Origin of the sequence: Streptococcus cristatus (assembly GCF_003943535.1) — a bacterium.
Classification (GTDB): domain Bacteria; phylum Bacillota; class Bacilli; order Lactobacillales; family Streptococcaceae; genus Streptococcus; species Streptococcus cristatus_L.
In genome coordinates this window covers 460,847-517,090 of sequence record NZ_RJPU01000001.1, presented here as the reverse complement: position 1 = coordinate 517,090, position 56,244 = coordinate 460,847, and the positions used below count along the sequence as shown (strand labels likewise).

56 protein-coding genes, 5 pseudogenes and 1 riboswitch (2 of these 62 only partly in view) are annotated in these 56,244 nt (G+C 42.8%); of the genes and pseudogenes, 17 read left to right on the top strand and 44 right to left on the bottom strand.

What is annotated here, in order from left to right:
• The 5 genes from D8790_RS02835 to D8790_RS02815 form a co-directional block, all read right to left on the bottom strand.
• On the bottom strand, window positions 1-324 hold the 5' end (the start) of the coding sequence (locus D8790_RS02835; RefSeq protein ID WP_125387495.1) for an SMEK domain-containing protein. The gene continues 567 nt to the left of window position 1, outside the view; 324 of the gene's 891 nt are visible here — the first part of the coding sequence; it begins with the start codon at window positions 322-324; the stop codon falls past the left edge of the window.
• Entirely contained in the window at window positions 321-899 is a 579-nt protein-coding gene (locus D8790_RS02830; protein ID WP_125387494.1) for a GNAT family N-acetyltransferase, read from the bottom strand. The genes D8790_RS02835 and D8790_RS02830 overlap by 4 nt, the downstream gene beginning before the upstream one ends.
• A 345-nt stretch (window positions 900-1,244) precedes the next feature.
• Window positions 1,245-1,499: a DUF1912 family protein gene (locus tag D8790_RS02825; protein ID WP_061602884.1), complete on the bottom strand. Its 255-nt coding sequence runs from the start codon at window positions 1,497-1,499 to the stop codon at window positions 1,245-1,247.
• Between the two features lie 26 nt (window positions 1,500-1,525).
• Window positions 1,526-2,887 carry a DUF438 domain-containing protein gene (locus D8790_RS02820; RefSeq protein WP_125387493.1) on the bottom strand — a complete coding sequence of 454 codons (1,362 nt, stop codon included), beginning with the start codon at window positions 2,885-2,887 and terminating at the stop codon, window positions 1,526-1,528.
• Window positions 2,888-2,889: 2 nt separating this feature from the next.
• Complete coding sequence (locus D8790_RS02815) at window positions 2,890-3,120, bottom strand: DUF1858 domain-containing protein (RefSeq protein ID WP_015605542.1); 231 nt, start codon at window positions 3,118-3,120, stop codon at window positions 2,890-2,892.
• 293 nt (window positions 3,121-3,413) lie between these two features.
• On the opposite strand from D8790_RS02815, the gene D8790_RS02810 reads away from it, so the two are divergent.
• Window positions 3,414-4,346 carry a nitronate monooxygenase gene (locus D8790_RS02810; RefSeq protein ID WP_125387492.1) on the top strand — a complete coding sequence of 311 codons (933 nt, stop codon included), beginning with the start codon at window positions 3,414-3,416 and terminating at the stop codon, window positions 4,344-4,346.
• A gap of 232 nt (window positions 4,347-4,578) precedes the next feature.
• Here D8790_RS02810 and rlmD read toward each other — a convergent pair whose 3' ends face one another.
• Window positions 4,579-5,937 (bottom strand): 23S rRNA (uracil(1939)-C(5))-methyltransferase RlmD, encoded by a 1,359-nt coding sequence (gene rlmD / locus D8790_RS02800; protein ID WP_125387491.1) that lies wholly within the window; start codon window positions 5,935-5,937, stop codon window positions 4,579-4,581.
• Window positions 5,938-5,992: 55 nt separating this feature from the next.
• On the opposite strand from rlmD, the gene D8790_RS02795 reads away from it, so the two are divergent.
• The 4 genes from D8790_RS02795 to D8790_RS02780 all read left to right on the top strand — a co-directional run bounded on the left by D8790_RS02795 (window position 5,993) and on the right by D8790_RS02780 (window position 8,696).
• The gene (locus D8790_RS02795; RefSeq protein ID WP_125387490.1) at window positions 5,993-6,769 is read left to right on the top strand and encodes an aminoglycoside 3'-phosphotransferase; all 777 of its coding nucleotides are present in this window, start codon (window positions 5,993-5,995) and stop codon (window positions 6,767-6,769) included.
• Window positions 6,770-6,794: 25 nt separating this feature from the next.
• Window positions 6,795-7,571 (top strand): recombination regulator RecX, encoded by a 777-nt coding sequence (gene recX, locus D8790_RS02790; RefSeq protein ID WP_125387489.1) that lies wholly within the window; start codon window positions 6,795-6,797, stop codon window positions 7,569-7,571.
• Between the two features lie 86 nt (window positions 7,572-7,657).
• The gene (gene ntdP / locus D8790_RS02785) at window positions 7,658-8,191 is read left to right on the top strand and encodes a nucleoside tri-diphosphate phosphatase (RefSeq protein WP_005590859.1); all 534 of its coding nucleotides are present in this window, start codon (window positions 7,658-7,660) and stop codon (window positions 8,189-8,191) included.
• A gap of 187 nt (window positions 8,192-8,378) precedes the next feature.
• Window positions 8,379-8,696 (top strand): DUF960 domain-containing protein, encoded by a 318-nt coding sequence (locus tag D8790_RS02780; RefSeq protein WP_048763759.1) that lies wholly within the window; start codon window positions 8,379-8,381, stop codon window positions 8,694-8,696.
• A gap of 57 nt (window positions 8,697-8,753) precedes the next feature.
• Here D8790_RS02780 and D8790_RS02775 read toward each other — a convergent pair whose 3' ends face one another.
• Window positions 8,754-9,188, bottom strand: a complete 435-nt coding sequence (locus D8790_RS02775) for a GNAT family N-acetyltransferase (protein ID WP_125387488.1) — start codon at window positions 9,186-9,188, stop codon at window positions 8,754-8,756.
• Window positions 9,189-9,250: 62 nt separating this feature from the next.
• Between D8790_RS02775 and D8790_RS02770 the strand changes: the two genes are divergently transcribed.
• Window positions 9,251-9,676, top strand: a complete 426-nt coding sequence (locus tag D8790_RS02770) for a MarR family winged helix-turn-helix transcriptional regulator (protein WP_125387487.1) — start codon at window positions 9,251-9,253, stop codon at window positions 9,674-9,676.
• 121 nt (window positions 9,677-9,797) lie between these two features.
• Here the strand turns inward: D8790_RS02770 and D8790_RS02765 are convergent, their stop codons facing one another.
• The 4 genes from D8790_RS02765 to D8790_RS02745 form a co-directional block, all read right to left on the bottom strand.
• Entirely contained in the window at window positions 9,798-11,339 is a 1,542-nt protein-coding gene (locus D8790_RS02765) for an ABC-F family ATP-binding cassette domain-containing protein (protein WP_125387486.1), read from the bottom strand.
• A gap of 255 nt (window positions 11,340-11,594) precedes the next feature.
• The gene (locus D8790_RS02755) at window positions 11,595-12,251 is read right to left on the bottom strand and encodes a CBS domain-containing protein (protein ID WP_048763750.1); all 657 of its coding nucleotides are present in this window, start codon (window positions 12,249-12,251) and stop codon (window positions 11,595-11,597) included.
• A gap of 277 nt (window positions 12,252-12,528) precedes the next feature.
• Window positions 12,529-13,383 (bottom strand): bifunctional methylenetetrahydrofolate dehydrogenase/methenyltetrahydrofolate cyclohydrolase, encoded by an 855-nt coding sequence (locus D8790_RS02750; protein ID WP_045498974.1) that lies wholly within the window; start codon window positions 13,381-13,383, stop codon window positions 12,529-12,531.
• A gap of 139 nt (window positions 13,384-13,522) precedes the next feature.
• Complete coding sequence (locus D8790_RS02745; protein WP_005592360.1) at window positions 13,523-13,753, bottom strand: DUF1797 family protein; 231 nt, start codon at window positions 13,751-13,753, stop codon at window positions 13,523-13,525.
• 241 nt (window positions 13,754-13,994) lie between these two features.
• On the opposite strand from D8790_RS02745, the gene D8790_RS02740 reads away from it, so the two are divergent.
• The gene (locus tag D8790_RS02740; protein ID WP_125387485.1) at window positions 13,995-16,268 is read left to right on the top strand and encodes an ATP-dependent Clp protease ATP-binding subunit; all 2,274 of its coding nucleotides are present in this window, start codon (window positions 13,995-13,997) and stop codon (window positions 16,266-16,268) included.
• 124 nt (window positions 16,269-16,392) lie between these two features.
• On the opposite strand, the gene D8790_RS02735 is transcribed toward D8790_RS02740, so the two are convergent.
• The 9 genes from D8790_RS02735 to D8790_RS02695 form a co-directional block, all read right to left on the bottom strand.
• On the bottom strand, window positions 16,393-18,447 hold the full coding sequence (locus tag D8790_RS02735; protein ID WP_125387484.1) for a cation:proton antiporter: 2,055 nt from the start codon (window positions 18,445-18,447) through the stop codon (window positions 16,393-16,395).
• Between the two features lie 12 nt (window positions 18,448-18,459).
• Window positions 18,460-18,714, bottom strand: a complete 255-nt coding sequence (locus tag D8790_RS02730) for a hypothetical protein (protein WP_125387483.1) — start codon at window positions 18,712-18,714, stop codon at window positions 18,460-18,462.
• A gap of 47 nt (window positions 18,715-18,761) precedes the next feature.
• Window positions 18,762-19,310 (bottom strand): tRNA 5-(aminomethyl)-2-thiouridylate-methyltransferase MnmM, encoded by a 549-nt coding sequence (gene mnmM, locus D8790_RS02725; protein ID WP_125387482.1) that lies wholly within the window; start codon window positions 19,308-19,310, stop codon window positions 18,762-18,764.
• 8 nt (window positions 19,311-19,318) lie between these two features.
• On the bottom strand, window positions 19,319-20,251 hold the full coding sequence (gene mnmL / locus D8790_RS02720) for a tRNA modification radical SAM protein MnmL/YtqA (RefSeq protein WP_125387481.1): 933 nt from the start codon (window positions 20,249-20,251) through the stop codon (window positions 19,319-19,321).
• A 59-nt stretch (window positions 20,252-20,310) separates the two neighbouring features.
• Window positions 20,311-20,610, bottom strand: a complete 300-nt coding sequence (locus D8790_RS02715) for an MGMT family protein (protein ID WP_125387480.1) — start codon at window positions 20,608-20,610, stop codon at window positions 20,311-20,313.
• A gap of 102 nt (window positions 20,611-20,712) precedes the next feature.
• Entirely contained in the window at window positions 20,713-21,363 is a 651-nt protein-coding gene (locus D8790_RS02710; protein ID WP_125387479.1) for a phosphatase PAP2 family protein, read from the bottom strand.
• Complete coding sequence (locus tag D8790_RS02705; protein WP_125387478.1) at window positions 21,353-21,910, bottom strand: ECF transporter S component; 558 nt, start codon at window positions 21,908-21,910, stop codon at window positions 21,353-21,355. The genes D8790_RS02710 and D8790_RS02705 overlap by 11 nt, the downstream gene beginning before the upstream one ends.
• A gap of 144 nt (window positions 21,911-22,054) precedes the next feature.
• Window positions 22,055-22,273, bottom strand: a riboswitch (FMN riboswitch).
• A 103-nt stretch (window positions 22,274-22,376) separates the two neighbouring features.
• Complete coding sequence (locus tag D8790_RS02700) at window positions 22,377-23,300, bottom strand: hypothetical protein (protein WP_125387477.1); 924 nt, start codon at window positions 23,298-23,300, stop codon at window positions 22,377-22,379.
• Window positions 23,301-23,357: 57 nt separating this feature from the next.
• Window positions 23,358-23,867, bottom strand: a complete 510-nt coding sequence (locus D8790_RS02695) for a tRNA (cytidine(34)-2'-O)-methyltransferase (RefSeq protein WP_185761895.1) — start codon at window positions 23,865-23,867, stop codon at window positions 23,358-23,360.
• Between the two features lie 305 nt (window positions 23,868-24,172).
• On the opposite strand from D8790_RS02695, the gene trkA reads away from it, so the two are divergent.
• Window positions 24,173-25,522: a Trk system potassium transporter TrkA gene (gene trkA / locus D8790_RS02690; RefSeq protein ID WP_125387475.1), complete on the top strand. Its 1,350-nt coding sequence runs from the start codon at window positions 24,173-24,175 to the stop codon at window positions 25,520-25,522.
• 4 nt (window positions 25,523-25,526) lie between these two features.
• A complete protein-coding gene (locus tag D8790_RS02685) occupies window positions 25,527-26,966 on the top strand; it encodes a TrkH family potassium uptake protein (protein ID WP_125387474.1) in 1,440 nt (479 codons plus the stop codon).
• A 48-nt stretch (window positions 26,967-27,014) separates the two neighbouring features.
• On the opposite strand, the pseudogene tnpA reads toward D8790_RS02685, so the two are convergent.
• Both tnpA and D8790_RS02675 read right to left on the bottom strand, forming a co-directional pair.
• Window positions 27,015-27,365, bottom strand: a pseudogene (tnpA, locus tag D8790_RS02680) (IS200/IS605 family transposase).
• Window positions 27,366-27,623: 258 nt separating this feature from the next.
• Window positions 27,624-27,848, bottom strand: a pseudogene (locus tag D8790_RS02675) (AI-2E family transporter); the annotation flags it as partial.
• Between the two features lie 123 nt (window positions 27,849-27,971).
• On the opposite strand from D8790_RS02675, the gene D8790_RS02670 reads away from it, so the two are divergent.
• The gene (locus D8790_RS02670) at window positions 27,972-28,766 is read left to right on the top strand and encodes an ABC transporter ATP-binding protein (protein ID WP_125387473.1); all 795 of its coding nucleotides are present in this window, start codon (window positions 27,972-27,974) and stop codon (window positions 28,764-28,766) included.
• Window positions 28,767-28,816: 50 nt separating this feature from the next.
• Window positions 28,817-29,023 (top strand): annotated as a pseudogene (locus D8790_RS02665) (hypothetical protein); the annotation flags it as partial.
• Between the two features lie 290 nt (window positions 29,024-29,313).
• Here the strand turns inward: D8790_RS02665 and D8790_RS02660 are convergent.
• From D8790_RS02660 to D8790_RS02640, 5 genes and pseudogenes are all read right to left on the bottom strand, one after another.
• Window positions 29,314-30,090 (bottom strand): ABC transporter permease, encoded by a 777-nt coding sequence (locus tag D8790_RS02660; RefSeq protein ID WP_125387471.1) that lies wholly within the window; start codon window positions 30,088-30,090, stop codon window positions 29,314-29,316.
• Entirely contained in the window at window positions 30,077-31,030 is a 954-nt protein-coding gene (locus D8790_RS02655; RefSeq protein WP_125387470.1) for an ABC transporter ATP-binding protein, read from the bottom strand. Before D8790_RS02655 ends, D8790_RS02660 begins: the two co-directional genes overlap by 14 nt.
• The gene (locus D8790_RS02650) at window positions 31,030-31,626 is read right to left on the bottom strand and encodes a TetR/AcrR family transcriptional regulator (protein ID WP_125387469.1); all 597 of its coding nucleotides are present in this window, start codon (window positions 31,624-31,626) and stop codon (window positions 31,030-31,032) included. Before D8790_RS02650 ends, D8790_RS02655 begins: the two co-directional genes overlap by 1 nt.
• Window positions 31,627-31,789: 163 nt before the next feature.
• A pseudogene (locus D8790_RS02645) lies at window positions 31,790-31,900 on the bottom strand (SAM-dependent methyltransferase); the annotation flags it as partial.
• 98 nt (window positions 31,901-31,998) lie between these two features.
• Window positions 31,999-33,612 carry a ribonuclease Y gene (locus D8790_RS02640; RefSeq protein WP_125387468.1) on the bottom strand — a complete coding sequence of 538 codons (1,614 nt, stop codon included), beginning with the start codon at window positions 33,610-33,612 and terminating at the stop codon, window positions 31,999-32,001.
• A gap of 277 nt (window positions 33,613-33,889) precedes the next feature.
• Between D8790_RS02640 and D8790_RS02630 the strand changes: the two genes are divergently transcribed.
• Window positions 33,890-34,372, top strand: coding sequence for an S-ribosylhomocysteine lyase (locus D8790_RS02630; protein WP_005590897.1), 483 nt, complete (start codon window positions 33,890-33,892; stop codon window positions 34,370-34,372).
• A gap of 95 nt (window positions 34,373-34,467) precedes the next feature.
• Here the strand turns inward: D8790_RS02630 and D8790_RS02625 are convergent, their stop codons facing one another.
• The 6 genes from D8790_RS02625 to D8790_RS02600 form a co-directional block, all read right to left on the bottom strand.
• On the bottom strand, window positions 34,468-35,157 hold the full coding sequence (locus tag D8790_RS02625; RefSeq protein WP_125387466.1) for a response regulator transcription factor: 690 nt from the start codon (window positions 35,155-35,157) through the stop codon (window positions 34,468-34,470).
• Window positions 35,158-35,166: 9 nt separating this feature from the next.
• Window positions 35,167-36,591 carry an NADP-dependent phosphogluconate dehydrogenase gene (gene gnd / locus D8790_RS02620; RefSeq protein WP_061452053.1) on the bottom strand — a complete coding sequence of 475 codons (1,425 nt, stop codon included), beginning with the start codon at window positions 36,589-36,591 and terminating at the stop codon, window positions 35,167-35,169.
• Between the two features lie 162 nt (window positions 36,592-36,753).
• On the bottom strand, window positions 36,754-38,217 hold the full coding sequence (locus D8790_RS02615; protein WP_125378834.1) for a flotillin family protein: 1,464 nt from the start codon (window positions 38,215-38,217) through the stop codon (window positions 36,754-36,756).
• 181 nt (window positions 38,218-38,398) lie between these two features.
• Entirely contained in the window at window positions 38,399-39,082 is a 684-nt protein-coding gene (locus D8790_RS02610; protein WP_125387465.1) for a Bax inhibitor-1/YccA family protein, read from the bottom strand.
• 19 nt (window positions 39,083-39,101) lie between these two features.
• On the bottom strand, window positions 39,102-39,593 hold the full coding sequence (locus D8790_RS02605) for an HDIG domain-containing metalloprotein (RefSeq protein WP_125387464.1): 492 nt from the start codon (window positions 39,591-39,593) through the stop codon (window positions 39,102-39,104).
• Window positions 39,594-39,637: 44 nt separating this feature from the next.
• Entirely contained in the window at window positions 39,638-40,378 is a 741-nt protein-coding gene (locus D8790_RS02600; RefSeq protein ID WP_125387463.1) for a TrmH family RNA methyltransferase, read from the bottom strand.
• Window positions 40,379-40,520: 142 nt separating this feature from the next.
• On the opposite strand from D8790_RS02600, the gene D8790_RS02595 reads away from it, so the two are divergent.
• Together D8790_RS02595 and yidC are read left to right on the top strand one after the other, a co-directional pair.
• Window positions 40,521-40,799: an acylphosphatase gene (locus D8790_RS02595; RefSeq protein WP_125373777.1), complete on the top strand. Its 279-nt coding sequence runs from the start codon at window positions 40,521-40,523 to the stop codon at window positions 40,797-40,799.
• An 82-nt stretch (window positions 40,800-40,881) separates the two neighbouring features.
• Window positions 40,882-41,802 (top strand): membrane protein insertase YidC, encoded by a 921-nt coding sequence (gene yidC / locus D8790_RS02590; RefSeq protein WP_125387462.1) that lies wholly within the window; start codon window positions 40,882-40,884, stop codon window positions 41,800-41,802.
• Between the two features lie 269 nt (window positions 41,803-42,071).
• Here yidC and D8790_RS02585 read toward each other — a convergent pair whose 3' ends face one another.
• Window positions 42,072-43,007, bottom strand: a complete 936-nt coding sequence (locus D8790_RS02585; protein ID WP_125387461.1) for a dihydroorotate oxidase — start codon at window positions 43,005-43,007, stop codon at window positions 42,072-42,074.
• 223 nt (window positions 43,008-43,230) lie between these two features.
• Here D8790_RS02585 and gdhA point away from each other — a divergent pair, with 223 nt between their 5' ends.
• Complete coding sequence (gene gdhA, locus D8790_RS02580) at window positions 43,231-44,577, top strand: NADP-specific glutamate dehydrogenase (protein ID WP_125387460.1); 1,347 nt, start codon at window positions 43,231-43,233, stop codon at window positions 44,575-44,577.
• Window positions 44,578-44,608: 31 nt separating this feature from the next.
• On the top strand, window positions 44,609-45,094 hold the full coding sequence (locus D8790_RS02575; RefSeq protein ID WP_125387573.1) for a GNAT family N-acetyltransferase: 486 nt from the start codon (window positions 44,609-44,611) through the stop codon (window positions 45,092-45,094).
• Window positions 45,095-45,240: 146 nt separating this feature from the next.
• Here D8790_RS02575 and D8790_RS02570 read toward each other — a convergent pair whose 3' ends face one another.
• The 7 genes from D8790_RS02570 to D8790_RS02540 form a co-directional block, all read right to left on the bottom strand.
• Complete coding sequence (locus D8790_RS02570; protein WP_125387459.1) at window positions 45,241-45,885, bottom strand: TetR/AcrR family transcriptional regulator; 645 nt, start codon at window positions 45,883-45,885, stop codon at window positions 45,241-45,243.
• A 16-nt stretch (window positions 45,886-45,901) separates the two neighbouring features.
• The gene (locus D8790_RS02565; protein ID WP_125387458.1) at window positions 45,902-46,906 is read right to left on the bottom strand and encodes an NADP-dependent oxidoreductase; all 1,005 of its coding nucleotides are present in this window, start codon (window positions 46,904-46,906) and stop codon (window positions 45,902-45,904) included.
• 264 nt (window positions 46,907-47,170) lie between these two features.
• Window positions 47,171-47,911, bottom strand: coding sequence for a D-alanyl-D-alanine carboxypeptidase family protein (locus D8790_RS02560; RefSeq protein WP_185761894.1), 741 nt, complete (start codon window positions 47,909-47,911; stop codon window positions 47,171-47,173).
• Window positions 47,908-48,597: a histidine phosphatase family protein gene (locus D8790_RS02555; protein WP_125387456.1), complete on the bottom strand. Its 690-nt coding sequence runs from the start codon at window positions 48,595-48,597 to the stop codon at window positions 47,908-47,910. Before D8790_RS02555 ends, D8790_RS02560 begins: the two co-directional genes overlap by 4 nt.
• 117 nt (window positions 48,598-48,714) lie before the next feature.
• Window positions 48,715-49,407 (bottom strand): histidine phosphatase family protein, encoded by a 693-nt coding sequence (locus tag D8790_RS02550; protein WP_125387455.1) that lies wholly within the window; start codon window positions 49,405-49,407, stop codon window positions 48,715-48,717.
• A 53-nt stretch (window positions 49,408-49,460) separates the two neighbouring features.
• Entirely contained in the window at window positions 49,461-50,798 is a 1,338-nt protein-coding gene (locus tag D8790_RS02545) for a PFL family protein (RefSeq protein WP_125387454.1), read from the bottom strand.
• Window positions 50,799-50,809: 11 nt separating this feature from the next.
• On the bottom strand, window positions 50,810-51,076 hold the full coding sequence (locus D8790_RS02540) for an ACT domain-containing protein (RefSeq protein ID WP_125387453.1): 267 nt from the start codon (window positions 51,074-51,076) through the stop codon (window positions 50,810-50,812).
• 243 nt (window positions 51,077-51,319) lie between these two features.
• Between D8790_RS02540 and D8790_RS02535 the strand changes: the two genes are divergently transcribed.
• Entirely contained in the window at window positions 51,320-54,601 is a 3,282-nt protein-coding gene (locus D8790_RS02535; RefSeq protein ID WP_125387452.1) for an LPXTG-anchored zinc carboxypeptidase, read from the top strand.
• A 147-nt stretch (window positions 54,602-54,748) separates the two neighbouring features.
• On the opposite strand, the pseudogene D8790_RS02530 reads toward D8790_RS02535, so the two are convergent.
• The 3 genes and pseudogenes from D8790_RS02530 to D8790_RS02520 all read right to left on the bottom strand — a co-directional run.
• Window positions 54,749-55,231: pseudogene (locus D8790_RS02530) on the bottom strand (GNAT family N-acetyltransferase).
• Between the two features lie 195 nt (window positions 55,232-55,426).
• Window positions 55,427-55,639, bottom strand: a complete 213-nt coding sequence (locus D8790_RS02525) for a hypothetical protein (protein WP_125387451.1) — start codon at window positions 55,637-55,639, stop codon at window positions 55,427-55,429.
• A 60-nt stretch (window positions 55,640-55,699) separates the two neighbouring features.
• Window positions 55,700-56,244 carry the 3' portion of a class I SAM-dependent methyltransferase gene (locus D8790_RS02520; protein ID WP_125387450.1) on the bottom strand. It continues 220 nt past the right edge of the window, so only the last 545 of its 765 coding nucleotides appear in the window; the start codon falls outside the window, past its right edge; it ends in the stop codon at window positions 55,700-55,702.

The window sequence follows — 56,244 nt, the reverse complement described above, 5'->3', positions numbered from 1 at the left end:
AAAATAAAGCTCATATCCTTTATAATCCTTTTTCGCTAATTCTTTTTTAGAAATTGTGCTACGTATTTTCTGATTCTCGCAAGTGCACGAAACTTGAACAACAACCTTATTATTGCTATCAATTAAATCAATCGCTTCAAAGTTAGACTGTTCTATATTTAAATTTCTCAACTCCCAAGAAAACAAACTATTTAAAATTTCTTTATAAAAAGATTCTGCCAGCACAGCATTATCAAGTAAATTAATCTTTGCTCTTTTCTCAATAATCTCATTTAAATCTCTTAATGCTAATATGAAGCCATCAATATTATCACTTGTATTCATATATTCCACTCCCACTCACTCCTCAGCAATCCATAAGCCAATTCTGCACAGCGATTGCCTTGGGCATCTTTGCGGTCTCGGATGCGAGCTTCAAGGGTGAAACCAAGTTTCTCAGCGACTCGCTGACTTTGTTTATTGTAATCAAAGCATCGAATTTCAACCTTGTGGAGTTTAAGAATGGTAAAAGCAACTTCTATCAAAGCACTGACGGCTTCTGGCACATAACCCTTTCCCCAATAATCTGGATGCAGGAGGTAGCCAATTTCAAATACATCATCTTCATGGCGATGATTGAAGTCACAAGAGCCAATGACTCGGTCTTCCCCCTTAACCGTAATGCCATAGCCAGACGGAAGTTCCTTCTTTTCTAAATTTTCAAAATAGCGATTTTCAAAATAATCACGCTCTGTTTCCAAGCTATCTACAGGAGGAAATCCAGCTGGATAACAGACTTCAGGCAGACCAGCATAAGCAAACATATCCTCCACATCATCTGCTGTTCTCTGACGCAATATCAAATGCTCAGTTTCCAACTTTGGCAACTCTTTACCATTATAAGATTCAAGAAGCTTCATTCAACCCTCCTTTCCGCTACATAAAAATAATCCCTTCCTAGTCAGACTAGAAAGGGACGAATGTGTTTATCCGCGGTACCACCCAATTTCGGGCAGATACCCGCAACTTTTCTCTTCTTCTTTCTCTTTTATGACGTCGTTAAGTCGCTTTGGCATACGCTAGTATAGCCTGCAGCTCCTTGCCTAGTCCTAAAAGGAAACAAAAAGACACTTTTATTTCAATTTTTCATCCATCAGCAACCAGCTTTGACACATTTGTGGACTTCTCAGCACCGCCACTTTCTGTAAAATGCTTGACTCAAAACACCTCTGATGAACCTATTCTATCACCTTTCCAGTGAAAAATCAATAATTTCTCTCACCCAAAAGTCCGTCAGGCAGGTCGTGAAATGCTTTGCCCGCCTGATAGTTGGCGAATTTCCCCAAAAGGAACTGGTAGGCATCTAGACGACTTTCATAGCGAATGGCCGCTTCCTTGGCCCTCTCGTCCTGGTCCGCCTCGTAGACTGCCTGACTCTCCTTGAGAGCCATCTCGTTAATCATGACCTGGGTCTTGACCCAAGCTTCAAAGTCTTGTAAAAATTCCTGTTCGTAACTCATGTTTCTCACTTTCTAACTGCAAATACCTAGTCCAAATCTCGGTAAAAATCACTGTCAATGTCACGGAAAGGCTGAATGTCCTGTACATACTCCAGCACCCCCTGAAATTCACCGGCCTCATCCCGCACCGCCGCATAGGTCACATGGACAAACTTGCCCCGCGATTCCGACTTGAACCACATTTCAAACTTGTCCCGCTCTCCCTCGCGCAGAACCTTGAAAATCCGCCGCACCTTGTCCAAAAACTTGGGCGGGTGGCAGAGCTCGACATTGCGCCCTATCTGGGACGGCGTCCGCTTGAAAATCATCTCGTCCGCCGGCACACTGTCATTATAATACTGGAAAATATCGTCCTTATTGACAAAGGTAATCTCCATAGGCAAATGATCCAAAATCAGATTGGCCTCCGCCACCGACAGATAGCCATGACCAAAAGGCTGCTGGGAGTCCCGATTAATGGCTTGCTCCTTCTTTTCCTTAGGCTTAAAGGAAATGGTGACCTGACCATCCGGCGTATCAATGACCTGCTGAAATCTGCCATCACTAGCCTGTTCTGTGCTGGCTGGCGCTTCGCTTCCCTCATCAGCAGCATCCCCAGCTTCCTCCTCCGAAAATGAGTGACGCGCAGGAATCCATTTCTCCGTCGGCTTGATGATAGCATAACCATAAGCATCACTCTCCTTAGCAATCTTGAGCCAGTCATCCTGATGAAAGGACTCGAGGAGAATCATAAGAAGGATAGACTCTTCCTTGAAAATCATAGCTTCAAACTCAGCCGCAAAAGTCTCAAACTTGTCCTTGACTTCTTCAATCGAAGTATCAGGCAGCTGCTCTGCAGCAATCTTAGCCTCTTGGAAAAGGTCGCGAATCTGGTCGTCTACCCCCCACATGACCTTGGGCGGCGAATCGTGGCCGTAGCTCTCCATGATAGGAAACATGAGCTCTTCCTTACGCTGATAGTGGATATCAAACTGCCCCACCAAACTCAGCTGACGCTGGAGTCCCTTGCGGATTTCAGGTAGAAGATCCTCATCTTCTGTGCTTTCATAGGTAGATAGGAGCCTGCGAACCCGCATAAGGGCAGCCCGAAGCGCTAGATTTTCCTGCTTGAAGATCTGAACAGGATGGCTTGGATGGTCGGTATCAGCCACCTCCACATCCTGAATGGCTCCTTTAAAGAGGTTGGCATGGACATTGCAGAGGGACATGACGTCTTCAAAGGTCACTCCCGTATTCGAGTTCATCAGCTCATGCTCCATCAGGCTGATCTCAATAGCAGACACTCCAGTAAAATGCTCGTTGAAAAGCTCCTGAACAGATTCTGCAGAAGCTCCGTTATGTAAATCCAGCAAGATAGACTTGAGGACTTCAATGCGTTCAGTAGCCATGCCTAAATCCCCACCACTTCATAGCCGTTTAATTCCAGAGTTTGCTTGATTTTATTCAGGTCAATGCCATTCATGGCAGCTCCTTTTTTGATAGAAACCACGCGCCCGACTGTATTGCGCATGACGGGATTGGCCAGAGGCTTAAAGCCCAACTCGACCAAAACATCCAAAACTTCAGGCTGCTTCTCAATCACTTCTGCCACTGGAATAGACAAATCAATCACATTATCCATATGCCCTACCTCCGTGTATTTTTTATTATTATATCACAAAAGATGTGTCCAATAAAAATCCTTTCCATCACTTACTCAAATCCGAGCTTAGAGAATATAACAAATTCTAATAGGCTATAAGTTATTTTTATAAGGACACTGATAAATTTAATTTCACAAGGAAAGGCTATTCCTATCAACCATTTCTGAGATTTTTTTCACAAACTTCTATCTTTTGCCAAGTCACGGCTTCATTGAAAACGCTTTATTATAGTGATATAATGATTTTAAATACAGAATAAAGGAGATGCCCTATGTCTATTACAAAATTGTTGAACATTAAGTACCCTATTTTCCAAGGAGCTATGGCTCAGATTTCCCACTACCAACTGGCGGCAGCTGTTTCCGAAGCTGGCGGACTGGGAATCATTGCTTCAGGAGGAATGACGGGTGAGCAGTTGCGCGAAGAAATCCGTGAACTGCGTAAATTGACTGACAAGCCATTTGCCGTCAATGTTATGCTCATGATGAAAAATATCAAGGATATTGTGACAGTTATCATTGAAGAAAAAGTTCCTGTCGTAACGACTGGGGCTGGTACACCAAAATTCATCATGCCTTATCTGAAAGAGGCAGGTATCAAGGTTATCCCTGTTATCGCCAGTGTCAAACACGCGCAAAAAATGCAAGAGCTCGGAGTTGATGCCGTGATTGCTGAAGGTTCTGAAGCCGGTGGCCATATCGGTGAAACCAATACTATGGCTCTCATTCCTCAGATTGTTGACTCCGTTGATATTCCAGTCATCGCTGCAGGTGGAATTGCCGATGGTCGTGGTCTCGCTGCTGCTTTTGTCCTCGGTGCACAAGGGGTTCAGATGGGAACTATCTTCCTAGCTTCTGAAGAATGCCCAATTTCAGCAGGTTACAAGGATGCCATTGTCGCGGCCAATGATACTGCTACTGCCGTTACTGGTCGTATTGCTGGTGCGCCGGTTCGTTGTATCCGCAATGAAATGACCGACCACTATATCGAACTAGAAAACAAAGGCACCAATCGTGACGAACTCGAAGAAATCACCATCGGTTCTCTTTCTAAAGCTGTTTACGAAGGAGATACCGTACATGGCTCTATGATGAGTGGCCAAATCGCAGGCTTAGTCAAGGAAATTCGTCCATGTAAAGAAATCCTCGACACAATCGTTGCCGATGCTCAAAATGTTCTCCAAAACACTGAAATCAAGCTATAATCCTCTAACTCAAAAGAGAGTGGGACAGAAATCGGTAATTCGTTAGAATTCGATTTCGTCGTCCCACCTCCGCACAGTTGAGTAGGGCTGTAAAAGCTGATGAAATCAGCGTAATAGAGCCCACTCAACCACTGCGTCTTGCTCGACAATCCAAAGACAATTGAGAGGCTAGGACTTTTGTCCCAGCCTCTTTTGCTGTTCATTTAGGCTTGTTTCTAAACAAATCGCTCTTTTACTTAACTTTTTTGACCAATTTCACCACTGCTTCGGTTCGAGCGGTATGGGGAAACATATCAACCGACTGAATGTAGTGGACATCGTAGACCTGACTGAGCTTGACCAAATCCCGAGCTAGAGTTGAGACATTGCAGGAAACGTAGACCATCTTTTCAGGTGCATAGCGAACAATCGTCTCCAGCAGCTTATCGTCCAGACCAGTTCGTGGCGGGTCTACAATCAAGGCATCCGCCCGATAACCTTCAGCGTACCAGCGAGGAATAATCTCCTCTGCCGTTCCAGCCTCGTAGAGCGTATTGTCAAAGCCCATCCGTTTCGCATTGCGCTTGGCGTCTTCAATAGCCTCAGGGATGATGTCCATTCCCCTCAGAGACTTGACCCTTTTAGCAAAGGCAAAGCCGATGGTCCCAACCCCGCAATAGGCGTCAATCAAATGATCTTCTTTCGTCACATCCAGCGCCTTAACCGCCTCCCCATAGAGCACCTCTGTCTGTTCAGGGTTAAGCTGATAGAAAGCTCGAGGCGACAGGGAGAACTCATAGTCCAGCACTCCTTCTTGGATAGCCTCCTCGCCCCAGATAATCTCTGTCTTATCCCCGTAAATCTCACTGGACTTGCTCGTATGATAATTAACCGCCACTGTCTCCAGCTCTGGAAATTCAGCCACTAGGTCTCGAACGACTGGAGAAAAGTCCAGCATACGCCCCGTCACAAAAATCATCTGCACCTGACCTGTCTTTCTGGCTCTGCGAATCATAACGGTACGCACTCCGGCAGTCTTCCTCTCATCATAGATTGGCAGCCTATACTTGCCTAAAAGCCTAGCCACCTTATTGATCATCTTTTGCGTTACCTTGTCCTGAACCAGACAATTTTTCAGCGAGACCAGATAGTGGGAATTCTGGGCATAGAGCCCAGCCTTAACCTCATCCTTAAATTTCCGAGTCTGAAACTGCAACTTGGCCCGATAATAGAGCGGCTCCTGCATACCGATGGTCGGACGAATCTCATAGTTCTCATAACCAGCTGGCGCAAATTTTTTCAAGGCCTGACGCAGCAGATCTTCCTTAAACTCTAACTGCTTGTCATAGTGGAGGTGCATGATTTGACAGCCTCCACAGCTATCATAAATTTCACAAGGTGCTTCCGCCCGAAATTTTGACCGCTTGTTGATGGTCAAGAGCTTGGCTTCGATGAAATTACGCTGCACCTTGGTCACCTGACAATAGACTTCTTCACCTTTCAAAGCCCCCGGCACAAAGACCAGCGTTTTCTTATAAAATCCAATTCCTTCCCCATTGATTCCCATTTTCTTGATTTTGAGAGGGATTCTTTGCTTAACTTTTACATTCATGCCTCTATTATACCACGCTAGAGTCAATTCGTTGAGAATATGTTACAATAAAAGTATGAAAGCAGAAAAAATATCCCTTCCACTAGCCCATTTCCCTGAGCAAATCCGAACTTATCTAGAGGGAGCCAACTTTTACGACAGCTCCTCACATTCAAGCGCCCGTGTTTTCTATGCCGATACGGGCTATTATTTGAAAATTGACCAAAAAGGCCAGTTAGCCCAAGAAGCCACACTTGCCAAATGGTTTGAGAAGCAAGAACTCGGTGTGCCTGTCACTCACTACCTATCAGCAGATCATGACTACCTGCTGACTAGAGAAGCCGAGGGCAAGGATGCTCTAGCCTTTCTTCAACAGCCAGAAGAGCTTTGCCAAACAATGGCTGCCGCACTCAAAAAACTTCACAGCATCCAACCCCAGCATTTCTCAATCCAGTATCGTCTCCAACACTATAAAGAGCAAGCAGAGCATAATTATCGGAAAGGCTGCTTTTATCAAAAAGCCTTGCTGCCTCAATTTCATATCCAAAGTCGAGAGGAAGCCTACCAGCTTATCCAAGAACAGGGACACCTACTGACGTCAGACTCCTTGATTCACGGAGATGCCTGCTTGCCTAATTTAATTCTGAAAGACGCTTCCACCTTCTCCTGCTTTATCGACGTTGGTTTCGCTGGCCTTAGCGATCACCACATTGATCTTTACTGGGCCATCTGGTCTCTTACTTATAATTTATCTGACCCCCAATACGCAGAGCTCTTTCTTGACTACTATGGCAGGAAGGATGTTAATACAGACAAACTGCGCTTGATAGCTGCCTTTGAAGCATTTAGTTAAAAGAAAGGACTTTACCAAATCCCCTATGAAAATCACAAAAATCGAAAAGAAAAAACGGCTCTACCTCTTGGAGTTGGACGACAGCGAAAAGCTCTATATTACAGAAGACACTATTGTCCGCTTCATGCTGTCTAAAGGGATGGAAATCACGGAGCAAGAGTTAAAAGAGATTCAAACTTACGCCCAATTTTCCTACGGAAAAAATCTAGCCCTCTACCATCTCTCCTTCAAGCAAAGGACTGCCAAGGAAGTCAAAGACTACTTAACCCAGCACGACATCCAACCAGACATCATCAGCCAAGTCTTGGACGCTTTGAAAAAAGAAAATTGGATTAACGACAGAAAATATGCCAATTCTTATATCCAATCCAACCTTCTCACCGGTGACAAAGGCGCTTTTGTTCTAAAACAAAAACTCAGTCAAAAAGGAATTTCTAGCACTATCATAGAAGACGAATTGAGCCAGTTTGATTTCACTGAATTAACAGACAAGGTTGCTGAAAAGCTGCTCAAAAAATACCAAGGAAAACTGCCCAGCAAGGCCTTACAAGATAAAATACTTCAATCCTTGATAAACAAAGGTTTTTCCTATAACCAAGCCAAAACCGCCTATCAGCATTTGGAAATCGAAGAAGACCAGGAAACCCAACAAGAGCTGCTCTATAAAGAGCTAGACAAGCAATACCGCAAGTACTCCAAAAAGTACGAGGGATACGACTTAAAACAGCGTCTGACACAAGCTCTGGCCCGCAAAGGCTATGATTTTTCGGACATTGCCAGCGCTCTAAGAGAATATCTTTAAGATTTTCTATGAAAACTTAGGCATTTTTATGAAAATATGTTACAATAAAGAGGATAAACTTATAAATTGTAGAAAGTTGGTAGGTTATGAAACTTCCCAAAGAAGGCGACTTTATTACAATTCAAAGTTATAAGCATGATGGGAATCTTCACCGCACTTGGCGAGATACCATGGTACTAAAGACAACAGAAAATGCCATTATTGGCGTTAATGACCACACACTGGTAACAGAAAGTGATGGCCGGCGCTGGGTAACACGAGAGCCTGCCATTGTCTATTTTCATAAGAAATATTGGTTTAATATCATTGCCATGATTCGTGATAATGGCACTTCATACTACTGCAACCTTGCCAGCCCCTACTATCTGGACAATGAAGCCCTTAAGTATATCGACTATGATTTAGATGTCAAGGTCTTCACAGACGGAGAAAAACGGCTGCTTGATGTAGAAGAGTATGAGCGTCATAAAAGGCAAATGAACTATTCGGATGATTTGGATTTCATTCTCAAGGAAAACGTCAAGATTCTGGTTGACTGGATCAACAACGAACGCGGTCCCTTCTCCGATGCTTATGTGAAAATTTGGTACAAACGTTATGTTGAACTAAAGAATCGATAAAGTTGTCAAAGAGCGCAAGCTCTTTTTTCTTGCTTTCTTTTCCAAAAATCCTTTGTCTAGTAAGGAAGCAATTTCTTGCAATTCCTACTTATTTCTTGTATGATAGAACCATCAATGCTGCTAGTAAAGCACTAGAGGACCAATTTCTGGTCCTCCACAGCAAAATTTCCAGAAAGGAGTGAGTCTCATGGCTTTTACCAATACTTGTGGTCGCTATGCCAGCTTTGGCGCTATCACTAGCCTTCCAGATGATGTGATTGACACTTTCTGGTACATCATCGACAACTTCCTTAAAGATGTTTTCCCTTTGAATAATCTGATTCGCTTCGAATTGATCAATAACGAAGGGAAGCTGACTTTTCGTTTTTCTGAGGACCATCTCGATACACTCATCTCCTTTGATTTCACCTATAAATTTGACCCATTCTACCCTCGCATGATCTACGTTGTGGATAATAACGGCAGAGAAACAGTCATGTTAGCAGACGAATATTCCATGTTTTAAGAAAGCAAAATCCAGTTGAGACACCATCACTATGAGCGGTTCTTCAACTGGATTTTTTTATTTTTTGTAAATCATTTTGATATGAGGCGTCGATTCAAAGATAAAGGGCTCTCCTTGACTTACAAAGCCGAATTTTTCGTAAAGCCCCACGACTTGCTCCTGAGCTTCAATTTCAATCATTTTTCCCGGCCACTTTTTCTCACAAAGAATCAAGATTTCCTCTACCAATCTATTCCCTAGGCCCTTTCCTCGGGCTGACGGGACCGTCACAAGGCGACCAAAAACGACTTTTTCATCTTCCTCAAACACGCGGGCATAAGCATCTATTTCCTCTTGCTCATTTACATGGAAAAGGTGCATAGCTGTTAGATCCTTCTCATCCAATTCATGATAGATTCGCTCTTGCTCGACGACAAAGGTATCGATCCGCAGTTTTAAAATCTTGTAAAATTCTAGTATATCCAACTCTTGCAAATATTTTTTATGCCACATGCTTGTTTCCGTCCTTGCTTTATTATATAATCATTGTAAATGCAACTATCAAAGGAGTTCTTATGGATTATCGTCAGTTATTTCGTCAAATGGGTTTCATCTCCCGTCAAGCCATGATGAAAATGAACCAAGAAGCTAGCCAATACGGGCTTGATAATAATCTCTTTCTCATTCTTACTCGCATTGTCGAACATCCCGCTATCCATCAATCTCAGCTGGCAGAGCTGCTTCAGATTGACAAGACTACTCTAAGCCGCTCCCTAAGAAAGCTGGAAGAAAGAGGCTTGATTGTCAAAAAGACCAAACAAGAGAACAAGAAATTCAAGGAACTCTATCCACTGACTCCTACACTTAAAGTATATGACAAGCTAATTGGTTACGAGGACAGATATATTCAGGCTAGTCTGCATCAACTGACTTCATCTGAACTCTTTCAGTTGGATCATATCTTACAGAAAATTCAAAACTCCCGACAAGAAAAATTATAACACAAAACAGTTGCATTTGCAACTATGTGATATTAAAAACTAAAGCTATTAAAAGCGGCTGCTTGCAAGTGACTAAGTGAGTCCTCCTAGTCTCTGCAAGCAAAACCGCCTTAATAGCTTTTTAAGTTAGTTGATTGAAGTCCCAGATTTGATCCATCCAGCCCTCATAGAAATCAGGCTCGTGGCAAACCATGAGGATGCTGCCCTTGTATTCTTTCAGAGCGCGTTTGAGCTCTTCCTTGGCATCTACATCCAAGTGGTTGGTCGGCTCGTCCAGAACCAGAACATTATTTTCTCGGTTCATGAGAAGACAAAGGCGGACCTTTGCCTGCTCACCACCTGAAAGAACTTGGATCTGGCTCTCAATGTGCTTGGAAGTCAAGCCACATCTGGCCAGAGCAGCTCGAACTTCTGCCTGATTGAGGGACGGAAAGGCGTTCCAGACTGCTTCCAGCGGTGTCTGACGATTGCCGCCTTCCACTTCCTGCTCGAAATAGCCTAGCTCCAGATAGTCCCCACGCTCGACTTGACCTGCGATAGGCGGGATAATCCCCAGCAAACTCTTGAGCAGGGTTGTTTTCCCAATCCCGTTCGCACCGATGATGGCCACCTTTTGGTTACGCTCAAAAGTCAGGTTAAGAGGCTGAGTTAGAGGCCGGTCGTACCCAATCTGCAAGTCCTTAGCTTGGAAGATAAAGCGGCCAGGTGTACGGGCAGGCTTGAAATCGAAGGATGGTTTTGGTTTCTCACTTTGCAGCTCAATAATATCCATTTTATCCAGTTTCTTTTGGCGAGACATAGCCATATTACGGGTCGCTACACGAGCTTTGTTGCGAGCCACAAAGTCTTTGAGATCCGCAATTTCCTTCTGCTGGCGTTCATAGGCTGCTTCCAGCTGAGATTTTTTCATCTCATAGACTTCTAAGAATTGGTAATAATCCCCAGAATAGCGGGTCAACTGCTGATTTTCCACATGGTAGACGATATTGATAACATCATTCAAGAAAGGAATATCATGGGAGATCAGGACGAAGGCATTTTCATAGTTTTGGAGGTAGCGCTTGAGCCAGTCAATGTGCTCTGCATCCAAATAGTTGGTTGGCTCGTCCAAGAGCAGGATATCTGGCTTTTCCAGAAGCAGCTTAGCCAAGAGAACCTTAGTCCGCTGCCCACCAGATAGCTCCGTCACATCACTCTCCATACCGTAGTCCATGACGCCTAGTGCTCGCGCAACTTCGTCAATCTTAGCATCTAGAGTATAGAAATCCCGGCTCTCCAAGCGGTCCTGCAACTCGCCCACTTCTTCCATAAGGGCATCAACATCGGCTCCATCCTCAGCCATGCTCATATAGATTTCATTGATACGGGCCTCAGTCTTGAACAGCTCGTCAAAGGCTGTCCGCAGCACATCGCGGACAGTTTGGCCCTGCTCCAACACAGCATGCTGGTCCAGATAGCCAGCCGTCACATACTTGGACCACTCGACCTTGCCTTCATCCGGCAGCATTTTGCCCGTCACAATGCTCATAAAGGTCGACTTCCCTTCACCGTTGGCACCAACCAGACCGATATGCTCTCCCTTGAGCAGACGGAAGGATACATCCTCAAAAATAGCCCGGTCCCCAAAACCGTGGCTGAGATTTTTCACTTCTAAAATACTCATCTTTTCTCCTCTATCATTGATTGCAGTTCCTTGATTATACCATCTTAGGAAGCCAATTGGCAAGAAAATAAAAGAGGCTGGGACAAAAGTCCTAGCCTCTCAATTGTCTTTGGATTGTCGAGCAAGACGCAGTGGTTGAGTGGGCTCTACTACGCTGATTACATCAGCTTTTACAGCCCTACTCAACTGTGCGGAGGTGGGACGACGAAATCGAATTCTAACGAATTACCGATTTCTGTCCCACTCTCTCTAACTTTATAAAACTTTTGCGCTAGTGCGGGTAATATCTTCTACTTTTATATTGTGTGCTTCAAACTTGGACTTCAAGGAAACCAAGTCAATGTCTCCGTCAATTTGTACCTCAATGACAACTTTACCGTCCTTACGAGGAATATTAACAGTGTTTGAAATATTGAGGTTTTCTTCGACAAGTAAGGCGATAATATGCGATAGGACACCAACCTCGTCTTCTGTGACAAAGCGCATTCGAACGCCCTTTTCGCCATAACCAGACACTTCTAGAAAAGCTTTGAAAATGTCGCGATCTGTAATGATTCCATAGACCTGCTCATTGTCAACAACTGGTAAGATTCCAATTTTATTTTTCAGCATCAAATAAGTCGCATCTTCCAGACTAGCATACTGGGAAATAGTAACGACATCGTGAATCATCACATCTTTTACTTTGGTTTTATTCAGAAGATAGTTCATTTCATAAATAGATAGGCTCGTTGCCTTTGATGGACTTGCTTCTGCGATTGTTCCCTCTGTCACAAGACCCACCAGCTTATCATTTTCAATCACAGGCAAGCGGTGCAATTTTTGGTCGCGCATAATATCTGCCGCATGCGCAATCGTTGTGTCTGGGCTAATGTATACAACCTTGCGTGTCATAAAATCTTTTACTGCCATGAGAAGCCTCCTCTAATTTCTTTTTCTAATCTTATTATACTGTATTTTCCAACTAATTTCAAACGCTTTCACAGTTTTCTCTTATGTTTTCAAAATTTAGAAAAATCAGGCAGGCTACCTATAAAAAAGTTAGATTCGCCTATGAGAAAACGAGGGGGAATATTTGACCCAACCTCGCTTTAGCCTATCTCTATAGTTTCTTGTCTAATACCACTAGCGACAAGATGACCAAAAACAATTGAAAGAAGAAATAGATCAGCCAAATGCTATTTTTCTATTATTTCTCTAAACTTCTAACAAAGGCCTGATAAGTCTGTTCCATTAGCATGGTAATGGTCATCGGCCCGACCCCTTTTGGAACCGGCGTAATGAGACTAGCCACTTCTGCCACTTCGTCAAATTTAACATCACCAATCAGCTTGCCATTTTCGTCCCGATTCATACCGACATCAATCACGACAGCTCCCTCCTTGACAAAGTCCTTGGTTACAAAGTGTCCTCGTCCGATAGCCACCACCAAAATATCAGCTTTCTTTGCAATTTTCGCTAAATGATGGGTCCTCGAGTGCGTCAAAGTAACGGTCGCATTTTTAGACAACAGAAGCTGAGCCATAGGTTTACCGACAATATTACTACGACCAATCACCACCGCATTCTTGCCTTCCAAGTCCACCTTATATTCGCGGAACATTTCCATGATTCCTGCTGGTGTAGAAGGAATCATCAAGGGATGTCCTGACCAAAGTCGCCCCATATTGGTTGGATGAAAGCCATCTACATCCTTGTCTGGATCAATGGCTAATAAAACCGCTTCATCATCAATATGGGCTGGCAAAGGAAGCTGGACTAGGATTCCGTGCCAAGCTGGATCCTGATTATATTTAGCAATCAAGGTCAGTAATTCTTCCTGACTTGTTGACTCAGACAGACGCACAACTTCACTGCGGAAGCCTGCAGCTAGTGCAGACCGCTCTTTATTTCTCACATAAACCTGACTGGCTGGATTGTCGCCCACCAAAATCACCACTAAACCAGGTTCCTGACCTGTCTCTGATTTTAACTTTGCTGTTTTTTCTGCAAGTTTCGCTTGAAGCTTTTCTGCTAAAGCTTTCCCGTCAATAATGTTTGCCATTCTTTTCTCATTTCTTTTTCACTATATTTATTCATTATATCAGAAATCCTTCTGTCCCACTTATACATTTTTCTTATATAAAGTTATAAGATTAAAGACTGAGCTTGACGAGCAAAATAAAAAAGCAGAAGCCTGCTTTTTAGTATAATAATTCATAAATTTCCATGGCAATCAAGTCAATACTATCGAAAGTATAAGTCTCACGCGCTGCCACATCACGCAGAGTAAAAATTGGTCCATTTTCTTCGTCGTAGCTGTACGCCACTTCGGCAACAACTACTCCTTCACGTTCAAAATTACGTTTTAAATTTCCACCATCTTTGGCCATAGCTTCCAAACGATTGATGATTCTAACTAAATGTGATTCCATTTTATTTCTCCTATTTACTTGCTTCTCTCCTATTTTACCATAAAAAGAAACTGAAATACCAGTAAAAGACCATTTTTTTATCTTTTTCGCGCTATAATTTCTCAAAAAATCAGTCTCAGGGAGGATTTTGTAGTAAATTCTTGCATTGTGCAAGAATACTGATATAATGAAACTATAATACTTTGACTATTTTTGACCATTTAAAAATAGGTGGATCTACGGCCAAAGAAAGAGGTAGAATATGCTTTGTCAAAATTGTAAAATCAATGAATCAACCATCCATCTCTATACAAATGTAAACGGAAACAAGCAGCAGATTGACCTTTGTCAAAACTGCTACCAAATCATGAAGACAGACCCTAACAATAGCCTTTTTCGAGGACTGACTCAGGCTAACAACCAAGGAATTGACCCTATTGATGATTTCTTTAACAGCCTTGGTAATTTCCAACAACCGCAAGAACCAAATCCAAATATCCCGCCAACTCAATCTGGAGGAGGCTACGGTGGCGGTGGCTATAGTGGCAATTCCAACCGTGGATCTGATCCGCGCCAACAGGCTCCGCAAAAGCCGAAAGGTCTCCTAGAAGAGTTTGGTATCAATGTGACTGATATTGCTCGTAAAGGAGAGATTGATCCTGTCATCGGTCGGGACGAAGAGATTACCCGCGTCATCGAAATCCTCAACCGCCGTACCAAGAACAATCCTGTCCTTATCGGAGAGCCTGGTGTCGGAAAAACAGCCGTGGTCGAAGGCCTAGCCCAGAAGATTGTGGATGGGGATGTGCCTCATAAACTACAAGGCAAGGAAGTTATCCGTCTCGACGTAGTCAGCTTGGTACAGGGAACTGGTATTCGTGGCCAATTTGAAGAGCGGATGCAGAAGCTTATGGATGAAATTCGCTCCCGTGAAGACATCATCCTCTTTATTGATGAAATCCATGAAATTGTCGGAGCAGGCTCAGCTGGCGATGGCAATATGGACGCTGGAAACATTCTTAAACCAGCTCTGGCTCGTGGCGAACTCCAAATGGTCGGAGCAACTACTCTCAATGAATACCGTATCATTGAGAAGGATGCAGCCCTCGAGCGCCGCATGCAGCCAGTTAAGGTGGACGAGCCGACAGTAGAGGAAACGATTACCATTCTCAAGGGTATTCAAAAGAAATACGAGGACTACCATCACGTCAAGTACACAGATGCGGCTATTGAAGCTGCGGCACTTCTCTCCAACCGCTACATCCAAGACCGCTTCCTGCCAGACAAGGCTATTGACCTCTTGGACGAAGCAGGCTCTAAGATGAATCTGACCCTCAATTTTGTTGATCCTAAGGTTATTGACCAGCGGCTGATTGAGGCCGAAAACCTCAAGACTCAGGCAACTCGTGACGAAGACTTTGAAAAAGCGGCTTACTTCCGCGACCAGATTGCCAAATACAAGGAACTCCAGAAGACAAGCGTGCTGGATAAGGATATTCCAATTATCAGCGAGAAAACAATCGAGCACATCGTGGAGCAAAAGACCAATATCCCAGTTGGCGACCTCAAAGAAAAAGAACAGTCTCAACTGGTCAATCTTGCCAGCGATTTAAAAGCTCATGTCATTGGGCAAGATGATGCCGTGGATAAGATTGCCAAGGCCATCCGCCGCAATCGGGTCGGACTGGGAAGTCCTAATCGCCCAATCGGCAGTTTCCTCTTTGTCGGACCTACTGGTGTCGGTAAGACTGAGCTGTCTAAGCAACTAGCCATTGAGCTATTTGGCTCTGCCGATAGCATGATTCGCTTTGATATGAGTGAATACATGGAAAAACACAGCGTGGCCAAGCTGGTTGGTGCGCCTCCAGGCTATGTCGGCTATGAGGAGGCTGGCCAGTTGACCGAGCGCGTCCGCCGCAATCCATACTCGCTCATTCTACTGGATGAGGTAGAAAAGGCCCATCCTGACGTTATGCACATGTTCCTGCAGGTTCTAGATGATGGCCGCCTTACCGATGGTCAAGGTCGGACTGTCAGCTTCAAGGACACCATTATCATCATGACATCCAATGCTGGAACTGGCAAGGCTGAAGCTAGCGTTGGCTTTGGGGCAGCTCGTGAAGGCCGTACCAATTCCGTCTTGGGTGAGCTGGGTAACTTCTTCAGTCCTGAGTTTATGAACCGCTTTGACGGTATTATCGAATTTAAGCCACTCAGCAAGGACAACCTCATGCAAATCGTCAACCTCATGCTGGACGATGTCAACCAGCGCTTGTCCACCAACGACATTCATCTGGATGTTACAGAGAAGGTCAAGGAAAAGCTAGTTGATTTGGGCTACGATCCGAAAATGGGTGCTCGCCCACTGCGCCGTACCATTCAAGATCATATCGAAGACGCCATTACTGACTTCTATCTGGAAAATCCAAGCGAAAAAGAACTCAAAGCTATCATGACCAGCAATGGCAAAATTCTCATCAAGTCAGCCAAAAAATCAGAGGCAGAAAAAACCAAGCTCGATGAAAGTCAAAACTAACTGACTTTGGCTCTGCATTTTGATAAACTTTTAAAAATAAAGCAAAAAGAGAACGGATAAAGTATTCTGTTCTCTTTTTGAATTCTATTAATTTTTAGTGGAGCTCACTGGATAGCCTTATCTTCTAGCGCTCTCTAGCGTAATTAACCATGTCATAAGGTAGAGTATTGGCTCTTTCTTTCAGTGAGTAATTTTCTAAATTATTGACATTTTGGCGCAGGCGTTTAGCATAGCTACTTGAGATCAATTTCTTTTTCTCGTATTCAAAGATGATTTTTCTCTCCAGATAGTAGCCCCACATCATTTCTGAGATGTTGTTAGGCTTGATACGTCTAATAACCCGCTCAATGAAGGCACCACTACCGATGATCTCCGTTTCTCTTAGTCGAGATTCCTGCAAAAAAGTAATTAGAGAAGGCTTATAGATACCTTTTAGATGTTCCAAACTTTCGATAATGACTTCGGTATTGGACAGGTAAAGCTCTGCTATATCCTCCATGTCCTCAGCAGTCAGGCGCTTAGCTCCCCCTTGCCTCCAAGAGCGCCATCTGGCACCAAGAGTGACGATTTCATGGAGCAACATGCGCAATACGCGCAGTGTAACGAGAAACATATAGGTAAAGCGAGAAACTAAGTTTCGATTGATGCCCTGCTCAATATTATGTAGGTAACGCTGATAAAGATGATAGCTACGATCGCTGATTTTTCCTTCCTCAAAAGCTTGCTCCAGACCATCATTCTCGATACTCAAAATCAATAATTTCAGAGCTGCCAAGTCTCGCTGAGTGGCCTTGTCTTCCTGTTCAAGGATTAGGTTTTCGATACGACCATGGTAATTGTCAATAGCCGCATAGAGAGGGGCCTTAGCCTTGGTTTGCTTGAGGCCTGCTTCCAGCTCACTCACCACTTCATTTAAAATAGCAATGTGCATGAGGTGCTCGTTTTCCTCTTCCCTTTCTTCAGACAGATGAGGAAGAGTGAGCAAACCTGTCAGAAAGCTAAGAAAGGTCACACCCGCTACCAAGAAAAGCAACAAAGGATGATCTTGCTCCAATTGACTCGGAATCAAAAGAATAGCCGCAATGGAGACGGTTCCTTTGACACCTGAGAAGGTCAGCAGCAGCATTTCCTTCAGGTAGTTTCCAACATTCTTGTGCAATCTTCTGATTCGAATGAAATAAAAAGTGAACAGCATAAGAAACCGAAGGGCAAAGAGTAGGAAAGTCAGAAGGACAATGCTCACGAGTAGCAAGAGATTATCGTAAATCGGGCTCTTTAAGATTGGCTCTGCAATCATCTCCAGCTCTATTCCTAAAATGATAAAGACAGAACCATTGAGCATAAAGTTCACTGTATTCCAGATGGTTTCTGTAACCGAATCCACCTGGGCTTCCAGAAGCGTTATCCGCTTGAAGCGGCTAGCCTTAAAGATACCTGCGACGACCACTGCGATAATCCCTGAAACATGGATTTCCTCCGCTAAAAAGAAGGTGACCAAGGGTAGGCTCAGCTCCAGCAAGAGCTCACTAGCAATATCTGATACTTGGGCACTCATCAACAGTTTATGCAACCAGCGATTAAGGGCTGCGCTGGCCATCCCAACAGCAAATCCTCCAATAATGGAAAGAACTAAGGAAATACTAGCTTTTCCTAGGGAAAAACTTCCTGTAGTCCAAGCCAAAAGAGCCACACGAAAAGCAACTAGACCAGACGCATCGTTGAGCAATCCCTCTCCTTTTAGGATATTTTCCACCCGCTTGGGGAAGGAAAAACGCTCTGATAGGGAAGCAAAAGCAACCAAGTCTGTCGGACCCAAAGCGGCTCCTACGGCAATGCAGGCCGCCAAGGGCAAAGCAGCCCAGAGAAGATGGGCCAGATAGCCCAAACCAAGCGTTGAAATAAAGATAACTGGAAAAATCAAATACAAAATGATCCGCCAGTGCTTGAGAATACTGGTAATATTGCTTTCCTCAGCCTCCCGAAAGAGCAATGGCCCAATTACCAAGGCCAAAAATAGCTCTGTATCTAAATGAAATTTCCCCTGAGGAAGGAGAAAACCAAGCGAAATCCCCAGCACAATTTGCACTAGAGGTAGAGGAAGCTGGGGCAGCAAGCGATTGGTCACATTCGATACAACCAATAAGAGCAAAAAAACAATCGTGTAGAGAAGGATTTCCATTTTGAACCTCCTTTATCTTTGCTGGCAGCACTCTTTAAACAATTCTTTTTGCGCTGAAATCTTTTGATCAATTTTGGATAGGTCGCGGTGCTCAATCATCTTTTGGCAGCGCTCCATCTCTAGATTCACCAATTTTTTCTTGATTCGCAGCATTTTTTTATTCATTTTGGCCTCGTCCAAAAAGCCATCATTCGTTTCTTCATTGGCAGACTCGACGTATTTGTTTCGTAAGCCAGCTAATTTTTCACGCAAATATTGTTTATCCATTTTTCTCCAAATGATTCCTTAGAAAGTTTTTAGCAATCTTGGAATCCTTATTTCCCTTTTAATTTCTCAATCATAACCAAAAAAGGTGGATTGTTAATCTGATTGATGGTCTTGTAGAGGGCGACAGTGAAGTCCTGCTGGGGCAGCTGACTGACGAAGTCTAGCACCGCATCTTTTTCAACTTCACCACCTTCATGCCCGTAGTAAATCATGATAGCTGCGCGGCCGCCTTTTTCCAAGCCTCGGCAGACCTTTTCCAGAGCTTCCAGCGTCGTATCGGGTCTTGTAATGACAGACTTGTCCGCCGAAGGCAGATAGCCAAGATTAAAAATAGCAGCCTTGAAATGGTCTGTATATTGGTCCAGAGTCTCATGGCCTGCCAAGATTAGCTTGGCATTGTCCAAGCCAGCTTCTGACAAGCGCTGGCGAGTCTTTTCCACGGCCTGCTCCTGAATATCAAAAGCATAAACTTGCTTGGCCAATTTAGCCAGAAAAAGGGTGTCATGTCCATTGCCCATGGTAGCGTCCACTACGGTATCTTCCTTGGTCACGACTTCTGCCAAAAAGGCATGGGCCATCTGTAAGGGTCTTAACATACGAATCTCTACTCCTTTGCTTTACAGCCTTGTTTGCTGCCACGACGACGCATTTCTGCCTCGATGGCATTGAGAACTTCCCATTTATTGAGGCTCCACATGGGACCAATCAACATATCCCTTGGAGCATCACCTGTGATACGGTGGATGACGATATGCTCAGGGATAATCTCCAGCTGGTCGCAGATGATGGAGACATACTCCTCCTGACTGAGCAGCTGTAGTCGCCCCTCATGATAATCCCGCTGCATACGAGTATTAGTCATCAAGTGAAGCAGGTGGAGCTTGATCCCCTGAATGTCATTGTCCGTCACACAGCGGCGGACATTCTCCAGCATCATCTCATGGGTCTCACCCGGCAGACCGTTAATCAAGTGAGAAACAATCTCCGCCTTGGGAGCCAGCTTACGAACCCGCTGGACCGTCTCCACATAGAGCTCATAAGAATGGGCACGGTTGATGAGGTCTGAGGTCTCCTCATAGGTAGTCTGAAGCCCCAGTTCCACGGTCACAAGCATACGATCGGACAAGTCAGCCAAGTAGGCGATGGTCTCATCAGGCAAACAATCCGGCCGAGTCCCGATATTGAGTCCAACGACACCTGGCTCGTTAATGGCTTGCTCATAGCGCTCACGGATTACTTCAAGCTTCTCATGGGTATTGGTGAAGTTCTGGAAATAGACCAGATACTTACGAACATCCGGCCACTTGCGGTGCATGAAGTCAATTTCCTTATAGAACTGCTCGCGAATGGGCGCATCTGGTGCCACAATGGCATCACCAGAACCCGAAACGGTACAGAAAGTGCAGCCTCCATGCGCCACGGTGCCATCTCGATTGGGACAGTCAAAGCCCGCATCAATGGGCACCTTAAAGGTCTTCTCTCCAAAAAGTTTTCGATAATAATCATTCAAAGAATTGTAAGATTTCATACCTTCCATTCTACCACAAAAAAGGACCTAGAAACAAAAATTTCCTCTTTCACTAAGAAAGAAGAAAATCATGTCTCCCATTGATATTGCTTGAGGTCCACACAGCCATTGGCCTTCAAGTTCACGCCCTCTGCCCAAAGCAAGTGCGCTTGCTCTTCCCAGCCCGGTGCGAGACGCCCTACCGCATTGACCACCCGATGGCAAGGATGCTTGCAGCCATAAAGCTCCGACTGACTGAGGATCTTTCCCACCAAGCGGGCATTTTTTGGCCGCCCAATCAAACGGGCAATCTGACCATAGGTCGCCACGCGCCCAGCAGGAATCTCATCTACAAGAGCTAAAACCGACTTGATGACTTCTGGATTCAAAACGGACAACCTCCTCCTCATCTCACTTGCTCCTATCTTATAAGAAGAGGCCTCCTTTGTCAAGATAAAAAGGCCGGCAAAGCCAACCTTTCTAATCTCTATTTATTTCTGCTTTCCCGTGAAGCGCCATTGAAAGCGCAGCTTTTCATAAAAGGGAAACTCAATATTGAGAATGGCGAAGCCCAGCAAGGCCCCTCCGATCACATCCGTCGGGTAGTGCACGCCCAGATAGACTCTGGATGCCATAATGGTCAAGATAAAGAGCAAGAGCAAGCCCTGTACCAGACGCTTGATTTGTTGATTTTGCATCCGTTGCTGTACGATAATAATCAAGGTCCCCACAACAATAGCTGTCGCCATGGAATGTCCGCTCGGGAAAGAATAACCGCCCTCTTCGACCAAATGCAAAATACTAGGCCGACTTCTGTGGTAGACGAGTTTAATCAGCTTAATCAAAATCCCATGTAAGACCAGATTTCCCGCCAGCAAGGCAGCTTCCAGCTTCCATTTTCTATAAAGGAAAAATAGGACAAGGGCAGACACCCAGATAATAATCCCCAGCGGGTCAATGAAACTAGTAACCAGTTTGAAAAATATCGTCAAAGCTGTGGGCAAGTCCCCTCGCAGCCAAGTTTGAATCGGGCTATCAAAGCCAACTAGCTGCTCTGGATAAAACTTGACCATGTAGCCTAGTATGACGAAAAGTAAAAGGGCAAAAGAGCCCTTTGTTAGATAAGATTGTTTATTTTTCATAGCGTTTTAGAACGGGCGTCAAAAGCGTGTAAATTAGCCAGAAAGCCACCGCCCAGATTACTCCTTCTAATAGGTTAAAGGGAACAATCATGGTCAGCAGATACTTACTTACACCAATCATCTGACCGATATCAAAGTTTGCAAAACGAGCATAAAGCGGAATGGCATAAAAAGCATTCAGCGCCAGCATACTTGCAGTCAAGGAAAAAATTCCTAGGAAAGATGCAAGCAGATAGCTCATCAAATCTCTCTTCTTTTCCCAGAAAAGAGCAAAGAAGATGACATAGACCAGAATCGCCACAATATTGATTGGCAAACCGATCAAGGTTTCCACTCCATGACCATTTAAGGCCAATTTTAAAACAGAGCGAATGAGCAGAACTGCTACAGAACTCTTAAAATCCAAGAGAACCAAGGCTAGTAAAATCGGAATAATCGAAAAATCCAATTTTAGAAACTCGGCTACCAAAGGGATTTGATAGAACATGAGCAGGAAAGATAGTGCAGATAGAGCCGCTACTATCGCCATTTTGCGCGTATTTGTCATAACAGGTTCCTCCAATTTATAAAAATTAGAGAAGCTGGAAGGCTGTCAACACAAGGCCCGAAAAATCCTTTCACAATTTATAAGAGTATATAAAATGCCCCTTAAAATAAGGTTAAAACGACCAGCCGGCCAGGCAATAACGCCTTTCGTCTTCTCCCATCCAGACTATACTGTCGGTTGTGGAATCCCACCACATCAGCTTTCGCTCGCGGACTTATTTGGCTAAGATATTTTAGATTTATCTAGGCGTCGCAGTCGAAGATAATACTTAAAGTATATCGAGACAAGACAACGACGAGAAAGCTAAAATAGCTAGTCAAACTTACCGCCGGTCGGGAATTTCACCCTGCCCTGAAGACCCTTTAATCATAACAAAAAACGCTTGCACTTGCAAGCGTTTTGATTGATGTAAGCATAAATAGTTCAATAGAATCCATTTCATATATACCTACTTTTTACGTATGGCTTAATGCTGATCCCACCAAGCTTCCATCTCTTGATAAGAGTTGATGGGGGTTTGCTCTCCTGTTTTAGGATCGGTAGCTACAACATCTATTTTATCCTGACCGATTGGCGCAAACCAATGACGCATATCCTCAAAAACAGACTCTTTTGTGTTTTGTCCCTTACGCAAATTTACTTTAAATATTTTTTCTTCCTGCACTAATTCGATCATATCTGGATATTCCTGATACAAATTGATATTAGCTGTCTTCGGAAATTTCTCCTTATCATTAAAGCCAGAAAATGAGAGATGCCAAAATATTATACCTGCATGGTAAGGATCCATTGCTTCTTGGAGGTTTGTCGGACCAAACCCCATATCCATCTCCTCCATATAAGTCTTGGCATCAAAACCTTGTGGAGCTTCCTGAAATTTCTCTGTCTCTAAATCCAAAAATAGGTATCGACCATTGCGACTATCAGGTTCTTCTTTAAGAGATACCAACACAGCCACGTAATCTTTTCCATTATAATAGACAGGATCCCACCCCCATGGTTGGAGCTGATAATCATATCTATATAGCTCCTTATAGAGATCAATCTTCCGTTCCTTAAAATCCTTCGTACGCAAGTCATGTAGAATCAGATACCAATAATCCCCCTCTAGCTGATGCCTATTATTGGCAAGACGTTCCTGCGCCCTACGCTCCTGAGATACCAGATAGTTTTGAGTAGGCCTTGCGCCACTTTCGCGACCTTCTTTGTCCAGACCAACCACATACTGTTGCTTATCTCCAAATAGTAAAATCTTATCCACTTTTGTTGAAAAATCATCATACTTGACTTCATCCTTCTGAGCAGTGAGATGGTTGTAAAGGAGCACTGCAGAAAAGATACTGATTAGAAGGAGGGTGCTGATGACCCATTTATGTTTTATCCATTTCATGTTTACCTACTTTCTAGGCTAATTCCCTGTAGCCTGAGCTGGTGGGACAAGCCTATTTTATTTCAACTTATCCGCTTCGTATTCATGCACCAAGTCCAGTCCTGCAAAGTTCTGTTGCCGTAAGGCTTCGTAGACAATCATACAGACCGTATTAGAGACATTTAAGCTGCGGACATGCTGGTCATTCATGGGAATGCGCAAGGCCTTTTCTGGATGCTGGCGCATAAATTCCTCAGGCAAGCCTTTATCCTCACGACCAAACATAAAATAATGCGGCCCTTCTGCAGCAAAATTCTCTTCCGAGTAGACCTTCTCGGCAAACTTGGATATCAGATAGAGTTGTCCGTCCATCTGCTTCATAAAGTCATCCAGACTCTCATAGAAGCTAATATCCAGCTTATCCCAATAGTCCAGTCCAGCCCGCTTCATCTTACGGTCGTCAATGGGAAAGCCCATGGGCTTGATGATATGGAGGGGAGAATTGGTCGCTGCGCAAGTACGAGCAATATTGCCTGTATTCTGTGGAATTTGTGGTTCAAAAAGGACGATATGATTTTGCTGAGACATGATTTTTTCCTGATTTTCATTAGAATAAAAAAATAGCCACACTGCCCGGAGTCAAGCTCAGCAAACAGCGTGGTTAAGGCATCATTAACTTACATCACAACAGGTTTGATGTAAATCAATGAGGGTACTTTCCTAGTATATCATTTTCTTCCGACAAGTCAATAAAAACGACTTCAAAAAGTGAGATTTTTATAGGATTTCTTTTGAAACAGCTTACTATTTTGTAAAAAACGGCTTTATTGAGATTAATAGATGAAATTTTATATAAAAAAGGGTATGATAGATACATATTCGGGAGGAATAATATGAAAATTATCGTCGTCGGAAGCGGGAAGGTCGGCGCCGCCCTTTGTCGCTCGCTCGTTGCTGAAAAGCATGATGTCGTTTTAATTGAACAAAATGAAGCTGTTCTAAATCATATTACAAAACGTTACGATATTATGGGCATCGTTGGAAATGGTGCGAATTTTAAAATCTTGGAGCAAGCAGATGTTGCCCACTGCGATATCTTTATTGCCATGACTGAGCAGGATGAGGTCAACATGGTTTCAGCCGTTCTCGCAAAAAAAATGGGAGCCAAAGAAACCATTGTCCGCGTGAGAAATCCTGAATACTCAAATGCTTATTTTAAAGAAAAAAATATTCTAGGCTTCTCTCTGATGGTCAATCCTGAACTCCTAGCTGCTCGTTATATTGCCAATATTATTGATTTTCCTAACGCTCTGTCATTGGAGCATTTCGCCAATGGTCGAGTGACCTTGATGGAGTTTAAAATCAAGCCAGAAAGTCATCTCTGCCAAATGAGTCTCTCGCAATTTAGGAAGCATTTCCCTCACGTTATCATCTGTGCTATTGAGAGAGAAGGAAAACTCAGCATTCCAGATGGTGATTTCACCTTGCAGCCATCTGATAAAATCTTCCTGACTGGAAATCGTTCAGAAATTGTCCGCTTCCACAATAAAATCCGACCAAGAGTCATCAAGAGCCTCATGATTATTGGGGCAGGTAAGATTGCCTATTATCTCTTAAACATTCTCAAAAATAGCAAGATTGAGCTCAAGGTCGTCGAGATCAATCGCCAGCGTGCAGAGTTCTTCAGCCAAGAATTCCCTGAGCTCTATGTGGTCAATGGAGACGGTACAGCTAAAGATATTCTATTAGAAGAAAGAGCTGCGCATTACGATGCAATAGCTACTTTGACAGGCGTCGATGAAGAAAATATCATCACCTCAATGTTCCTCAACAATCTTGGAGTTCAAAAAAACATTACCAAGATCAATCGGACAAGTCTCCTCGATATTATCGACAATCAAGACTTCGCAAGTATTGTCACGCCAAAAGGAATCGCAGTTGATACCATTATGCACTTCATCCGCGGACGGAATAACGCACAATTCTCCAGCCTAGAAGCCTTGCACCATGTAGCAAATGGCCAAATTGAAACACTCCAATTTCAGATCAATGAAGGAAATAAAATGATTGAACAGCCTCTTTCTCAGCTCAAGTTAAGGAGCGGGGTGCTGATTGCTGCTATCATTCGTCAAGGCGTAGCCATCTTCCCAAGTGGAGATGACTATTTGGAAGTCGGAGATAAGATCATCGTGACAACCTTGATTCAAAACATCGATAAGATTTACGATTTGTTAGAGAGGTAGCCCCATGAATAGATCTATGATTCGCTTTCTCCTCTCCAAACTCCTGCTAATCGAAGCAGCCCTCTTGTTGGTTCCAACAATCGTTGCCCTGATCTACCATGAAGATCTTGAAGTCTTCCTTTCGATCGGCGCGACAATGATTATTTTAGTGATTTTGGGTGGATTAGGTTCAGCCTTTAAGCCTAAGGATGCCCACATTTACACCAAGGAAGGGGTCCTGATCGTTGCCCTTTGCTGGATTCTCTGGTCCTTCTTTGGCGCTCTGCCTTTTGTCTTTTCTGGCCAAATTCCTAATCTAATTGATGCTTTCTTTGAAGTCAGCTCTGGCTTTACCACTACTGGTGCTACGATTTTAAATGATGTATCTGTCCTTTCCCACTCCCTCCTCTTTTGGCGTAGTTTTACCCACTTGATCGGGGGAATGGGGGTGCTGGTCTTTGCCTTAGCTATCATGGACAATGCCAAAAATGGCCACTTAGAGGTTATGAAAGCGGAAGTTCCTGGACCAGTCTTTGGTAAGGTTGTGTCGAAATTGAGAAACACCGCCCAGATTCTTTATATTATCTATCTAGCACTCTTTGCCCTTTTTGCCTTTCTTTATTTCCTCGCCGGCATGCCACTCTTTGATAGTATCGTCATCGCAATGGGAACGGCTGGTACAGGAGGCTTCACTGTCTTTAACGACGGAATTGCCCACTACAACAGTTCTCTAATCACCTACCTTGTCAGCTTCGGCGTTCTGACCTTTGGGGTAAACTTCAATCTCTACTATTATCTCTTGATTCGAAGATTTAAGGCCTGTTTTCATGACGAGGAGTTGAAAGGCTATCTCTGGATTGTCCTCACTGCCACTATTTTGATTAGCTTCAATGTTCTCCATGTTTACGGGGAATTTGCTAAAAGCTTAGAAATTTCATTTTTCCAAGTTTCCAACATCATTACTACGACAGGATTCGGCTATGGAGATACCGTACAGTGGCCCCTCTTCTCACAAGTCATTCTGCTGCTGCTCATGTGTCTAGGAGGTTCTGCTGGCTCCACCGCTGGCGGTTTCAAAGTAATCCGTGCCATTATCATCGGCCGCATCGCTAAAAACCAAATCCTTTCCACGCTTTCGCCAAACCGCGTTCTAACCATGCATATCAACGGCGCTGTTTTGGATAAAGATACCCAACACAAGGTTCTCAAATATTTGGCTGTTTATATTTTGATTATCGCAGCTTTGATTTTCATCATCAGTCTGGACAATAACAATCTAATGACTGTTACCAGTGCTGTCATCAGCTGTTTCAATAATATCGGACCAATGATTGGGACAACCGAGACTTTCTCTATCTATAGCCCATTTTCTAAATTCCTCCTCTCTCTTGCCATGATTGCAGGACGTTTAGAAATCTATCCTATCCTGCTTCTATTCCTACCAAGAACCTGGTCTAATAGATAGCAGGAAAATAGCTATTGTTACTTAACTAATGCCCGTAACAACGGGCTTTTATCTTGTTCTAAAGCCGCCATATAAAATTGCTCCTCGTACTCTTTGACACTTAACTTTTCAAGGATAATGTCATTTTTCTCTTGCTCGCGAATCTATTTGGCAACTGTCTTTCTGTTTAGGCAAACGGTACTTACATATTTATCAAATATCCCGTGAAATCAAAACTCGAAAGTTTTGGAGGGATCAAGACAAGTATATGAACATGATCTGGCACATCTGTCCCTCAATAATTTCCACACTTTTGTATTGACATAGATGACGAAAATTCTCAATGAGATCTCGTCTTATTTTGTAGTGAATGATTTTTCTACGATACTTGGGGGTAAAGATGATAGGATATTTGCGCATCCATTTGGTATGTGATAAACTGTAACTGATTTTAGCCAATTCTTTTCCTCCTTTGCCTTACCTGAACAGATAGATTCTACCAGGAAAAAGAAATGAAAGCTCAAAGCCTTGGCAGCCACTAGCTTAGCTGATGTTTTTCTTGTTTTTATCGTAGAGAAAAACTGGCTTGAAGCCATAATGAAAATAAGACGGAAGGCCCTTCTTCCGTCTTATTTCTGGTCTCGAGACTCTGGAATCAATCAATTCCCAAACCCATCCTTATTTATTAATAATTCCAAACTCTTCCTTCTTCTTCTGCTGCTGGGCTTCCTTGTGATTATCATAGCGATTGGCCAAGAACTTAGCGATTTCCTTGAGGATAGAATAGGTCGGGATTGCCACAATCATCCCCAGCATTCCATGGATATTGCTGAATAAGAGCAGGAGCACCATGATGGTAATAGGATCTACCTTCATCACACCGCCAACGATACGGGGATAAAGAAAGATTATCGTTAGCAAAAGGACCTACATCAGCTTACTTTTATAAAACATCTGCCTCCTCCTATCGGTTATTTTATCCTAAATTTTGTTATAATAAAGGAGATTTAACGAAAGAGAGTAAAAATGGAAAAAATTATCAAACTAGAAAATGTAAGCTTGGCTAAACAAGGCCGAACTATCTTAAAAGATCTCAACTGGCAGGTGAAAAAGGGGGAGCATTGGGCCATTCTCGGTCTCAACGGCTCAGGAAAGTCTACTCTCCTGCGCTTGCTTATGGCTGAACATTGGAAGACTCAGGGCAAGGTGACGGTTCTCGGTACGGAATTTGGTGCTGGAGACATTCCTCAGCTGCGAACTAAGATTGGAGTAGTTGGCTCCTTCATTGCTGAGCGCCTGCCTAGCCATCTCACTGCCGAAGAAATCGTCCTGACAGGCAAGTATAAAAGCAGTATTCTCTACGCTCCTTACGGACAAGAAGAACTGGATCAAGCTAGGGAAATGCTGGCTTCCATTGGCGGACAAGATTTGATTGGCCGGAGCTACATCAGTCTATCTCAAGGGGAAAAGCAGCTCTTGCTGATTGCGCGCAGTCTCATGGAAAAGCCAGAACTGCTTATCCTAGATGAAGCGACCAGCGGTCTGGATCTCTTTGCCCGAGAGCGCCTGCTGGAACAGATTGGTAAGATTACACAGATGAATCAGGCTCCAACCATCCTCTATGTCACCCACCATGTAGAGGAAATCACTGCTGCTATGGATCATGTCCTGCTCCTAAAAGAAGGAGAAATCACAGCCCAAGGTCCTAAAGGAGACATACTTCAAAAAGAGGTCATGGATCGCTTCTATCCTCAGCCAGTCGAGCTGATTGAGCTGGGAGAAGACCGTTATTTCATCAAGGTGGAGAACAGGCCCTTATGAAGTAATTTTCTAACACCATCTTCAACCTGGGCTAGGTTCTGATTCTGACCATGACTGCGATTGTCTTGCTTTTCCTGTCTGGACAGATTCTGCTGTCCCACACTTACATCCCTTTAAGGATTGCTGAGGAGTCCCAATTCATCATTAAGCCTTGGTATTTCTACCCCATCCTCCTGCTCTTTCTCCTCAGCCTCTTTTTAATCCGGCCCCTGTTGGAAAAGCTTCAGACCAAGTATTTTTTTCGGATTTTGTCCCTCACCTGACTAATGCTATGACAACAGGCTTTTACCTTGTTCTGAAACTACCATCTGAGAACGCTTTAACATTTAACTTATCAAACGCAAGGTCATTTTTTCCTAATCACGTATATTAGAAACTATCTTTTTATTTAGGCCAACGATATTCACATAGTCTCCTCTCGCCTAAAACTTTCGATTGCCATAAAGAATACAACCCCTCTTGTTTTTCAATCTGAACAGGAGGGGTTGTTTTGAATTGAAATGAATAAGACTTAGCTTTGAGTTATTAGCATTTTCATCACTTCATTTTAATCATAATCAGCATATCTCCACCAAGCTATTGTTGCGATAAGACCTAGAATACTTACCCCAAATAAACTGACAATGCTCCCAAAATTCAATAGTGCTTTTCCTGCAATACCACTTGCGAGTGCAGGAATCGCCCATGGAATGTATTTCCCAAGGTTAAGAGCAGAACCAAGCTGAGAAAAAATAATTGTAAAAATAATAAATGCCAATGGTGACAAATATCCCCGGCCTAAACAAGCAAAAAAAGCCACTGGAGTAGAGAGTACGATCGTAAGAGTAGTACAATAACCAAAAGTAAGTATACCTTTGAAAATCACCATTAAGCTCCCACCCTCAAGTCCAATCAGATTGCCAGCTAATAATCCCAATAAAAGTGCAAAAATTGATAGAATATAGCTCCATAGAGCGATAACGATAAACTTGGATAATACGATTGTATCTCTTTTTATCGGGAGTGCTAATAGGTCTATCATCGTTTTATCAGAATATTCTCTACCAAAAATCCAAGATGCTGTAAATCCAAAAATGAGCAATCCCCCAACAGAAATGACTTGTGATACGGTCATTAAGTACGACGACCAGTCTGTTATCCTCATCATTTCCATTTTTGCAGAAATCAAACCAAGATTTTTGAAATTCTCTGGATATTTCATCATAGTTGCAAACAAACCAACAATAAAAGGAACTAAACAGATAGAACAAGCAGTTACGATGGAAAGTTTTGATTTTATTAACTTTTTCCATTCAATTAAAATACAGGAACTAAGCTTTTTCATTCGAAATACCTCCGTGATAGTCATTCAATATTCTTAAGAAATAATGCTCTAAATCTTCTTTTTCAACAGCCAGCGATTTGGGTGGATAACCTGCATGAACCAGAAATGTAGCAATTTCTTCCGGATATTCCACAGATTTTCTATCAGTTAATTCCAAGAAATGGATATTATTTTCTGTGTCTGATTGAATATTTACCTGATAGCCATGGTTAGATAATACTTCTTTCATAGCCTTATTATTAGAGCCACTTACTAGTAACTTCTTTTCTAAGTGCTGTTCTAATTCATTACTTTCAACTTCTCTTATAAGTCTGCCCTCGTGTATAATGATTATTCTAGTCGCAATCTTAGATATTTCCTCCAGATTATGACTGGAAATAAGAACAGTGGTACCTAGATTATTCGCCAATTCCTTTAATAGTTCTCTCACTTCAATAACTCCAAAAGGGTCTAATCCATTTGTTGGCTCATCAAGAATTAGAATTTTAGGTTTATGAATAATCGCTTTTGCAATTCCTAAACGCGCAACATTTCCTAAAGAAAGATGCTTCTCCTGTTTATGTTCATATTGCTTTAGTTTTAATTTTTCAATTACCCAGTCAATATTATCTTTATTAACCTCTCTTAATTTACTAACGATTTCTAAATTTTCTCTCACGGTTAAATCCGGATAAGAATAAGGCGTCTCAATAATATAACCTATTTCATTTCGAAGTTCTAAATTACTCAGATCTAACTTTTTTCCTTGGATATAACATTCTCCTGATGTAGATTTTATCAATCCTAGCATCATTCTCATCGTCGTTGTTTTCCCTGCACCATTCAGTCCTAAAAACCCTACTATTTCACCAGGTTTTATTGATAAATTCAAGTTGTTGACAACATTTTTTGTTCCATATCTTTTAGAAAGGTTTGCGGTTCTAATTGCTTCTTTCACCATTACCTGTCCTCCTTAGTAATTTGTTCCACAACTCCTTGTATGACTAACTTCAATGTAGTATCAATTTGTTTTTCGCCGATTTCCTCGATGTGTAGAATAGTCATAGCAATCGTTCTAAATAAAGCAGAGACGATTTCTACCGATACATTTTCTCTAATGTTGATTCGGGACACAATTTTTTTAACCATCCTATCATCTATCAGATGATGATTTGTTATCGCCTCTTTTGGCAATTTTCTTATGAGTAATTCCATTTCATGATTTTTAAATATGGTATACATAAATGAATAGCGAAAATCTTGATAAAAATCATAAAGTAACTGTACAAGACGATTTGTATCTATCTTGGTTTCCATACCTAATTGTTCTGTCAGACGATTCATAACACCTATTTGATATTCTTCTAAGACCGTAAAAAATAACATTTCTTTTGAGGAATAAAAATTATAAAAAGAACCTTTGGAAATATCTACCATGGCTGCCATTTGGTCAACTGTGGTTTTCTTAACCCCATATCTTTGAAGGCATTCCTTTGCAACTTTATGTAATTTCTTTCTAATTACTTCTTTTTCTTCACTAGTAAAAGCAGTAGCCATAACTTCCTCCTAAAAACACTATGACGTTTTTTGATTTTACAGTCATAGATTATCATATAAACTGAAAAATGTCAAAAGTCTTATATCTTATATGTAAGAAAATAAGGATACAGTACTGAAAGCTCCTATTATCTCGCTTTTCTCTCTGTATCCTTATTATATCTCAAGTTCCTTCTCGCAATTTCTCAATCATGACCAAGAAAGATGGATTGTTAATCTGATTGATGGTCTTGTAGAGAGCAACGGTGAAGTCCTGCTGAGGCAGGTAGCTAAGATTAGGCGAGCATTGTTCAAGCTAGCTTCTGCCAAACGCTGACAGTTTACTACTTCATTTAAAACAAACAAAAAGATTGAGACATTGTCTCAACCTTTTTATTTAGCATAATCAACTGCTCGCATTTCGCGAATGACTGTGACCTTGATATTTCCTGGATATTCCAAGTTGTTTTCAATCTTTTCACGCACGTCATGCGCCAAGATTGTAATCTTATCATCCTTGATTTTCTCTGGACTGACCATAATTCGGATTTCACGACCTGCCTGAAGGGCAAAGCTTGTCTTAACCCCTTCAAAGCTATTCGCAATTTCTTCCAAATCTTGCAATCGCTTGATGTAGCTTTCCAGCGACTCACTGCGAGCTCCTGGGCGAGCTGCACTTAGGGCATCAGCTGCTGCAACGATGACTGCAATGACACTCTCAGGTTCTACATCTCCGTGGTGGCTAGCAATGGTATTGATAACAACTGGATGTTCCTTATACTTGCGAGCCAACTCAGTTCCAATTTCTACGTGGCTGCCTTCTACTTCTCTATCGATGGCCTTACCAATATCATGGAGGAAACCAGCACGACGAGCCAAGTTAACATTTTCACCCAACTCTCCAGCAATAACTCCAGCCAGTTTGGCAACCTCAATCGAGTGACGGAGAACATTTTGTCCGTAGGAAGTACGGAACTGCAAGCGACCCATGATTTTCATCAAATCAGGATGCAAGTTTGGTGCTCCAATTTCATAAGCTGCGGCTTCACCATACTCTCGAATACGATTGTCAATCTCTAAGCGATTCTTTTCGACCAATTCCTCGATACGAGCGGGATGAATCCGACCATCCTTGAGAAGTGCTTCCATAGTCATCCGAGCAATCTCACGGCGAACTGGATCGAAACCTGAAAGAGTAACCACTTCAGGCGTATCATCAATGATAACATCAATCCCTGTCAAGCTTTCAAAGGTTCGAATATTACGACCTTCACGTCCGATAATCCGTCCCTTCATGCTGTCATCAGGAAGATGAACCGTTGAATTGGTCTGCTCAGCCACATAGTCACCAGCAATCCGCTGCATAGCTTGAACCAAGATATCCTTGGCCACCTTGTCAGAGCGCTCTTTGATATCCTGCTCCGCTTCCCGAATACGAGTCGCAATCTCCTTGGACAGCTTGTCCTCGGTCTTGTTCAAGATAATCTCACGCGCTTCCGTCTGAGTCAGGGATGCTACCCGCTCAAGCTCAGCTTCTTTTTGCTGCTCTAGCTCAGCTACTTGTGCTTCACGCGCATCAATGTGTTTAGCTTTATCAGTAAGACTCTGTTCTTTGTGCTCCAAAGTCTTTTCCTTGTTGGTTAAATTGTCATCTTTGCGGTCAAGATTACTTGCACGCTCTGTCAAGCGGCTTTCAATTTGTTTTAACTCTTGACGCTCAGACTTAAATTCTGCATCAACCTCTTCACGATATTTTCTGGCTTCTTCTTTTGCCTCCAAAAGTGCTTCTTTTTTAAGCGAACTGGTTTCGCGCATCGCTTCTTTGACAATCAAATCCGCTTCGCGTTCTGCCTGACCGCGTAAATTGGTTGCTTCTTGTTCAGCATTTAAAAGAGTAAGTTCCGCGGCTTCTTTAGATGCTTTCATCTTAACCGCGATTCCTACATACCCAATCACTAAACCAATGATGGCAGCAAAAACAAAAGCAGCTATCGTATATAAGCCCATGTTTTTACTCCAAATCTATTTAATTATTGAATTCAAAATTCCTTTTTATTCTATCATAAATAGCAGAAATTCACAAATCAATTTTTTGAAAAAGAAGCCTGATTTTTACCTATTATTGGGCGAAAAGGCGCTAAATCAAAGAATTTAATATATAAAATTTTTTTATTTCCTAACTCTTATTTTTTTATGCTATAATCAAAAGGAAGTGTTTGAAATGTCGCTTTTGAAACCTGATCTCATTTTCAGGTCCCAATTTTAAAATTTTAAAGGAGAAACCATGTCTAAAGAAGTTATCGTTGAAAGTTTTGAGCTTGACCATACAATCGTAAAAGCACCCTATGTTCGTCTCATTGGCGAGGAAACTGGTCCCAAAGGAGATATTATCTCTAACTTTGATATTCGCTTGGTGCAGCCAAATGAAGACTCTATTCCGACGGCTGGCCTGCATACCATCGAGCATTTACTAGCTATGCTCATTCGCAAGCGGATTGACGGTATGATTGACTGCTCACCTTTCGGTTGCCGAACAGGCTTCCACATGATTATGTGGGGGCAACACTCAGCGACTGAAATTGCCCAAGTCATCAAATCTTGCTTAGAAGAAATCGCTGAGACAACTACTTGGGAGGATGTCCCTGGCACCACCATCGAATCCTGTGGCAATTACAAGGATCATAGCCTCTTTTCTGCCAAAGAATGGGCGAAACTCATTCTCAGTCAAGGAATCTCTGACAATGCTTTCGAGCGCCATGTCCTCTAAGCAGAAGGATTTTTATCTTCTAGGATTTTATTATTTGCGCTAAAAATAAAAAAATTAACCCGTCCTTCTGGAAACAGAGGGCGGGTTTGTTCTTATTATTCCTGCATAGCATAGCCGATACCACGGACAGTTTTGATATAGCTAGTCTGACCAGCAATATCAATCTTACTACGTAGATAGCGAATATAGACATCGACTACGTTGGTTTCAGTGGCGCCTTCATACTTCCAGACACGTTCCAGAAGCTGCTCGCGGCTCATAACCTTTTGGTTGCTCATCAGCGTCACTAGTAGATCATATTCCCGTCGTGTCAAGGCAATCACTTCCTCTCCACGATAGACGATATGATTTTTCAAATCAACTCGTAGATTGCGGTAAGCAGTCGGTGTTTTTAGCTTGCTACAATGCTGGTCGATAAAGTCCCGACCTCGAAAAATATCGGAAACTTTCTCAACCAAATCGCTGATAATAAAAGGCTTGACGGTATAGGAAACAGCAAAGCGCTGGATCTCATCTGCATGTTCTTTGATTTCTTCACGGCTAGCTAAGACGATAATGACTGAAGCCGGCTTGAACAAACTCAGTTGCCTAGCAAACTCACTAGCGGTCATATCCTGCAGGTCATAATTAAGCAAAAATAGATCATAGTCATTTTCTCTAGCTAGTACCAAACCTTGACTTCCTGTCTCAACTACATCTAAAAGAAATGCTTCCTTTTGCAGTTCCAAAGTCACAAATCGTGCAAGATTCTTTTCATTTTCTACTAATAAAATTCGCTTTGCCATAGGCCTATCCTATTTTTCGTCATACCAAGAGTAGTGGAAGGTTCCTTCTTTGTCTTTACGTTGGTAGGTGTGGGCACCAAAGTAGTCACGTTGTGCTTGGATCAAGTTAGCTGGAAGGTCCGCTGAACGGTAGCTATCAAAGTAAGTGATGGCTGCTGAGAAAGTTGGCACTGGTACACCAGCTTGAACAGCAAGAGCTACGATATCACGCACTGCTTGTTGGTACTTAGCAGTAACATCCAAGAAGTACTCGTCCAAGAGAAGGTTAGCAAGGTCTGCATCGCGGTTGTAGGCATCTGTAATCTTTTGCAAGAAACGAGAACGGATGATACAGCCATCACGCCAGATAGATGCGATGTCCGCAAATGGCAAGTTCCAGTTGTTTTCTTTAGATGCCACACGCAACTGCGCAAAACCTTGTGCGTATGAAATGATTTTTGAGAAGTAAAGGGCTTGGCGGATCTTTTCGATCAACTCAGCCTTGTCTCCTTCAAATTTGAAAGCAGCCGGTTTTGGAAGCACCTTGCTAGCGTGTACACGCTCTTCTTTGTATGTAGAAATGTAGCGAGCAAATACTGACTCAGTGATCAGTGACAATGGCACACCAAGGTCAAGCGCTGATTGGCTGGTCCATTTACCAGTTCCCTTGTTACCTGCAGCATCAAGGATATAGTCTACGATTGGGCCATCTTGACCTTCATCATCTTTGCGACTCAAGATATCAGCTGTGATTTCAATCAAGTAGCTGTCCAATTCACCCTTGTTCCACTCAGTAAAGATTTCTGCCATATCTTCTGCAGAAAGACCGAGCAAGTGTTGCATGAGGTCATAGCTTTCTGCGATCAATTGCATGTCACCATACTCAATACCGTTGTGGACCATTTTCACATAGTGACCAGCTCCATCAGGACCGATGTAAGTCACACATGGTTTGCCATCTTCTGGTGCTTTAGCTGAGATTTCTTCAAGGACATCAGCAACCAATTCATAGGCTTCTTTTTGTCCACCAGGCATGATAGAAGGGCCTTCAAGGGCACCTTTTTCACCACCAGAAACACCAGTTCCGATAAAGTTGATACCTGAGTTTGCCAATTCTTCATTGCGACGAATCGTATCTTTATAGAAAGTGTTTCCTCCGTCGATCAAGATATCACCCTTGTCAAGGTGAGGAAGAAGAGCTTGGATAGTTGCATCTGTACCAGGTCCAGCTTGAACCATGAGCATGATACGGCGAGGTTTTTCAATGGATTGAACGAAAGACTCTACATCGTAGCTTGGAACAAAATTCTTTTCTGGATGGCAAGCAATTACGTCTTCTGTTTTTTCTTTACTACGGTTGTAAATGGCAACTGTATAACCACGAGATTCGATATTTAGGGCAAGGTTACGACCCATTACGGCCATACCTACAACACCAAAATTAGCTTTTGTCATTTTCTACTCCTATAATCTTAGTTGTTTAATCTGTTATATTTTAACATTTTTACATGGTAATGAAAAGTATTTAGCTGATAGAAATGCTTTTCTGATGGATGATAAACAAACAGCCAGAAGTTTCAACTCCTAGCTGTTTGGATATCATAGATACATTTGGATTTATTTCTCATCAACTTCGATGACAGCTTGTTCATCTTGTTTAAGCTTGTTGACAGTCATATTGACGCCAAGTGCTCCAGCTAACAGTTGACGGATGTCAAAGCCTGCCCCTTGAGAAACTTGATCAATACTCTGCATGATGTCGCCGACCATTTTAGAAGCGTTGCCTTCACCATACATGGTAATCTTATCTACCTTGGTCAATGGCTCTGCCACCGCACGAGCGATTTCTGGCAATTTATCGACAATCATCTCCGTAATCGCAGCTTCCTGCATCTTCTTCATGGCTTCTGCTTTCTTGTCCAAACCTTGGGCTTCCGCTTCTAGTTTAAGACGAATGGCTTCCGCTTCTGCACGTCCCTTGGCTTCAATAGCTTCAGCTTCTTGCAGTTGTGCAAATTTCTCAGCCTCGGCTTGAGCCTTGCGTGCTTCCGCTTCTTTCTGTGTTTCAAAGAGTTCCGCTTCGGCCTGACGCTGACGTTCAATCAATTGCGCTTCTGCGGCCTGTTGACGGGCATATTTTTCAGCTTCGGCTTGCTTGCGGATATTGGCATCCAATTCCTGCTCACGGACCTTAACTTCCCGTTCTTTGACTTCCGCTTCCTTTTCCTGCTTCATGATGTTGGCTTCTGCCGCCACACGTTCTTGTTCACGACGCTGGATTTCTGCCTCAATCCCTTTAGCCGCGTCCGCTTTAGCTTGCGCAATATCTGCTTCCTGCTTGAGGGCAGCTTGTTTCAGTTTGAGTTCATTTTGCTTTTGAGCAATTTCCAAGTCAGCGGCCACGCGCTTGTCGTTAGCCAACTTGTCCTGCTCAGCCTCAACTTCCTTGCGCTCACGTTCAGCCTTAGCCTTGGCAATCAGGGCGTCTTTCTTGATCGTTTCGACATTTTCGATACCGAGGTTGTCAATCACGCCACCTTCGTCAGAGAAGGATTGAACGGTAAAGGCAATGACTTCCAGACCCATCTTAGCCAAATCTGGCGCCACGTTATCTTGCACTTTAGAGGCAAATTCCTGACGGTCATTGACCATCTTGCGCAGTTCCATCTGGCCGATTACCTCACGAAGGTTCCCTTCGAGAACATCTTGAACAGAGTTGGAAATATCTGTTGTATTCCAATTAAGGAAGTTTTCTGCCGCACGCTCAATCATTTCATCCGTAGTACCAATCTTCAGCTTAACAGCCGCATCGGCACGAACGTTGATAAAATCAAGTGTTGGCACAGACTCAGAAGTACGGACGTCGGTAGAAAACTGCTCAATATCCAGATAAGAGCGCTGCTCTACGAAAGGAATCATGAAGCCAGCCTTACCTCTTAAATGACGCTGCTTACGCAGACCAGTAATAACGACTACTTCATTTGGCTTAGCATTGACATAACCCTTAGCCAAAAGAATAATAAGCACAATGGCTGCAACGATTGCAAAAATCAACCAGCCTGGGATAAATAACATATCCATAAAAACTTCCTTTCTTTTCCAGAGCAATAGACGAGTGCATTGCCCAAATATATTTTTAGTTAGTATATCAAAAAATTAACAGTTTGCAAAACTTTTACTGCTACTTCTATCCAACTTCCAAAATCCCCCCTAAAACAAAAAAGATAGCCCCTCATTCATTGAGGAAACTATCCATCTTTTATTAGTCATTTCTTCCAAAGATACGAAGGATGCTGAGGAAGAGGTTGATAAAGTCAAGGTAGAGGCTCAAAGCTAGAGAAATAGCCCAGCCAAGACCTGCCTGTCCACCCGTTTGCTCATAGACATAGCGAATCTTTTGATTGTCCCAAGCAATCAACCCTGCGAAAATAACAACGCTGACGTAGCTGACAATGTAGTCTATCATGTCGCTACCTAGGAAAATATTGACAAAACTCGCAATCACAATTCCAATCAGGCCTGCAATCATAGCTCGACCCATGCCAGATAAATCTTTTTTAATGATGACGCCCATGGCTGCCATAACAAGGAAAACAGCTGCACTAACTGCAAATGCTTTGAAAACTATGCCTCCTGTGTACATGGCCACAATGAAACTCATGGTAAATCCGTTTAGGGCTGAGTAGCTCAAAAAGAGGGGAAGAGCAGCTGGACTATTGCGGAGTCCTCTGCTGGAAGCTGACCAAACCAAGGCCAGCTCAATAAAGATAGCTCCATAGTAAATCCAGCTATAATGGAGCAAAATCTCAACCAGAGCTGTTTGGAAGGTCGTCAGCATTAGACCCGAAACCAGAGCAGAGATGGCAATTCCCATCCCAACAAATCCGTAGACCTTAGAATAAAAACTAGAAAGTCCACTGTTTTCTTGAATAATTGTATTGTTCATAACGTCTCCTTTTTACATTTTAACTTTTCATCATCTTTCGATGATACTTTTTACGACCACTCAGCTTTTGTCGCCAAGGCGCCGTCGCTTCTTTGATCGCCCAATACTTGTCCACCATAGTTACAATGAAGGACTCCTTGTAGCGCGGTGGTGCTAAGGTAGCCCCCCACATGTGCTTGATGATAATATCTTCTTCAACTCGATTGAGCTTGGTAATCTTACGGGCATTTCGGACTGCTAGGCGGGGATGTACCCAGGCATGACTCTTTTTAAACTTGGTTTCGCGCCAGTCATAATAAAATAGATCATGCAGAAGAGCGCCCCGTGCTGTACTGCGGGCATTCCAGCCAAATTTTTTAGCAATCTTATAACTAGTATAACTGACATTGATCGAATGTTCAAGCCTATTAGAATGAATATGATGGGTAATCCCTTTTAAGCGTTGGACGCTGGGCTTCTCGATCAAATGCCCCACATAGGCCATAAATTCATCATCTTCTCTGTAAGGCATGTCATCACCTCCATTTAGTTTTATTATAGAGAGATTTCTAAAAGCTAGCTTAAAGCAAACATCAGAATGCCGGCTGCCACAGCTACGTTAAGACTTTCAGCCTGCCCCTTCATGGAAATATGAACCAAAACATCAGCCGCATCCGTCATTTCTTGGCTGATTCCTTGCCCTTCATTACCCATGACTAGGAGGAAATCTTCATGTTTTTCAACCTTTTGATAATCCACAGAATCCTCTGATAAGGTCGAAGCCAGAATTTGTAAGTCATTCTGACGAGCCAGAGCCAGCATATCCTCTCTGCTCACGCGATAAATGGGCAGATGAAAATGGCTACCTTGCATAGAACGCAAGGTTTTGAGATTGTAAATGTCAGCGGAGTGACTAGAGATGAAAACTCCTTGATAACCCGCCGCATCCGCTGTTCGGATGATGGTTCCGACATTACCAGGATCCTGCACATCTTCTAAAAAGAGATAGGCACCTTCCAGCTTTTCTGGAATATTCTGCTCCTCAAAGGCTAATTCTGCAACAATTCCCTGAGGGGTCTTGCTATCTGCTAAATCACTGAGAATCTCAGGACTGACAAAAATCGTCTGAGAAAATGCTGCCAAGCGCTCTTCGTACTCTGCCAAGGCAAAAATTCGCAGAATCCGTGCCTGACTGGCCAGAGCCTCCTCAAAAAGATGCCAGCCCTCAATCAAATACGACTCGCTACGATATTTTTTTTGATGCAGCTTTTTAGCTTTTTTTACCACATTATTGGCTTTTGAGGTTATAATATTCATAAATACATTATAACACAATCTAGCAGTTTTGAACTCATCCTCTAGACTTATCCTCAGAGAAAATCTTATCCCAAGCAACCAGCTTCTCGCTACACCATGGGGCTGAGAAGCGAGTTTCAAACCGCTACAAAAGGAGGTAACGATGCAAAAAGTAAGAATGATTGCGCAAGGACGAGTCCAAGGCGTCGGCTTTCGTTGGGGCGTTTACTCCCTTGCTTTGCAGATTGGCGGGATTACAGGTCGCGTCTGGAATAATGACGACGGTACAGTCGAAATTTTGGCTCAAGCTGAAAGCTCTGCCCTCATGGCCAAGTTCATTCAAGAAATCCGCAAGGGACCAACTCCTTTTTCAAAAGTCAGCTATTTAGATGTCACCATGGCCAATTTTGAGTCCTATACCGACTTTAAAATTGCAAATTAGGTCTGCAGAACTATTGTATATTTCCTTAAAAAACAGTAGAATAGATAGGTATTATTTTTTTAGAAACAAAGGAAATGAACTCGTGAAAACATTTAAACGTATTTTATTCTCTGGAATGAGCTTGTCCCTCCTTCTATTATTGACAGGGTGTGTCGGACGAGACAAGGCCGGTAATCCTTCTGGTATTATTTGGGACGTGCTTGGCCAGCCTATGGCAGATAGCATCCAGTTCTTTGCTAAGAATTCAGGTCTCGGTTATGGTCTAGCGATTATTATCGTTACACTCATCGTGCGGCTGATTATTTTCCCACTGGGAATCTATCAGTCTTGGAAGGCTACTCTTCAGTCAGAAAAGATGAACTACTTCAAGCCCATCTTTGCCCCTATCCAAGAACGAATCAATAATGCCGAAACTCAAGAAGAAAAGCTAGCAGCCCAGCAAGAACTTATGGCTGCTCAAAGAGAAAATGGTCTGAGTATGTTTGGCGGTATCGGCTGCCTCCCACTACTCATTCAAATGCCGTTCTTCTCTGCCCTCTTCTTCGCTGCCCAATACACAAACGGTGTAGCCAGCAGTACATTCCTTGGCATCAATCTTGGAAAACCTAGTCTAGCCTTGACTCTCATTGTCGGTGTACTCTACTACATCCAGTCACTTCTCTCCCTACATGGTATCGAAGATGAAACCCAAAAAGCGCAGATGAAGAGTGCAACTTACATGAGCCCGATTATGATTGTTGTCTTCTCTTTCATGTCACCAGCAGCTGTGACGCTCTACTGGGTAGTCGGTGGTTTCGTTCAAATTATCCAACAATTCATCATTAACTACTTAATGCGTCCTCGGATTAGAAAGCAAGTAGCTGAAGAATATGAAAAGAATCCTCCGAAAGCCATGAGCAATGCAGGCCGCATCAAGGATGTGACACCAAAAGCGAGTCAAGCAATCACTCAAAATAACAAAAAGAAAAAGAATCGCAACGCTGGTAAACAACGTTCTAGATAAATAAACTATCCATTTCCCTCCAAGATTTCCTATCTAATCTTGGAGGGATTTTTTTCTACTCGTCCTAATAATACTAAAAGAGAGGCTGGGACAAAAGTCCTAGCCTCTCAATTGTCTTTGGATTGTTAGCAAGACGCAGTGGTTGAGTGGGCTCTACTACGCTGATTTCATCAGCTTCTACAGCCCTACTCAACTGTGCGGAGGTGGGACGACGAAATCGAATTCTAACGAATTACCGATTTCTGTCCCACTCTCTCTTTCTTAAACGTTTAATCCATATACTTCAATTTTCCACGGAAATCTTCCAGACTTTCATAGCCTTTTTCTGCCATAATCTCCTTGAGTTCTGCGGTGATGCGCTCAAAGGCTGCCACTCCTTCTTTATGAAGGGTTGTTCCTACCTGCACCATACTGGCTCCACAGAGGATATGCTCAAAGGCATCGCGCCCTGTCAGGACACCCCCAGTTCCGATGATTTGGATTTCTGATTTCAGGCGCTGGTAAAAGGCATGGACATTGGCCAGAGCCGTAGGCTTAATGTACTGACCGCCAATACCACCAAAACCATTTTTAGGACGGATGACGACAGACTCATCTTCTATATAAAGACCGTTTCCGATTGAATTTACACAATTGACAAACTTGAGCGGATAGTTGTTAAAAATCGCAGCGGCCTGATCAAAATGCACGATATCAAAGTAAGGAGGCAGCTTGATACCCAGGGGCTTAGTGAAATAAGCAAAAACTTCTGACAAGATTTTTTCTGTCGTTTCAAAATCATAAGCAATCTGTGGCTTGCCAGGGACATTTGGACAGGAGAGATTGAGCTCAGTAATCCCTTTAAAGTCGCTTGCCTGCACTTTCTTGAGAATGGTGTGGGTTTCTTCTGGCGACATACCAACCAAAGAAAGGAAGAAAGTACGATTTGGCTCGCTTTCTTGCAGCTCCAGCAAATAGTCAAGATAATAATCTAAACCATTATTGGGCAGGCCCATGGAGTTGATAGAGCCCAGTGGTACATCCTGATAGCGAGGCTCTGGATTGCCCTGACGAAAGTCCAGCGTCGCCGTCTTTGTCACAAAGGTTCCTGCAGCAGAGTTTTTGACTTCTTCTAACTCTTCCACTGTCATACAAGCCACCCCTGCAGCATTCATCAAACAGTTGTCAAATTCAAAACCCGCAATTTTTGTCTTGGTTGTTGTCATTATTTTGACCTCTTATTCCTTAATTTTCTCTATTATATCATTAAAATTCTTCCTATAAAAAATTTATCCTAATTTTCTAGCAAAAGGTTCGGCATTTCCACCTAGAATCTTCAAAAAAATATTATGGAAATTTTCAGAAAATTCAACTTTTTTCTTTACACCCTAAAAAAATTCTGCTATAATGGCTCGTGTAATAAAATATAACAACAAAAAGGAGAACGATATGACATCTGCTAAAGAATATATCCAAAGCGTGTTTGCAACTGTGAAAGCTCGTAACGGGCATGAGGCTGAATTTCTCCAGGCGGTTGAAGAATTCTTCGGCACTCTAGAGCCTGTGTTTGAAAAACACCCTGAGTATATCGAAGAAAACATCTTGGCACGTATCACCGAGCCTGAGCGCGTGATTTCTTTCCGTGTTCCTTGGGTTGACCGTGATGGAAAAGTGCAAGTCAACCGTGGTTACCGTGTTCAATTCAACTCAGCTGTTGGACCATATAAAGGCGGACTTCGTTTCCACCCAACTGTAAACCAAGGGATCTTGAAATTCCTCGGCTTCGAACAAATCTTTAAGAACGTCTTGACTGGACTCCCAATCGGCGGTGGTAAAGGTGGATCAGACTTCGATCCTAAAGGAAAGACTGATGCTGAAGTGATGCGCTTCTGCCAAAGCTTTATGACAGAATTGCAAAAATACATCGGACCATCTCTTGACGTACCTGCTGGTGATATCGGTGTTGGTGGACGTGAAATTGGTTACCTCTACGGTCAATACAAACGTCTTAACCAATTTGATGCGGGTGTCTTGACTGGTAAACCTCTTGGATTTGGTGGTAGCTTGATTCGTCCAGAAGCAACTGGTTATGGTTTGGTTTACTACACAGAAGAAATGCTCAAAGCTAATGGTAACAGTTTTGCTGGTAAGAAAGTGGTTATTTCAGGTTCTGGTAACGTAGCTCAATATGCTCTTCAAAAAGCGACTGAACTTGGTGCAACTGTTATCTCTGTATCTGACTCAAACGGTTATGTCATCGATGAAAACGGTATCGACTTCGATCTTTTGGTTGATGTTAAAGAAAAACGCCGTGCTCGTTTGACTGAGTATGCAGCTGAGAAAGCAACTGCTACTTACCATGAAGGTTCTGTATGGACTTACGCTGGTAACTACGATATCGCTCTTCCATGTGCGACTCAAAACGAAATCAATGGTGACGCAGCTAAACGTTTGGTGGCTCAAGGAGTTATCTGCGTATCAGAAGGTGCTAATATGCCTAGTGACCTTGATGCGATTAAAGTCTACAAAGAAAACGGAATCCTTTACGGACCTGCCAAAGCTGCCAACGCTGGTGGTGTAGCTGTATCAGCGCTTGAAATGAGCCAAAACAGCCTTCGCCTTTCATGGACACGTGAAGAAGTTGATAGACGCCTCAAAGACATCATGACCAACATCTTCAACACAGCTAAAACAACTGCTGAAACATACGGTCTTGGTACCGACTACCTTGCAGGAGCAAATATCGCTGCCTTCGAAAACGTAGCAAACGCTATGATTGCACAAGGTATTGTTTAATTAGTCAATACATCTTATCGGAGGACAAATGATGAACTTACGGCCAATGGAAGTGAGAGACAATTCAGCTGTAGCGCAGCTCATTCGAGCCAGCCTAGAAGAATTCGGGCTTGACAAACCAGGAACTGTCTACTTTGATTCTCATCTAGATCATTTGGCCGACTATTATCAACAGCAAGAGAGAGCAACTTACTTTATTCTGGAAGATGAAGGTCAACTGGTTGGCTGTGGTGGCTTTGCACCTGTGTCTGATAAGATTGCTGAATTACAAAAACTGTATGTCACTAAAAATAGCCGTGGCAAAGGTTATTCCAGCAGGTTGATAAAGCGGATATTCCATGAAGCCCGCCTAGCAGGTTATGAACAACTTTATCTAGAAACCTCTACTGAACTGGCTACGGCTGTGGCCATCTATCAACACTATGGTTTCACATCACTGCAAGAACCACTTTCTAACGCCGCCGGCCACCCAGCTATGAATATCTGGATGATAAAATCCCTCTCATCAGATGAATAGATGGCAGTATACTAATGTAGCCAATGCTATGATAGTAAAGGTATTGTTTCAATTCATTTGCTTAATCCTCAATCGCTTTGATTGGGGATTTTTATGTCGGCTTCAAAAAAGCTCACTATTTAAAATAGTAAGCTTAAAATCAAGATTTATTTTACTTCTACTAAGGCAGAAGACAGGCATTCAACAATTTCGTTTACTGCTTCATCTATGTCTAGGTCCTCATTATCATTCAACATCATTGGAAGAGCATAAGAAAGACTCAAGGCTAGAATATAACGAACGATTCTTTCGTTTGACCAATCTCGGATAACACCATTTTCTTTAAACTGATTCAGAACTGGGCTAATTGGCTTAATGATAGAGTGAACAATAACATTCCCTAACTGGTCAGAAATATTTTTATCAATAAAAGAACGACTCAAGAGAATTTTAACTTGCATTTGATTCTCCTGAATGAAAACTAGTCTATCTCGAACAATGCTTCTCAAAAACACTGGAAAACTCTCTTGGTTTGCTGTAAATTTCTTCTCAGAAAAATCAGCGATCACATCTGGAATAACTTGCTCAAGAAAAGTCGATAAAATTGCTTCTAAGATGCCTTCCTTGGTTTTAAAGTAACTAAAAACAGTCCCTTCTGAAACTCCAGCCTCCTTAGCAATAAGGCTTGCTGTTGTATTTTCAAAACCCATTTCTGAAAATAACTTTAGACTTGATAATAATACTTGACGTTGTTTTAGACTCAAGTTGCTATTTTCTAATGTCTGTGCATACTTTTGTTCTAAACTTTCCATTGCTAGCACCTCTCTGCTACTCTCTTACTTTTACAACTTTCTTACCTCGAGTGTGTCCCGACTTCAGACTACGATATGCCTCTCTAACTGACTTTAGAGAAAAATCATAAACCTGATCAATATTCAGCCGAATCTTCCCATCTGAGACCATTTCCGCTAGAACTTTAAAATCATCATATGTGGAATGTCTAGGACCCGTGAACTGAGCTCCTCTTATCATAACATATGGTGAAGGTACTAGCGTTCCAATAGCCGTACCCTTCAATCCCAAACTAAAAGCCAATTTAACATAATCACTTCCATAGCAATCCAAGAATTTTGTAATCGGCTTTGGACTTGCTGATAGAAGAGCATTCTGGATGTTCTCTTCGTAAGCTACTGGAATCGCACCTAAGGACTTCAGATAATCCGAATTTTTCTTACTTGCAATTCCGATAACTGTTGCACCCTTAGCAACTGCATACTGTACTGCAATACTTCCAATACCACCTGCTGCTGCTGAAATCACTACAACATCTTTGGAGTTTAGCTCAATCTTTCTAAAAGCACCTCCCACAGTTAAAGAGGCTACACCCATAGTAGCTGCATGGTTCATATCAATCATCTCTGGTTTCAATACAATTTCCGATTCATTGACACAAATTTCTGTTGCCAATGCTCCCCTCTTGGTGCCTAATCCTGGGTCACTGATCATTGTTCCAAAAACCTTGTCCCCTACTGCAAACCGACTTACTCCTTCACCAACTTCTGTGATAACTCCAGCAAAATCCCGACCAACACCTCTTGGAAAAAGAGATGATTTTGACTCAAGCCAACAACTTGGCTTCTTTAGTTTCGTCATAAAAGATAGAAATCGGAGTGGCTTTGCACCCTCAAAAGTCTTAAAATCAATGGGATTTAAACCAACAGCATGAACTTCTACCCTAACTTGATTTGCTTCTAAAGCATCAGATTTAACGTTCACCAAATCTAGCACTTCTTCATCACCGAAACGACTATATTGTATTGCTTGAACAATCATTTTATAAACTCCTTTTTTTGTCTACAAATTGAGTGAGCACTCAATCATATTGCGATTATACGCTTATTTCCCAAATATGTCAATCTACGAACTTGTATTTCTATAGGTTGCTTAAATAATCAGGTTCTTAATAAAGCGATATTACTTTCTATCTCTTAACATGTATTAAAAGCAGCAGCCGCAACTCCAGAACTATTGTTTATTTAAAAATCAGCTTGCTCATTTGAGCAGCTGATTTTTTGTCTATCAATGGATTGTAACGATTTACCGAGCTGACTCTTTCAAAAGAGTCAGATACTCCTCTAAAACTAGATGATGTTTTTGCATGTATTGGGCCGACTCTACGCCAACATAACGATAGTGCCAATTTTCAAAATTCACACCAGTAATATCGCTTTTCCCTTCAGGATAGCGCAGAATAAAGCCGTATTTAGGGGCAATTTCTGCAATCTTATGTGCTACTTCATCATTCTGACCTTCTGGCTCACTCATATCAATCGCCAAGCCTGTCTGATGCTCGCTGGCGCCTGGCAGCTGGATCCGCTTTTGCACTTCTTGCTCCGCTTCTTGCCGAGATAAGCCCTCTTCTTCGGCCAAGGCTAGCGCTTCTTCATAGAGCTCTGTCTGCTCTGCTCGGCTACGATAACCCGAAATCAAGGTTTCTCCTGGTGCAACGGTTCGAGCTGCAGCTAAAAATTGTCTAGTGTTTTCAGCAATACGGCTATCTACCTGAATATCATCGATTTGGGTCAACTTAGGATGAGACTCTTCCTGTAAATGGTTACGATTGATTAAAGTCAACTCCCAATCATCAACTGACACTTTGGGCAAGTCAGAATTCTGGGCTTTAAGAGCATGATTAATAAAAGTTGGCAAGTCTTCATCCATATCTTGCACTCGCAATAGAGCAAACAGCAAACTGATCCCAATTCCTAAAAATAAGAGCCTATTTATTAGTCGAAACAGAGAGAGTTTTCTCTTTCTTTCATGGCGACCTCGTCTCAAGACTTGTCCTCCAGCTCTTTCGCTCCAACTTCACGATAGGACATATCACCGATGGAAACAACCGAAAATTGTCCATCTTCATAGTCTACGATGGTCACACTACCATTGCCTAGGCCATGAGGTTGCATACGATTAATTAGGTAGACAAAAGTTCCGATGGTCATGCCATGACTAACCACCAAAGCATTGCCACCACCTGCAGCCTCCAGCTCCTCAGCAATCTCTGAGAAGCCTTGCCAAATTCGACCGCTGAGTTTTTCCCAATTCTCAGCCCAGCCAGCCGTGTCAACTTCTACTAAACCTTCTGCAAGCTCGGCATAGCTGAGTTGATGGACATGGTCAATATTAAAGACCCTAGGCATGACTCCCATAAAGAGCTCGCCATCATAGCCACCATCAAAGCTACCAAAACACCACTCTCGAATGCGCTTGTCAAACCTATAAGGAATCTTTCCCGTCAAGCCCAGCTCTTCCAGAATAATTCCCATGGTCTGAATGGTTCGACCAGAATCACTGGATCTAGCTAGTTTAAAATCAATACCCGCTTTTCGCAAACCAATTCCTAGTTCATGGATGCCACATTCGCCTTCCACCGTCAATGGACTATCACTCCAGCCCTGAGCTCGTCCGATTGTATTAAACATCGTTTTGCCATGCCGGATGAGGTATAATCTTGTTTTTGCCATACACTTCCCCCCTTATTCTCCTCTCATTATATCACGTTTCTGAAAAAAAGCAGTTTCTAAGATTGAAAGAAAGCAGCTCAAGAAAGCTGAATTATTGCCATATTTTCTTTCAACCGTTTATTTAGCGTCCAAAATTTTGGCACCAACTTCACGGTAGGATACATCTCCCAAGATCTGAATCGTAAATTGCCCTTTTTCATATTCAATAACTGTCACACTACCGTTGTCAACCTCAGGATTTTTGCTAATAGCTTTATCAATCAAATAAGCAAAAGTCCCGATGGTCATACTATGGCTGACAACCAAAGCATTGCCTCCGCCAGCAGCTTCCACTTCTTGGGCAATAGCTGTAAATCCAGCTAAAATCCGTCCACTCAGTTGCTCCCATGGCTCAGCCCAGCCAGCCGTATCCACTTCAACCAAGCCGTCGGCCAATTCTGGGAAAGTCAGCTCTTTATAATTATCGGTGTCACGTACCCTTGGAATCACTCCACGGAAAAGATCGCCACCATAAGCCCCGTCAAAGCTGCCAAAGCACCACTCTCGGATGCGCTTGTCAAATTTATAAGGAATCTTCCCGACCAAATCCAGCTCTTCTAGGATAATCCCCATGGTCTGAATGGTTCGGCCAGAGTCGCTCGAGAAAGCCTTGGTAAATTCCAAGCCAGACTCTCTCAGCCCAATCCCTAGCTCGCGAATTCCACGTTCGCCTTCTTCAGTTAAGGGAGTGTCCGACCAGCCCTGAGCTCGACCAATGGTATTAAACATTGTCTTCCCATGCCGGATGATAAATAATCTTGTTTTTGTCATCTCTTCTCCTTGTTCAATCGAAAAGGCCTGTCTGCACAGACCTGATTTTCTTATTAATTTTTAAAACTGTGAATCGGCGCTGGAATCTGACCGCCCCGGGCGATAAAGGCAGCTGACGAAGGCTGATTGACCTTCATGACAGGAGCTGTTCCCAAGAGCCCGCCAAATTCAATCATATCGCCTTCCTTGCCCTTTGGAATAATCCGCACAGCTGTCGTCTTTTGATTGATAACACCAATCGCTGCTTCATCCGCAATCATGGCTGCGATGGTCTCAGCTGGCGTCGCCTCTGGAATGGCAATCATATCTAAACCGACCGAACAGATAGCTGTCATAGCTTCTAGCTTTTCTAGATTGAGCGAGCCATTTTGCACAGCCGCAATCATGCCCTCATCTTCTGACACAGGAATAAAAGCACCAGACAGACCGCCCACTTGATTGCAGGCCATGACCCCACCTTTTTTGACTTGGTCATTGAGCAGGGCAAGCGCTGCTGTCGTACCATGAGTGCCGACTGTTTCCAAGCCCATTTCTTCCAAGACACGAGCCACTGAGTCTCCGACTGCCGGTGTTGGAGCCAGACTCAGGTCAACAATCCCGAACTTGACGCCCAGACGCTCGCTAGCCATCTGACCGACCAACTGACCGATACGCGTAATTTTGAAGGCCGTTTTCTTGACCGTTTCAGCTACCACGTCAAAGCTCTCACCACGGACCTTTTCCAAAGCTCGCTTGACAACCCCTGGCCCAGAAACACCGACATTGATGACCACATCTGCTTCACCGACACCATGAAAAGCGCCCGCCATGAAAGGATTGTCCTCTACCGCATTGGCAAAGACGACCAACTTGGCCGCCCCCATGTCAGAAAGCTGGGCCGTTTCCTTAATAATGCGCCCCATATCCGCAACTGCCGTCATATTGATGCCAGTCTTGGTTGAGCCGATATTGACAGAGGAGCAGACCTTGTCTGTCTCCGCCAAAGCCCGCGGAATGGAATTAATGAGGATTTCGTCTCCTTTTTGATAACCCTTTTGGACCAAAGCCGAGAAGCCACCGATAAAGTCCACACCGATTTCCTTGGCTGCCTTGTCTAAAGCCTTGGCCAGAGGCAGATAGTCCGTAGCGTCCGTAGCTGCCCCAATCAGAGAAATCGGAGTCACTGAGACCCGCTTATTAACGATGGGAATTCCCAGCTCAGCAGCAATTTCATCCCCAACTGCCACCAAGTCTTTCGCTTTGGTCGTGATTTTTTTGTAAATCTTCTCCGCCGCCCGATCAATATCTGTGTCGATACAGTCCAAGAGTGAAATACCCATGGTGATGGTCCGAATATCAAAATTCTGCTCCTCAATCATGGCAATGGTTTCTGTAACTTGTCTAATATCCATGTGCCCTCTCCTTAGATATTGTACATAGCGTCAAAAATGGCTGCGCTTTGAATATTGATTTTGACATTGAGCGTCTGACCAAAGGCCTCAAATTCACTACGAAGCGCTGCAAAATCCTGCTTTTCGTCGCTAGAAACAACGGCCATCATGGTAAAAAACTCGTCCAAAACAGTTTGAGAAATATCGTCAATATTGAGCCCTAGATCGGCAATTTTACTAGCTACACCAGCCACAATCCCTGCCTTATCTTTTCCAACAACCGTAATAATCGCTTTCATCGTTTGCTCCAATCATCTTTATTGCTAATATTGTAGCATAAATGCCCGTTTTTTGCATGAATTTGCAGAAATCCACACTGCGAATCTTGCGGGCTGTTTAAATATCAGACTCAAATACTCTTCAGAAATTACACATATCTCTTCCTTTTGTTAGAAGTTTATTTTTTATCTATGTTTTTATTTGTAAACGGTTTCAATATTTGTTATACTAAATTTAAGAACACATTAAAAAGGAGGTTTCTTATGAAAAATTCTTATAAGAAACGCTTATATACACAAGCCCTCAGCCTATCCGCTGCGGTTCTATTGGCCGTTTTAACTCAAGGAAATGCGGCAGCTGATACGCTTAACCCTGCTGAACCTCCGCAAGACAGCAGCAAAATCAGTACTCTGGTGGAGCAGCCTATACCTGCAAGTACAGAGAAGGCTGAAGAACCCTCAACTACTCCACAAGCTGAACCACTAGAGAAAAGTAACCCATCTAAAGCTGCTTCTGACAAAGCCTACAGCAAGGCTCCAAGTCTTCCTGCCACAGCCCCAGAGGAAAAAGCAACTGATGCTAACCAAAAACTGGACAATGCGACTAAAACAGAAGTCCGCGCAGCTAGTAGCCAAGAAAACAAGGTTCAGCTTGCCGACAGTAAGGTTTACATGTCCGAAAAAGCTAGCATTGAAGAAACTATTCAAGAACAGGGAGCTCAAGCTGGTAAAATCACTTGGACACTGGACAACAAGCCTATTAGCGAGTGGAAAACTTGGAAGATGGATGACGGCACCTTCACTGGCGACCCATTTGTGACTGTCGAAGAAAAAGCTGATGGAAATGACCTAAAAGTTTCCCTCAAATTTAATGAACTATTTGGGCAAGACTTAAGCCTGCGCACACCGAACAATATCCGTAGAACCTACCGCAACTTTATGGGAATTCATGAATTAGTTGGAACCAGAGAAGATCTTGGCCTGACTATTCGCAAGAATATTGTCCTTCGTCCTTACGAAGATTTCCATACCCACGATGAAATGCTGGCAGCTATCGAAAAGAGCCGACAAGATGCTAAAACGGATCGCTTGGTACAGATTGAGAACATCGGAAAGAGTGCTCAGGGTCGCGATATCAAGTTGGGTATCATCAGTTCTGATCAAAAGAGCATTGACGACTATCTAAACATAACCAATAAAGTTGCCCTGACTAAACCAGCTGAAATGTTAGCTGCTCTGAAAAATGGTACGTTGGACTATAAACTTCCAGTCCTTATCAATAACACCCATGCTGACGAACAGCCAGCCATCGACATCATCACTGGACTCTTCAATACTTTTGCGACCAAGGAGCAAATTTCTTTCCAAACAACTGATGCCAACGGTGCTGCTAAAAATATCACCCTCAATGTCAAAGAACTCCTCAAGAAATTCATTTTCCTCTTTGACTTTACTGAAAATCCTGACGGAGATGTTGCTAATACGCGTGCTCTTGCCAACGGAATTGATCCAAACCGCGACACTAGCTATCAGGCCAACCCAGAAACCCGTACTGTAGCTGGACTCATTAACAAATGGAATCCAATTGCTCTTTATGACATTCATGGATTCGTTAAAGAATTCTTGATTGAGCCAGCGACACCGCCGCACGATCCAAACTTTGAATACGACCTTTTGTCTGAAAATATGCTAGAAAACGCCCACCACATGGGACGTGCTGGCGTCGCTAACTCTAAGTATGACAGCTATATCATCCCTAAACTAGACTGGGGCGATGGCTGGGATGACTCCTTCTCCGGCTACACTGGTGTTTATGCCATGTACCACGGCATATTAGGACATACCATTGAAATCCCTGAGGGAAATCAGGAATCCTACAAGGCTGGCTATCACGCTGTCCTTGGAGGTATCTCTTACCTGTCCCAAAATCCTGATAAGCTCATGGAAATGCGCCTTAACTTCTATCTCCGTGGCATCAACAAGGTTGAAGATCCAAAAGCTGAAAATGAGTTGGTCGGACCTGACGGCAAGGTTGTTGGACGGGTGAAAAACGGTCAGAAAAAATTCTTCCCTGACTATTATGTCATCCCTATGGGGCTCGACAAAGACAATGATTCCCAACAAGCCTTTAATATGATTGAATACTTCAAGAGAAATGGTGTTGTCATTCAAGAATTGAAGGAAGATGTTGGCAACTATAAGAAGGGCGACCTAGTTGTTGATATGGCTCAAGCTAAGCGTGGCTATGCCAACCATATCCTCTACAAAGGATCAAACGAATCTGCCTGGGCTGCCATGTATGCTGAGCTTTTGGTAAACTTCCCAGATATGAGAGGCTTTAAAGCTGAGCCGATCTTTAAAGATAAACTCTTTGATGGCAAACTCGGTGAAGTCACTGCTCTCCGTGCTACTCGGACGCGCGATATCAACTACTCAGCACCTTATTATGTCATCGCTAATACATCTGACAGCGCAGTCAAAGCTGTCAACCAAGCCATTCGCCAAGGTAAGAAGGTCTATCTGACAGAAGATGGCTATATCGTTGATACATCAACCTTTGCAAATCTCTTAGGTGATTATGCTATTTATGGAGATGCCTTGTATAAGGTTCCAGAAGGGCCAAGCTTGAAAGCTCTGAAGGTCTATGCACCTCCTCATCAATTCTACTGGGCAGGAGTAGACTCACCTACTCATACCGCTCTGGCATTGAAAAATCTAGGCTTTGATATTGTCGATACACCTGAGGAAGCTGATGTCATCGTCCTTGAAAGCAACAAGTTTGACAAGTCTATTCTTGGTCGCAAACCAACCATTGTAGTGGGTGGCTCTGCTATGCAACGCCTTGAAAAACTCGGTGTTCTAGATGGATTTGATGCAGAAAGATTCTCTGGCGGCAGCGATTTTGAAGGGCTGATGAAGGCTATTATAGACGATAAAGATCCATTGACTAGCGGCTATAAGAAGAACGATCTCTTCTATTCTAACTCTGGAAACTGGATCGCAAAAGCCCCTGCCAACTTCAAGACTTTGGCGACTATTGCAGACAGTGACTATTACATTGCAGGCTGGTGGCCAGGCAACGAAAAATTAGCCAATAAAATCGTTGCTATTTCTGGTAATTACAAGGAACATCCGCTCTTCGTTTATGCTGGAAATCCAACCAATCGTCTGCATACCATTCACTTCTACCGTTGGGTATCGAACGCTGTCTTTGGCGATCAATTAGCTGAGCTGAAAGATATGCCTGTCACTCACAAACCAAGTGTCGAAATTGTTGAAATTTTGAACCAAAAACCTCAGCCAAAACAAGCAGGAAAACCAGCTGACAAACCGACAGCTCCGAAAGTAAAAGAAAAGCAATTAGAAAGCCTAGCTCAGAAAACAAGCGAAGCACAGCCTACCGCTGCAGCTCAAAAAGCAACAAATACACAACAGGCCCAGCTCCCACAAACAGGAAGCAAAGAAAACTCTGCTCTCTTTACAGTTGCAACGATTCTTCTGGCTACAAGCGGTGGTCTCTTCTTACTTAAAAAGAAAGAAGCGTAAACATTTCTATTCTGCTAGATAAACCTTTGCTTACGATAGCCTCTTAAATACAAAACTCGCATGGACAAATCATCTCAGTTTCATCCATGCGATTTTTTTCGTAATTGCTAATGTTGCAGTATTGAGCTAATAGTGAGAAAAGCTCAGTCAGATCTGTAAATATGCTTCTGAATTTAATTTTTTTACCCAAATCAAACAAGGGTTGCTCTTATCCCAAAGCTCAGGAAAGATTTCTAACTTCTTAAATCCCTGAGCCTGGTAGAAAGCGTTCGTCCTGTCGTAAGTACGATAATGACCTGGTGCTACCGTTTTGACTTACAGATAAGATGCTTTTTGACGAGCAGCATTTTCCAAAACTCCTAGAAGCCGACTGCCAATTCCTAATCTATGATAGCATTTCTTAACAGCCAAGCAGTCAATCTCAGCACAATCCTCACTGGAATAGGACAAGCTTATAAACCCCACTGGTTGGTCCCCGTCATAAGCTCCCCAAACCTGCAAATTCTTAACAGCCTCAATATAAGCTTTGGTGCTTTCGGGAATCCCAAACCACTCTGGCAAATCAACTAGAACAGCCGTCGCAAGTGCCGATTTTTGACCCCGATTTGTGATTTCAGTTACTTGAATCATTACTCTCCTCCACAATGTTCCCTTTATTTCCGGAAAAATATTGTAAATCATATTTATATCTAGGCGATACAGAACTATCTAGTATTTTTATTTCAAAAATTGAATAAATTTGATTGAGACAGAAGATTTTTATAAAGTTAAATTTCAAAATTATGAGATTAGGTAAACACAAATACTAAGGATTTCTTAACTTAACTATATAATCATACATATGGCCTTCATCCCGCAATCAAAATCCTTCTGATTTATAGGGATTCCAAATTTAATAAAAAAATCTTCCTTACAACCATTAAAAATTTCACTTTCTAATAGTATCCGTAACCCTGGATTTATTATAAAGTTTGTTTTATCACTTTTCTTTTCTAATATTTCAATAATTAAATATGAAAATATTGCATCTTTAAACATTAGATTTTACCCCTTACGGAAAATAAAACGGGCTATTCTCCTGAAGTATATTCTATAATATTATAGTTTGATGCAGAGTGTAGCTATATAGTCATTTCCATAACGTGATAATCGATTTCTTTTGTCACACGATTCATAAAAATCTATCATAGCGAGGCCATTTTTAAGTTGTCCTCTAATCTGAGTTTCTAAGGTATGGCTAAATTCATATCCAAATTCTGGATTTATGGTTATCTTGCCTTCCTCTTCAAGCTCTTTTGAATTAAAAGGTAGTGAAAACTTTAAAAGTAATTCCTCATCGGGTTTGTCCCATACAATGTCAGCATCATACATGTATATCCAAGGATTCATAAATCCGACCATTAACAGTCCACCCTTTTTCAATACTCGAGAGGCTTCTTTATACATGTTTTCTAAATCTTCTATATATACATTTGAAACCGGATTAAAAATAATATCAAACGTTTCATTTTCAATTGGAAATGGTTTTGTCATATCGCCTTGAACTGTATTGATTTTTAAGCCTTCTCTTTTAGCAACCAACTCATCTCTTTCTAATTGTGATGTGGAAAAATCCATTATGGTTACATCATAACCTTTTGCAG

What these genes read in the sequence shown, in the direction of transcription:
- D8790_RS02640 (WP_125387468.1), bottom strand. Translation starts at nt 33,612, where the DNA reads ATGGGCTTATATACGATAGCTGCTTTTGTTTTTGCTGCCATCATTGGT.
- D8790_RS02740 (WP_125387485.1), top strand. Translation starts at nt 13,995, where the DNA reads ATGCTTTGTCAAAATTGTAAAATCAATGAATCAACCATCCATCTCTAT.
- D8790_RS02595 (WP_125373777.1), top strand. Translation starts at nt 40,521, where the DNA reads ATGCAAAAAGTAAGAATGATTGCGCAAGGACGAGTCCAAGGCGTCGGC.
- D8790_RS02730 (WP_125387483.1), bottom strand. Translation starts at nt 18,714, where the DNA reads ATGGATAAACAATATTTGCGTGAAAAATTAGCTGGCTTACGAAACAAA.
- D8790_RS02815 (WP_015605542.1), bottom strand. Translation starts at nt 3,120, where the DNA reads ATGGATAATGTGATTGATTTGTCTATTCCAGTGGCAGAAGTGATTGAG.
- D8790_RS02585 (WP_125387461.1), bottom strand. Translation starts at nt 43,007, where the DNA reads ATGACAACAACCAAGACAAAAATTGCGGGTTTTGAATTTGACAACTGT.
- D8790_RS02540 (WP_125387453.1), bottom strand. Translation starts at nt 51,076, where the DNA reads ATGAAAGCGATTATTACGGTTGTTGGAAAAGATAAGGCAGGGATTGTG.
- D8790_RS02655 (WP_125387470.1), bottom strand. Translation starts at nt 31,030, where the DNA reads ATGGTGAAAGAAGCAATTAGAACCGCAAACCTTTCTAAAAGATATGGA.
- trkA (WP_125387475.1), top strand. Translation starts at nt 24,173, where the DNA reads ATGAAAATTATCGTCGTCGGAAGCGGGAAGGTCGGCGCCGCCCTTTGT.
- D8790_RS02745 (WP_005592360.1), bottom strand. Translation starts at nt 13,753, where the DNA reads ATGGAATCACATTTAGTTAGAATCATCAATCGTTTGGAAGCTATGGCC.
- D8790_RS02650 (WP_125387469.1), bottom strand. Translation starts at nt 31,626, where the DNA reads ATGGCTACTGCTTTTACTAGTGAAGAAAAAGAAGTAATTAGAAAGAAA.
- D8790_RS02670 (WP_125387473.1), top strand. Translation starts at nt 27,972, where the DNA reads ATGGAAAAAATTATCAAACTAGAAAATGTAAGCTTGGCTAAACAAGGC.
- D8790_RS02810 (WP_125387492.1), top strand. Translation starts at nt 3,414, where the DNA reads ATGTCTATTACAAAATTGTTGAACATTAAGTACCCTATTTTCCAAGGA.
- gdhA (WP_125387460.1), top strand. Translation starts at nt 43,231, where the DNA reads ATGACATCTGCTAAAGAATATATCCAAAGCGTGTTTGCAACTGTGAAA.
- D8790_RS02545 (WP_125387454.1), bottom strand. Translation starts at nt 50,798, where the DNA reads ATGGATATTAGACAAGTTACAGAAACCATTGCCATGATTGAGGAGCAG.
- recX (WP_125387489.1), top strand. Translation starts at nt 6,795, where the DNA reads ATGAAAATCACAAAAATCGAAAAGAAAAAACGGCTCTACCTCTTGGAG.
- D8790_RS02600 (WP_125387463.1), bottom strand. Translation starts at nt 40,378, where the DNA reads ATGAATATTATAACCTCAAAAGCCAATAATGTGGTAAAAAAAGCTAAA.
- D8790_RS02570 (WP_125387459.1), bottom strand. Translation starts at nt 45,885, where the DNA reads ATGGAAAGTTTAGAACAAAAGTATGCACAGACATTAGAAAATAGCAAC.
- D8790_RS02685 (WP_125387474.1), top strand. Translation starts at nt 25,527, where the DNA reads ATGAATAGATCTATGATTCGCTTTCTCCTCTCCAAACTCCTGCTAATC.
- D8790_RS02660 (WP_125387471.1), bottom strand. Translation starts at nt 30,090, where the DNA reads ATGAAAAAGCTTAGTTCCTGTATTTTAATTGAATGGAAAAAGTTAATA.
- D8790_RS02605 (WP_125387464.1), bottom strand. Translation starts at nt 39,593, where the DNA reads ATGCCTTACAGAGAAGATGATGAATTTATGGCCTATGTGGGGCATTTG.
- D8790_RS02565 (WP_125387458.1), bottom strand. Translation starts at nt 46,906, where the DNA reads ATGATTGTTCAAGCAATACAATATAGTCGTTTCGGTGATGAAGAAGTG.
- D8790_RS02820 (WP_125387493.1), bottom strand. Translation starts at nt 2,887, where the DNA reads ATGGCTACTGAACGCATTGAAGTCCTCAAGTCTATCTTGCTGGATTTA.
- D8790_RS02770 (WP_125387487.1), top strand. Translation starts at nt 9,251, where the DNA reads ATGGATTATCGTCAGTTATTTCGTCAAATGGGTTTCATCTCCCGTCAA.
- D8790_RS02535 (WP_125387452.1), top strand. Translation starts at nt 51,320, where the DNA reads ATGAAAAATTCTTATAAGAAACGCTTATATACACAAGCCCTCAGCCTA.
- D8790_RS02625 (WP_125387466.1), bottom strand. Translation starts at nt 35,157, where the DNA reads ATGGCAAAGCGAATTTTATTAGTAGAAAATGAAAAGAATCTTGCACGA.
- D8790_RS02735 (WP_125387484.1), bottom strand. Translation starts at nt 18,447, where the DNA reads ATGGAAATCCTTCTCTACACGATTGTTTTTTTGCTCTTATTGGTTGTA.
- D8790_RS02780 (WP_048763759.1), top strand. Translation starts at nt 8,379, where the DNA reads ATGGCTTTTACCAATACTTGTGGTCGCTATGCCAGCTTTGGCGCTATC.
- D8790_RS02765 (WP_125387486.1), bottom strand. Translation starts at nt 11,339, where the DNA reads ATGAGTATTTTAGAAGTGAAAAATCTCAGCCACGGTTTTGGGGACCGG.
- D8790_RS02830 (WP_125387494.1), bottom strand. Translation starts at nt 899, where the DNA reads ATGAAGCTTCTTGAATCTTATAATGGTAAAGAGTTGCCAAAGTTGGAA.
- D8790_RS02550 (WP_125387455.1), bottom strand. Translation starts at nt 49,407, where the DNA reads ATGACAAAAACAAGATTATTTATCATCCGGCATGGGAAGACAATGTTT.
- D8790_RS02710 (WP_125387479.1), bottom strand. Translation starts at nt 21,363, where the DNA reads ATGAAAAATAAACAATCTTATCTAACAAAGGGCTCTTTTGCCCTTTTA.
- D8790_RS02705 (WP_125387478.1), bottom strand. Translation starts at nt 21,910, where the DNA reads ATGACAAATACGCGCAAAATGGCGATAGTAGCGGCTCTATCTGCACTA.
- D8790_RS02610 (WP_125387465.1), bottom strand. Translation starts at nt 39,082, where the DNA reads ATGAACAATACAATTATTCAAGAAAACAGTGGACTTTCTAGTTTTTAT.
- mnmL (WP_125387481.1), bottom strand. Translation starts at nt 20,251, where the DNA reads ATGGAAGGTATGAAATCTTACAATTCTTTGAATGATTATTATCGAAAA.
- D8790_RS02615 (WP_125378834.1), bottom strand. Translation starts at nt 38,217, where the DNA reads ATGGATATGTTATTTATCCCAGGCTGGTTGATTTTTGCAATCGTTGCA.
- D8790_RS02555 (WP_125387456.1), bottom strand. Translation starts at nt 48,597, where the DNA reads ATGGCAAAAACAAGATTATACCTCATCCGGCATGGCAAAACGATGTTT.
- D8790_RS02525 (WP_125387451.1), bottom strand. Translation starts at nt 55,639, where the DNA reads ATGTTTAAAGATGCAATATTTTCATATTTAATTATTGAAATATTAGAA.
- rlmD (WP_125387491.1), bottom strand. Translation starts at nt 5,937, where the DNA reads ATGAATGTAAAAGTTAAGCAAAGAATCCCTCTCAAAATCAAGAAAATG.
- D8790_RS02695 (WP_185761895.1), bottom strand. Translation starts at nt 23,867, where the DNA reads ATGTCTCAGCAAAATCATATCGTCCTTTTTGAACCACAAATTCCACAG.
- D8790_RS02775 (WP_125387488.1), bottom strand. Translation starts at nt 9,188, where the DNA reads ATGTGGCATAAAAAATATTTGCAAGAGTTGGATATACTAGAATTTTAC.
- D8790_RS02575 (WP_125387573.1), top strand. Translation starts at nt 44,609, where the DNA reads ATGAACTTACGGCCAATGGAAGTGAGAGACAATTCAGCTGTAGCGCAG.
- D8790_RS02755 (WP_048763750.1), bottom strand. Translation starts at nt 12,251, where the DNA reads ATGGCAGTAAAAGATTTTATGACACGCAAGGTTGTATACATTAGCCCA.
- D8790_RS02825 (WP_061602884.1), bottom strand. Translation starts at nt 1,499, where the DNA reads ATGAGTTACGAACAGGAATTTTTACAAGACTTTGAAGCTTGGGTCAAG.
- ntdP (WP_005590859.1), top strand. Translation starts at nt 7,658, where the DNA reads ATGAAACTTCCCAAAGAAGGCGACTTTATTACAATTCAAAGTTATAAG.
- D8790_RS02700 (WP_125387477.1), bottom strand. Translation starts at nt 23,300, where the DNA reads ATGAAATGGATAAAACATAAATGGGTCATCAGCACCCTCCTTCTAATC.
- gnd (WP_061452053.1), bottom strand. Translation starts at nt 36,591, where the DNA reads ATGACAAAAGCTAATTTTGGTGTTGTAGGTATGGCCGTAATGGGTCGT.
- mnmM (WP_125387482.1), bottom strand. Translation starts at nt 19,310, where the DNA reads ATGTTAAGACCCTTACAGATGGCCCATGCCTTTTTGGCAGAAGTCGTG.
- D8790_RS02630 (WP_005590897.1), top strand. Translation starts at nt 33,890, where the DNA reads ATGTCTAAAGAAGTTATCGTTGAAAGTTTTGAGCTTGACCATACAATC.
- D8790_RS02750 (WP_045498974.1), bottom strand. Translation starts at nt 13,383, where the DNA reads ATGGCAAACATTATTGACGGGAAAGCTTTAGCAGAAAAGCTTCAAGCG.
- D8790_RS02795 (WP_125387490.1), top strand. Translation starts at nt 5,993, where the DNA reads ATGAAAGCAGAAAAAATATCCCTTCCACTAGCCCATTTCCCTGAGCAA.